A 57,671-nucleotide genomic window follows, 5' to 3' on the forward strand; every position below is an offset into this window, starting at 1 on the left:
AGAGCAAGATATTAATTTATATCTTGCTCTTAGTAGATTTTTTTAAAACCAATTTCTTAACTTAATGACATTGGCTGTTACACAGCTCCTTTTAATGTAGAATGTAAAATGAAGAATTATTGAAGTAATTTGAAACAAATTACTAAAAATATAATTATTTTAGAAACTCCATAAGGAGTTTCTTCATTAATTTTACATTTTTAATTTCTAATTCTTCATTGTGCGAAGCAAACTTCTACCATCTACCAGAAGATCCACCACCCGAGGAGGAACCTCCACCAAAACCACCGAAGCCTCCACCACCAGAAGAACCGCCTCCAAATCCACCGAAACCACCTGGACCATTTCTGCCTCCTCTTCTTCCACCAGTAAAGAATAATATTTTAAATAATAAAAGTGTTATACTTCCGCCATTAAAAAATAAATCAAGTAAAAACAATACCCCAATTATTCCAATTATACTTAATGTAGATATATTTTCTTTAGTTGGAAGAGTTATATCTAATGATTTATCTAATGTAACTCCATATTCCTCTGCAATTAAATCACTAAAGGCGCTATAACTATTGACTATTCCTAATCCATAATCTTCATTTTTAAAATTATTTTTTGCTAATGTGTCCATTACTCTATTGCTTAAAACATCGGGAATAGCACCTTCTAAGCCACGCCCAACTTCAACTCGCCAAGTTCTATCTTCTATTGCAATTAAAATTAATAATCCATTATCTTTATTTTTTTGCCCAATTCCCCAAGTACGAAAAAGATTTAAAGCATAGTCTTCAATTGCTATATTGTCTGTGCTATCAATTATAACCACTATAGATTGAGCAGTTGTTTTGTCTTCAAGCTCTTTTCCAATTGAGATTATTTTTTCTTTTTCATCTTCACTTAATATATTTACATAATCATTTATATACTTATAATTTGTTGGAGAAGGATAGTTTACATCAGCTGAAGCTATTATTGAAAAACTTAACAAAAATAAAAGAGAAGATAATAAAACAAATTTTATTTTAGATACTATTTTCATAATTACCTAGTAAAATCTACTGAAGGCACTTCACTAGCACTATCACTTGCTTTATAAAGTGGCTTTTCTTCGAACCCAAAAATTGAAGCAATAATGTTTGTAGGGAATCTTCTCCTTTTAGTATTATAATTAGTTGTAGCAGTATTATAATCTTGTCTTGCAACAGCTATTCTATTTTCAGTTCCTTCTAATTGAACACTTAAATCTTTAAAATTTTCATTAGATTTTAAATCAGGATATCTCTCAACTATAACTAATAATCTAGATAATGCACTGGATAGTTCATTATCTGCATTAGCTTGATCAGTTATATTAGTAGCACCAGATAATTTACTTCTTGCATTAGCTATTTCAGTAAAAATATCTTTTTCTTGAGTAGCATAGCCTTTAACTGTATTTACTAAATTAGGTATTAAATCAGATCTTCTTTGAAGTTGGGTATCTATATCAGAAGCTGACTTATTAACTTGTTGCTCTAAGTCTACTAAATTGTTATAGCCAGATATTATAGGAAATGCAATTATAACAATTACTATAATCACACCTATTAATACTTTCACACCATTTTTCATAAAAAATACACTCCTTTCATTATATATTATTATATGTAGAATTATATTGTGTTATTAAACTTTAGTAATATAAATTAAATCCCTTTTTAGTTAAGAAATTTGATATATTTGTGAAGTTTTTTATATGGAAGTTAATAACAAACATCTTTATAATAGTAAATGTAAACGAAAACAATATTAATAATAATGATTTATGGTAGATGGAGGGTTAATATGAAAAAGGTTAAAAAATTACTTACAATGGCAATGGCTACTATTATGGTAACAGCTTCATTAGTTGGATGTGGCTCAAAAGCTACAACTGGGGATGCTTCAACAGGAGATAAGATAAAGGTTGGAGTATGTTTATACAAATTTGATGATACCTATATTTCAACAGTTCGTCAAAGCTTAGAAAAGATTCAAAGTGAAAATCCAGATAAAGTTGAATTTACTTTCTATGATGGAAAAGGTGACCAAGCTACACAAAATGATAGTATAGATACATTATTACAAAAGGATGTAGATTTATTATTAGTAAATCTAGTTGATACAGGAGCTGCACCAACTGTAATAAGTAAGATTAAATCTGCTGATAAACCAGTAGTTCTATTTAATAGAGAACCATCAACAGATTCAATAAAGGAATATGAAAAAGCTATATTCGTTGGAACTAATGCTAAAGAAGCTGGAGTTATGCAAGGTAAGATAATTTCAGATTACTGGAACAAAGATCAAAAGGCTGTAGATAAAAATGGAGATGGCATATTACAATATGTTATGTTAAAGGGTGAACCTGATAATCCAGAGGCAGTTGCAAGAACTGAGTATTCAGTTTCAACTTTAAATGATAAAGGAATCAAAACTGAAGAATTAGCTCTTCAAGTTTGTAACTGGGACCAAGCTTTAGCTCAAAATGCAACTGAAGCATGGTTATCAAGATTCGGAGATAAGATTGAAGCTGTTATAGCTAATAATGACGGTATGGCTCAAGGTGCTATAGCTGCATTACAAGCTCAAGGATATAACAATGGTGATACTGCAAAGACTATACCAGTAGTAGGTGTTGATGCTACAGCAGCAGCTCAAGATTTAATAGGTAAAGGCTTTATGTTAGGATCAGTTCTTCAAGATGCTGAAGGAATGGCTAATGCTTTATATGAAACTGGAATGAATTTAGCAGCTGGTAAGGATGCTATAGATGGAACTTCATATAAATTTGATGATACTGGAGTTGCAGTACGTATTCCATATCAAGAATACACTAAATAAGAAATAAAATAATATTACTATAAACTGCATAGTGAACATCCACTATGCAGTTTAATAAATAATAGAAAAGTGGTGGATGAGTTATGGCAGATACAAAATATATTCTTGAAATGATAGATATTTGCAAAGAATTTCCAGGGGTTAAAGCATTAGATAAGGTTCAATTAAAAGTAAGGCCAGGAACTGTACATGCTTTGATGGGAGAAAATGGAGCAGGAAAATCTACTTTAATGAAATGCTTATTTGGTGTTTATATTGAAGATAGTGGAGAAATTTTTATAGATGGTGAAAAAAGTAAATTCTCAAATCCAAAGCAAGCTATGGATAATGGAGTTGCTATGGTTCATCAAGAATTAAACCAAGTTTTACAAAGAAATGTTATGGATAATATTTGGCTTGGTAGATATCCAGGAAGTGCTGGAGTAGTTAATGAAAAAGTTATGTATGAAGAAACTAAGAAAATATTAGATGAATTAGAGATAGAAGTTGATCCAAGATTAAAAATGGCTAAACTATCTGTTTCGCAAAGGCAAATGGTTGAAATTGCAAAAGCAGTTTCATATAATGCAAAAATATTAGTTTTGGATGAGCCTACCTCATCTTTAACAAATGAGGAAGTTAATCATTTATTTAAAATTATAAATAAATTAAGAGATAAGGGTTGCGGTATTATATATATTTCTCATAAAATGGAAGAAATTCTTCAGATTTCTGATGATGTAACAATAATGCGTGATGGAAAGTGGATAGACACTATTCCAGCTAAGGATCTTACAACAGATAAGATAATAAAATTAATGGTTGGGCGTGATTTAACCAATAGATTCCCACCAAAGACAAATAAACCAGAAGATGTAATATTAGAAGTTAAAAACTTAACGGGTACTTATCAACCTTCAATTAGAGATGTATCCTTTGAACTAAAAAAAGGTGAAATACTTGGGGTTGCAGGATTAGTTGGTTCAAAAAGAACTGAATTATTGGAAACAATATTTGGAATAGCTAAACACAGTGAGGGAGAAATACTTCTTCATGGAAAGAAGGTAGAAAATACTGATTCACGTAAGGCGATAAAAAATGGCTTTGCTTTATTAACTGAAGAGCGTAGAGCCAATGGTATATTTGGACAACTTGATATTAAGTTTAATACTATGATTGCTAACATAGATGGATATAGTAAGTTCGGAGTATTAGATAATAAAAAAATGACTGAAGATACTAAATGGACAATAGAGAGTATGAAGGTTAAGACACCAAGTCAAAAAACATTAATTAGAACATTATCAGGAGGAAATCAACAAAAAGTAATTATTGGTAGATGGCTTTTAACTAATCCTGAAATATTGTTATTAGATGAACCAACAAGAGGTATAGATGTTGGAGCTAAATATGAAATTTATCAACTTATTATAGATTTAGCAAATAAGGGCAAAGGGGTTATAGTTGTATCCTCAGAAATGCCAGAGTTGTTAGGAATTTGCGATAGAATACTTGTAATGTCAAACGGAAAAGTGGCTGGAATAGGTGATGCAGATAAGTTATCACAAGAACATATTATGACTATGGCTGCTAAATATATTTAGAGTAGAGGTGGAACCTATGAATAAAGTTAAATTTAATAAAGAGTCTTTACAAAATTTCTTACTTAATTATGCACTATATATAGTTCTATTCATAATGATAGTGTTCTTTGTAGTAAAGGAGCCAGGATTCCTTTCCTTAAAGAATTTTACTAATATTTTGAGTCAAGCATCAACACGTGGTATTCTTGCACTTGGAGTTGCAGGATTAATAGTACTTCAAGGTACTGACCTTTCTGCTGGACGTATATTAGGATTTACTGCTATAGTATCAGCATCATTATTACAATCAACAACATATGCTGCTAGGATGTATCCTGATTTAGCTGAATTACCATTAATATTACCAATGTTTATTGCTATAGTAATAGGAGGAATATTTGGAGCTATTAATGGATTTGGAGTTGCAAAACTGAAAGTGCATGCGTTTATTATTACCCTTGGTACTCAACTTATTGCTTATGGTGCTTCATGTCTATATATTGATAGACCACCACTAGGAGCTCAACCAGTTGCTAACTTAGATGAAAGATATACTTCTTTTGTTAATGGTTATTTAAAATTAGGTAGCGTAGAAATACCTTACTTAGTATTTTATCTTGCTATTGTTGCAGCGATAATGTGGTTTGTATGGAATAAAACAAAGCTTGGTAAAAATATGTTTGCTATTGGTGGTAATCCAGAAGCTGCTGCAGTTTCAGGTGTTAACTTAGTAAAGAATATAATGTTTATATTTATAATTTCAGGTGTGCTTTATGGACTTGCAGGTTTCTTAGAAGCTGCAAGAGCAGGATCAACTACAACTAGTACTGGATTTAACTATGAACTAGATGCAATCTCAGCATGCGTAGTTGGTGGTGTATCCTTTACTGGTGGTATTGGAACAATTCCAGGAGTATTAATTGGTACAGTATTACTTCAAGTTATAAACTATGGTTTAAACTTTATAGGAGTAAATGCATATTGGCAATATATAATTAGAGGTTTAATTATTATAGTTGCAGTTTCATTAGACGTAAGAAAATATATAGCTAAAAAATAATAAAGGAAATGATGAGAATGGAAAATGAGACTATTAAAGAAAAAGTAGAAGAAGCTCCAAAGAAATCTATGAGAGATACACTTTATGGAAACTTAAATGTATCAGTCAAAACAATGGATAGAGTATTAATAGTATTATTTATTCTACTAGCTTTATCATTAATAATGGGAATATTAGTATAAGTATAAAAGAAATATTTTGCTCATATAATAGGGTGGGGTTAATTATAACCCACCCTATTTTTGATGCATTTAAATAATTATGAAAATGTTTAAAAAAATATGATATAATTAATTTTGAAGATTTAGAAAATTACATATGATAGTATTTATAAAGTTGATTTTGAAATTATTATAGGAGGGTATTATGGGGTTATACAAAATAATGATTGTAGATGATGAAGAAGAAATAAGACTTGGAGTAATAAAGAAAATAAATTGGGAAGAGCATGGTTTTGTAGTAGTTGGGGATGCTGAAAATGGAAAAGAAGCTTTAGAAATGGCAGAAAAGCTTCATCCAGATGTTATAATGACTGATATTAAAATGCCTTTTATGGATGGATTAGAACTTGGAAAAAAAATTGTTGATTTAATGCCATCAACTAAAATTATTATTTTTTCAGGTTCAGATGATTTAGAATATGCACATCAAGCTATTAAAATAAATGTTATTGAGTATGTATTAAAACCAATTAACTCTATTGAACTTGTAGAGGTATTAAAAAGACTTAGGGAAAAGTTGGACAAGGAGTATGATGATAAGAGAAATATGGAAATACTCAAAAAACACTTTTTAGAAAGTATACCAGTAATACGAGAGCAGTTCTTAATAGGAGCATTAGAAGGAAGAATAACTAAGGAGCAATGGGAAGAGGATGAGAAGAAGTTGGGCTTAGATTTTATCAGTAACTACATATGCGTAGCTGTGATAAATATTGACGGACTTCCAATAGAGCAAGATAGTGGTTTAGTTTCAATATCTATTAAAAATATGGTTGATGAAACTATGGGAAACTATTGTGATTTTATAAGCTTTCCCTATATAGATAAAATAGTAGTACTTTCATCTTTTTTTGAAAAGGATAACATTATTAAGGTTATAAAGGGATTAGATGAAATATGTAAAGTATTCGAATGTGTTTTTGGAAGCACAATTTCTATAGGTCTTGGAAGAGTTTCCAACGATATTTCTGCTATAAGGTTATCTTATAATACAGCACAAAGTGCTTTAAGTTATAGGCCTATTTTAGGAAATGGAAAAACTATATATATAGATGATGTAGAACCAGATAATTCTATTCAACTTCAATTTGATGAACAAGATGAAATTAAATTTTTAAATTCTATTAAGCTTTCTAATGAAGAAGATATAAAAGAAGCAGTAGAAGATATATTTATAAAGATCGAAGACTCTTTTGTGGCATTAGAAAGATATAGAATTTACTTAATGGAAGTTCTAACAGCTATGCTTAAACTAACGCAAAGTCATAATATAGATATAAAAAGTATATTTGGAGAAAACTTTAACTTCTATACTTACTTAGAACAATTTAATTCCATAGGAGAAATTAAAGGCTGGTTTATAGAAAAATCTTTATCCTTAAATGAAATTATTAAGAAGGAAAGAGTAAACTCATCTAAGATATTAGTAGAAAAAGCTAAGGAGTATATTAAGAACAATTATAAAGATTTTGAAATATCAGTTGAAAAGTTATGTTCAAATTTGCATGTTAGTCCAACTTATTTTTCAACTATATTTAAAAAAGAAACAGATATGAGTTTTGTAAATTATTTGACTAATGTAAGGTTAGAAGAAGCTTTAAAGTTATTAAATACTACCGATGACAAAACATATATTATAGCAACTAAAGTGGGATATCAAGAAGCTAATTATTTTAGTTATGTATTTAAAAAGAAGTTTGGAATATCACCATCTAGATACAGAAAGAATTGAGAGAAATAGTATGCTAAATTTTATTAAAAATAGAATAACAAACTATTATAAGAAGGCTAGTATTCAATATATAATATCAATTTCTTTTACTATAGTAGCAGTTGTTGGAATGATAGTTGTTGGGGGAACGCTTTACTTAAGATTTTTTAATTCAACAGAGGAAATGGTTTCTAAAAATAATGAAACTATAATTGAGCAAGTTAATATAAATTTAGATAGCTATTTAAGAAATATGATGAAAATTTCAGATACTATTTATTATAGGGCTATTAAAAAAGCAGATATGGCTATTGAAAATATTGATATGGAAATGGATTTAATCTATGAAGCAAATAAAGATAATTTAATAAGTATTACTTTATTTTCAGAATACGGAGAAATAATAGCTTCATATCCCTTAGAACAATTAAAGAGTAATATAGATCCAAGAGAAAATGAATGGTTCCAAAATGCGAAAAATAGAAAAGAAAACTTACATTTTTCTACACCTCATGTGCAAAACTTATTTTATGATCCAAATTATAAATATACTTGGGTAGTATCACTTAGTAGGGCTGTAGAAATAAATAAAAATGGCAAAATGAGTAGTGGAGTACTATTAGTAGACATGAATTTTAGTGGTATAGAGCAAATATGTAAAAATGTTGAGATGAGTAAAAATGGATACGTTTATCTTATAGATAGAGATGGAGAAATAATATATCATCCAAGACAACAACTTATTTACTCTAATTTAGTTAAGGAAAATAATTATGAAGCAGCTAAATATGAAGATGGAAATCATATGGAAGATTTTCAGGGCAACAAAAGATTAGTAACAGTAAAAACTGTAGGATATACAGGATGGAAGTTAGTAGCCATATCGCCAATCTCTGATATTACTGCTGATTATCATGAGTTTAGAGTTTTTGCAATATTTATTATGTTCTTTGCAATATTTGTTTTAATATCAATTAATATGTTTGTCTCATCAAAAATTGCAAATCCAATAAAGGCTTTAGAAAATGCAGTTAATGATTTTGAAGATGGTGTAGTTAATTTAAATATACCTGAAAATGGTTCCTATGAAGTACAACATTTAGCAAAGGCAATCAAATCTATGGTAAATCAGATGAATTTACTTATGGAAAATGTTATGAAAGAGCAGGAGGCAAAGAGAAAAAGTGAATTAAATGCACTTCAAGCTCAAATTAATCCTCATTTTTTATACAATACATTAGACTCTATAATATGGATGATAGAAAATGAAAATTATGATGGCGCTATTATAATGGTAACATCGCTAGCAAGATTTTTTAGAATTAGTTTAAGCAAAGGTAAAAATGTTATTACTGTAAGAGATGAATTAGAACATGCTAGGAATTATTTAACTATACAAAGTATAAGGTATAAAAATAAATTTACTTATAATATAGATGCAGAAGAAGATACATTAAGTTTAACTAGTATAAAATTAATTATTCAACCTCTTATAGAAAATGCTATTTATCATGGAATGGAATATATGAGTGGCGATGGAGACATATTAGTAAAATCTTATAGAAATGAAGATGATTTATATATAGATATAATTGACAATGGTTTAGGTATGCCAGAAGAAGTTTTAGATAAGCTTTTAACATCAAAAATAACTAATCAAAATAGAAGGGGATCGGGTATAGGTCTAAGAAATGTGCATGAAAGAATTAAGTTATATTTTGGTGAAAAATATGGATTAGAAATTTATAGTGAGCCTGATGAAGGAACAACTATTAGAATTCATATGCCGTGTATAGAATTTAATAGTATTAGGGAGGAAAAATAATGAAGATAAGAAGAAAATATATATTTTTAATTTTATTTATTATGGTTTTAGCATCCTCCCTATTATTAATAAAAGAAGGGAGTAAAAAAAATGTAACTATATATGATGTAGCTGTAATAATAAGAGGAAAAAATAGTGAAGAATGGAGCATAATGAAAGCTGGAATGGATCAAGCTTCATCTGAAATGAATGTAAATCTTAGATTTATTACATTACTTGAAGAAAATAGTGTTGAAGAACAAATAGAAATTCTAGAAAGAGAAATGAGCACTGGGACTGATGCTATATTAATTTCACCAGCAGACTATAAAGAAATGTCCAAGCTTATAGAAAATATTAATAAAAAGATACCAATAGTTTTATTTGAATCCAATATAGATACTAAGCAAGATATATCATATATTTCTTGTGATAATTATAAGTTAGGTCAACAATTAGCAGAAGAAGTAGTTCAGAATGGGAATACAAGGAACAATATTGTTATAGTAGAAAGTAGCTTAACTTATAGCAGTATTCAGGAAAGATATGCAGGATTTATAGATGAAATAAGTAAAAGTAAAAATACTTATGAAATAGTTGAATTTCCTAGTGATGAATCAAATTTATATAATAATATTAGAAGTTTAATGGAAGATAATAAGGTAGATGTAATAGTAGCTTTTGAAGCTAATACTTTAGAATCTATAGGAAAGGCAAAGAAATATATAATAAATAACTTGAATGTACCATCAAATATTGAGGTCTATGGTACTGGAAGAACTAGTACTATAATTTCTTTAATTGAAGAAAAAATGATAAATGCTATAGCTATACAAAATGAATTTAATGTTGGATATTTAAGTGTAAAAACTGCTATCAATAAATTAGAAAATAAAAAAAATGATAGTAAAATTAATATCACATCAACATTAATAAATAGTAGAAACATGTATTCTGAAGAGAATCAAAAGATATTATTTCCGATAGTTAGATAAATAATATTTGCTTTATGGGAGGGTATTGTGAAAATAAATAAGAAGTTTTTCAATATACTTAGTTTAATGCTAGTATCTACTTTTATGGTGGGGTGTAATAATCAGGGGGATTTTAAATCTAAGGATGAAATAAAAATTGGTATAACCTTATATAGGCAAGATGATGTTTTTATATCAAACATTTCAAATAATTTAGAGGATATAGTTAAAGAAAATGAAAGTAAATATGATTCTAAAATATTACTTCAGTTCGTAGATGCCAAGGGAAGTACATTAAATCAAGGGAATCAAGTAGATAAATTTATTAATCAAGATTATGATATTATATGTGTTAATTTAGTTGATAGAACAGCAGCAGCTACAATAATTGATAAAGCTAAATCAGCTGATATTCCTGTAATATTCTTTAATAGAGAACCTGTAGAAGAAGATATGAATAGGTGGGACAAGATATATTATGTAGGTTCTCAAGCAGAACAATCAGCAAGGCTTCAAGCAGACATAGTAGCAGAAAAGTGGTTATCTAATGTAGAGCTTTATGATAAAAATAAAGATGGAAAAATTCAATATGTTATGTTAGAGGGGGAACAAGGACATCAAGACTCTTTAATTAGAACAGAATATTGTATTAAGGCATTAAATGATAAAGGTATTGAGCTAGAGAAGCTAGCAGATGATAGTGCTAATTGGCAAAGTGATCAAGCTATTACTAAAATGTCTCAATGGATAAAAGAATTTGGTGATAATATAGAGGTGGTATTTAGTAATAATGATTCTATGGCTTTGGGAACAATTCATGCTATTAATTCTAATAGTGATTTAATAAGAAAGCCTATAATAGTAGGAGTAGATGGAATTAAAGAAGCATTAGAAGCTATAAAAAGTGGACAGATGGATGGTACTGTTATAAACGATGCATATGGTCAAGCAAAAGCTTTGTTTGAAATTTCAATGGCAGTATCTAATGGGGATCCGGTAGAAAATATTAATGGAATAGAAAAAGGAAAATATAAAAAATTACCTCATACTAAGATAACAATAGATAATGTAGATGAATATTTAAAGGAGTAAAATACTTATACAAAATATAAGATTAATATATTGACAAGGTGTTAAATAATGATATAATTAAATCATAGTATTCCGATATGATTAAAAACAAAGAAGAGGTAGAGTAATTAGTAATAATTATTTCAGAGAGGGCTAGGTTGCTGTAATAGCCTATAATTATATTAATGAAGTGCACCTTAGAGTTTAATTCTTGAACTAAGTAGGGAATTATGGGTTCTCCCATTATAGAGACTAAGTATTATAAGTACTTAAGAAAGATGGATATTTTATATCTAATCAGAGTGGAACCGTGGAAGTTAACCTTCTGCCTCTGTAATTACAGAGGCAGAAGGTTTTTTTAATCTTTAGGAATTTATATCATATGATAAGTTATTAATAACTAAAAGAACAAAATATATAAAGTAATTATCTTAAGAAATTATTTATAAGAAATCAATATAAAAATAGGAGGAAAGAATATGAATATCAGTATTAGTTTTAATTTAATTTTAGCAGTAATATTATCATTAGTAGCATTTTATGTAATTTATTTAGTAAAGTCAAAGACTAATAAATTTTCTTATGCAACTTTAACAGCTTTAGTAATAGGTCTAGCTTTAGGAGCAATATTTAAAGAAAATCTTGCATATCTAGAAGTTGTAGGTAAGGGGTATATATCATTAATTAAGATGATAGTAGTACCATTAGTTATGGTTTCAATTATAACAAGTATAATAAGACTTAAAAATTTAGATACATTAAAATCAATAGGACTTAAGACTTTAGGAATACTACTTGGAACAACAGGGGTTGCAGCAATAATAGGTATTATAATGGGAAAATTATTTAATTTAGGAAATGGCCTAAATTATGTTGGAGTAGAAGGCTTTACAGCAAGAGAAATACCAGCATTTTCGGAAGTAATCTTAAGTTTTTTACCATCTAATCCAGTAGCTTCAATAGTAAATAATCAAATTATACCAATAGTTATATTTTCACTATTTGTTGCAATAGCTTTAGTTATTGAAGATAATAAAAATCCAGAAAAAGTTAAGCCTTTCAAGGACGTAATATTATCAACTTATGAGTTAGTATTAAGTATAACTAGAATAATATTAAAGTTTATACCTTATGGAGTGTTTGCATTAATTGCAACTGCAGCAGCAAAAAATGGATTAGATACTATAAAATCATTAATAGCTGTTATTTTAGCAGTATATATAGCATGTATATTACAAATAGTATTAGTTCATACACCATTAGTAGGATTTGTAGCAAGAAAGAATCCATTAAAATTCTTTAAAGATATTTTCCCAGCACAAGTTGTTGCATTTACTAGCCAAAGTAGTTATGGAACATTACCTGTAACTATTAAAAGTTTAGTTGAAAATGCTAAGGTATCTGAAGATGTAGCAAGCTTTGTTGCTCCACTTGGGTCAACTATAGGAATGAATGCTTGTGGTGGTTTATATCCTGCAATAGTAGCTATATTTGTAGCTAATGTATTTAATGTAGATTTGACTATGTATCATTACTTCTTAATAGTAATTACAACTATTATTTCATCAATAGGTATAGCTGGTGTTCCTGGAGCAGCTACTATGTCAACAACTGTAGTATTATCAACTGTTGGATTACCAGTAGAGGGAATGGCTATGGTAATAGCAGTAGATTCTATAATAGATATGATGAGAACAATGACTAATGTAACTGGGTCAGCTGTAGCAGCAGTAGTTGTTGATGAAACAGAAAAGAGAAAAAAAGAAAAATTAGTATCTAGAGCAGTAAAAGCATAGATTAAAATTAAACCTATATGATAGACAAGCATAAAAGCAAGTCTATTCATATAGGTTTTTTACTTCTTTTTTTATTTTAATAGATTAACTATTTCTTCAAGCTTCTTACCACCGAAGTAAACTTTTTTGTCGTTTACTATTATTGCTGGTACGCTCATTATTTTATGCTTATCTTTTAAGTCAGGGAAGTTTGATAAATCTAACATCTCTGTTTCTATATTAGGGTTTTCTATAGCAATTCTTTGTGCAGCTACAACTACATCAGGACATACATGACAAGATAGAGATACTCCAACCTTAATATTTAATTTTTTATCAATGGATTTAATGTCTTTTAAAACATCTTTGTTTATTTCTTGACCTGGACCAGCTATATTATACATTGCTAATATAAATGAATTTAATTCGTGGCCACCAGGAACTCCATGGAACTTAACACCACTATACTCACCATCTTTATTTAAAATAGCAACTATTGGGAATCTATTTGCATGAATTTTGTCTTCTATTTCAGGATTTTCACCCTTTTTATAGATAAGTGCATTAACTTTATCGCTTAAGTCAGCTATATCTAAAACTAAATCTCTTAGTTCTATTGATTTTTTATTAGTTTCATCTACTATTGAAACTAATGATATATTATTTTCAAATCTAGCTAAAACTCCTTGTAATTGAGATCTTAAAGCATCATTTAATAAAGCACTTTTGCCGGGCTTACCACTAGTAGTAACAGGAGCTTCTTTCTTTGTTTCTACTTTTTCCTCTTCAACATGTTCATCAACAATTCCAAGTCTTTCTTTTTCAGATGCTACATATCTTTCTGCATCTGTTGCAGCTATAGCACCATCAGCAACTGCTGTTACCACTTGTCTTAACATCTTAGGTCTTAAGTCACCAGCTGCATAAACACCTTTTATATTAGTTTGCATATTTTCATTAGTTAATATATATCCCCATCTGTCCATATCTACTTTATTTTTAAATACCTCAGTTTGTGGTTGATATCCAACAAATACAAAGATACCAAATGTTCCATCTTCTTTTGGAGGATAGTATTCAGAAGTTTCATTAGTTACATTGTTGATTAGTTTTACTGATCTTAATAGATCATCACCGACAGCTTCAACAACTTCAGTATTAAATCTAATTTCGATATTCTTATTAGCCTTAACTTTATCACCTATTGATTTAGCACAAGTAAATTCAGGTTCTCTTGCAATTATAATTACTTTCTTAGCAAATCTAGTTAAGTAAATAGCTTCTTCAGCAGCAGCAAAACCAGCACCAATTACTAGAACTTCTAAGCCTTTAAAGAATTCACCGTCACAAGTAGAGCAGTATGCGACACCTCTGCCACCATATTCAATTTCTCCTGGGAATCCTAATTTTCTTGGGGAAGCACCTGTAGCTATAATAACTGATCTTCCTTGAATATCACCAACGTTTGTCTTAATAGTCTTGACTTCTCCGTTGAAATCAACATCTATAACATCAGCAGTTTGAAATTTAATACCAAAATTTTCAGATTGAATTCTCATTTGTGAAGTTAATTCTGAACCGCTTGTCTTTACTATACCAGGATAGTTTACTACTTCAGCAGTAGTAGTAATTTGACCACCTGTATGTTCTTTTTCAATAATTAAAGTTTTAAGTTTTGCTCTTCCAGCATATAAACCAGCAGATAAACCAGCAGGACCACCACCGATTATAATTAAATCATAAATATTTTTGTTCATATAAGCCTCCTCTATAAAATAGAATATATATTTATCATCCTATTATTAGTTAATAATTATTATTGATTACTTTATTAAAAAAATAGCGAGTTTCCTCGCTAATTTTTTATAGTGGAGGAGAGTATCTCCTCTATGTTATAGATTATAGTTTTCCAACTAAGTCTAAACTTGGTGTTAAAGTGTCAGCTCCTGGAGTCCAGTTAGCAGGACAAACTTCATCACCATGTTCAGCTACGAATTGAGCAGCTTGAACTTTTCTTAATAATTCTTCAGCATTTCTACCAATTCCGTTTTGGTGAACTTCGTAAGCTTGAATTGTTCCTTCTGGATCAACTATAAATGTTCCTCTTAATGCAAGACCTTCTTCTTCAATAAGAACTTCAAACATTCTTGCTAATTTACCAGTAGGGTCTCCTAACATTGGATATTGAATCTTTCCAATTGTTTCAGTAGCATCAGCCCATGCTTTATGAACAAAGTGTGTATCTTCAGATACTGAATAAATTTCAGCTCCTATTTCTTTGAAACTAGCATAGTGATCAGCTAAATCTCCTAATTCTGTTGGGCAAACAAATGTGAAGTCTGCTGGATAGAAGAAGAATATTCCCCACTTTCCTAAAACATCTTCTTTAGATACTTCTACAAACTTTCCGTTATGATAAGCTTGAACCTTAAAATCTTCTATTTTCTTTCCTATTAATGACATAAATTTTTCCTCCTCAAATCTTTCTAATATTCTTTATGTATTAATAATAATTCTTATTTAATAATTTGTCAATTGTTTTTCGAAAGAAAATGAAAATTTTTATCAATTAGCTTAATACTCAATATATTTGAAAGAAATAATGTGAAAAATATATACATATAATGTTTAAATAAAAATTAAGAAATTTAATACAGGTTGTATATAAGATATATTTGGTATAAAATATATTTAAAAGTAGATTTTTAGGGAGGATTATATTCTTGAATAAGGGTGGAATTAGATTATATTATAAGAATCAAGAGGAACTTAGCTACGCTTTAAGAAACTACATAGATGATTATTTTGAAGGGAACATAGAAGATGAGGCATTAGAAGAGAAAATCTATATGGTAATACAAGCTAATAAAAACAAGTTTTATAAAGACAATGAAATTGCTAAGAAACCTAAACAAATACTAGGTAAGACAAGACTTAATGTTTTAGAACAAATATTAGAAAAGAAACAGGGTGAGTAAATCTACGGTATTTAATTTAATAAAAATGATAATTGATAGACAATACTTGCATAGATCTACTAGATTGAAGGCATAATTTTAATATAAAAACTTTTAAAGAGCTGTCGCACAATGAAAAATTAAGAATGAATAATGAACAATTAATGAAAAAACTCCTGAAAGAGTTTTGAAAGGAAATTAATTTTAGTAATTCTGTAAGAATTACATCAATAATTATTCATTTTTAATTTTAAATTCTTAATTAGGGATTTTTGTGAGACAGCTCTTTATTTACTCTTTAGGAAATTATAAAGATATCACCCTGTAAATGACTTTTTTGCAATTTACTTCCTTTAGTTTGAAGTGCTTCTATTAATTTTATGATAGCTTGGATCTTGGGACGGAGCGATTAATATAAGATATTTACTGCTTTTTTTATCCATTAAGGCCTAATGTTATTATTGAAAATCCAAAAAATTCTGGAAGTAGCTTTTTTTGTATTTCATAAGTTAATCTAAAGTAATAAGAATATTCATTTGGTTTGAGACTTAAATAAGTTTTAAAATACTCTTTAGATTTATCAGTATCTCCAATTTTGCCATAACATTCACTTAACGATAAATATAATTCTCTAATAATGTTATATCGAATAGAGAACTCTTTACCTAGCAAAATGGCTTCATTATATTTTTTCATATCATAATAGGATTTAATCAATAAAAAAGTAATGTAACTATTAATGTATATATTATTATTATTTGACTTAAGAGCTTTAAGATAGTTATCAGTAGCCGAAGTATACTTACCTAATAGATAATATTCATTACCTACATAATAATAATATAGGTAGTTTTTTTTATCTTCATTATAAGATAAGTAAATATCTATATTTCTATTACATCTTTCTACTAAGCTTTTCTTAGTAAAATCAAATCCAAAATTATAAATTAAAAGCTCTAAATTCATTATTTCATTAAAATAAGAATCTTTATAAGTTGAATTAAGAAGTTTTTCGTTAATTTTTCCTGAATAATAAAAACCCGAATTGTTTTTGATTATTCTAAGTAAATGGTTTCCTTCATAAGCTTTATTGCCGATAATATTTATAAGTTTTAATCTAAAGCCTAGAATAGATGAATTATTTAGGATACTTTTCATTTCATATATTTGAGAACTATCTAAAACTTCATCACAATCTATACACAATATCCAATCTTTAGATGCCATTTCTAATGCTTTATTCCTTGCAAAGCTAAAATTATTTTGCCAAGGAAATTTTATAACTTTAGCATCATACTTTTCAGCAATACTTATAGTATTATCAACAGATCCTGTATCTACTAATATTACTTCATCAGCTATACCTCTTATGCTTTCAAGGCATCTTTGTAAGTTTCTCTCTTCATTTTTAGCTATAATGCAAACACTTAAGGTATTCAAATTAAAATTTCCTCCAATAAAACTTTTTACATTATAGGGTATGAATATATATATATTTATGCTAATAATAGGAAGATATATATTCTTCGGAAATTCTACTTAAAATTGCTTATGACTTTGTAAATTTATAAGACATAAGCAATTTTTATATAAATTAAAATTTCCTATGGAAAATTGCTGTCTTCTTTTCGTCTTCAAAATCTTTTAAAGATGTTATTCCGATTTTTTTTAGTACATCATCCATAGTAGAGCTATGTGTAGCAACTTTTATTGGAGAATTAAAGGCAAGATTATCTACATAAACCTTTCCTTGCTCTTTTGGAATAAGTGATTTAGGACCACCAACACATCCTCCAATACAACCCATTCCTTCAATAAAATTTGCTTTTATTTCTCCATTTAAGGCTTTATTTAAAATATCTTTACATTCTTTTACCCCTTCAGCTTTAACTGCTTTAAATAATTTTGCTTTTTTAGGATATAATTCTTCAACAGCTTCACCAACAGCAATAGAAACTCCACCAGTACGAGCATATAATCTGCCACCTCTTGAAGCATAATCTCTTGTAGGTATACCTTTTAATTCACTTGGATTAATCTCTAAAGCTTTAAAAATTGAATCTAGCTCTTGAAAAGTTAATACAAAGTCAATATCTCCAGCGATGTCTGGGTCTTTTGCCTCAGCTTTTTTAGCAATACAAGGTCCTATAAATACAACCTTTGCATCAGGGTTTAATTTCTTTATAACCCTTCCAGCACCAATCATTGGGGAAATAGAAGGGGATAAATCAGGAACTAATTCTTTATAAACTCTCTTTAACATACCAACCCACATAGGACAACAACAAGATGTAATCATTAAATCATCAGGTCCATTTACATGATTATTAAATTCTACAGCTTCTTTAATTGTTATCATATCAGCAGTAAAAGCAACTTCAATCATATCACTAAAGCCAACTTTTATTAAGGCTGCTCTTAGTTGATCAAGAGATACATTTTCACCAAACTGTCCCATAATTGCTGGGGCAACAGCAGCAATTACAACCTCGTTATTTTTTATTAAATCAGCAATTGGTATAAAATCAACTTTATCTAAGATTTTTCCTTCTTTACAGGAATCTACACATAAGCCACAGCCTATGCATTGATCATAATTAATAAAAGTAGCTTTATTATCCTTATCATACATAATAGCATCGAATGGACAGCTTAATTGGCATTTGTACTTTTCTTCTCCATCTTTTCTACAGTTAAGGCTACAGCTATCAAGTTTTTCTATTAGTTTTTTGTTTACTGTATAATTAGTAATTGCTTTTTTTAAGTTATAAATATAGTTATTGTCAAATTCTAATGAAACTCCACAAAGAGAAGTAATGATTTTAAAGGTTTCCTGAGGAGAAATCTCATGACAAACCATAATATTTGAAAGAGTTTCTTCAAAGTCTCCTTTGTAATAAGATTTTACTAAAGTATCAAAAAGGTCATTATATTTGCTATGCATTTTTTACACCACCCATAAATTATTTGTTTTTAGCAATACCATATCCCATTAATTAATATTATACTCTTTTGATATTTTTAAACAAGAAAATAAATAATAAACAAAATTTATAATTGTTTATAAAATAATAGACAAAAATTTAATTTTGTTTTAGAATATATTTACAAAGATATTGGAGGTATAAAAATGGAAAATGATTTTTTTTGGAATGCATCCATAGAAGAAATAGAAAAAGGCTTTATAGAAACTAAAGAAGAAATAAAGTGCCTAGTTTGTGAAGAAAAATTTGAAAAAGGAAGAATATATGAAATAGATGGAAAGTTTTATGATGCTATAAAAACAGCAGAATTTCATATTAAGGAAAGACATAAATCTATGTTGACTTATTTACTAAATATGAATTCTAGTTATACTGGTATCTCATCTTCTCAAAAATCTGTAATTGAGCTTATAGCATTAGGGTATACAGATAAAGAAATTGCTAAAAAACTGGGAATTGCTAATTCTACTATAAGAAATTATAGATACAAACTAAGAGAAAAAGAAAAACAGTCAAAGTTATTTTTAGCTACTATGAATTTATTAACTAAAAATATAAATAAGGAAATTAATATGTTAGAAGAAGACATTATATGTGATGCTCATAAAGGAGCAACTACCTTAGATGATAGGTTTAATATTAGTAAGGATGAAAAAATAAAGGTTATAGAAACTTATATAGATGAAAATGGGGCATTGAAAAGTTATCCTTCAAAAGAAAAAAAGAAGATTATATTGCTAGAAGAAATAATTAAAAACTTTAATGTAGGTAAAAAGTATCAAGAAAAAGAAGTTAATAGGATATTAAAACGAATATTTGAAGATTACGTTACAATTAGAAGGGCACTTATACAATATGGATTTTTAGATAGATCAAGGGATTGTAGTGAATACTGGGTGAAAGAATAATGATAAAAAATATAATTTCCTTCATTTAGTTATGAAGTGCTTCTATTAATTTTGCGATTAATTGGAACCTAGAAAAAGAACAAAAATGAGGGGTGAGAAATTATTACATTTAGTTTGTAGAAGTAAATATGTTATGTTAGGGCGACTTTGAAATTGTGACAGAGCAACTAATATAACATATTTACTTATTTTTTAGGCTAAACCTGAAAGATGTTCAATTAGTATTTTAATTCCAATAAATATTAATATAATACCTCCAAGTAATTCAGCATAACTTTGCATGTATTCTCCAAGTTTTTTTCCAAGAAAAACTGCAAAAAAACTTAGGATAAAAGTAGTTATTCCTATAGTTATTATAGAAGGAATAATGCTTACACTTAAAAATGCGAAGCTAACCCCAACTGCTAAGGCATCTATACTGGTAGCAATTGCTAAAACAACTAATTTCTTATAGCTGAATTCATCTCTTTCACATTCATTAGGAATATTAGTCTCTCCACCAGATCTAATATCCTTAATAGATTCTACTAGCATTTTTCCACCTATAAGTCCAAGTAGTATAAAAGCTATCCAATGATCAAAAGATTTTATATAGCCTTCAAAGTATGTACCAACCCACCAGCCTAAAAGAGGCATTAAGGCTTGAAATCCGCCAAATAGTATTGCCACTCTAAAAGAATATTTAAATTCATCGTCTTTTAAGCAAAAGCCTTTAGCGAGAGAAACAGCAAAAGCATCCATAGATAAGCCTAAACCTGTCATAAAAATAGATAAGAATCCCATAATAAGTACTCCTTTATTAAGAATTTATTTAAAGAAACTATCTTCTTCGATAGTATCTTTATTACTTAAGTTTTTTTAGTTCATCTATTAATTTCGCCATAACAATGAGTATAGGTAGTATAAGTAAAATTATATAGATGTACTTATATTAAACAAATAAAACGAGACTTATACGTAGCAAAGCTACGCATAAGTCTCGTTATTCAATACTAAGCCAGAACTCCGTTCAATATGTTGACTTAATAACTCTTACTAGATTAGAGCTAACTACTCCCTTATACAATGAATATTTATACTTTAATATAATATCAAACAATTAAAATTATATCAATAAAATTATGGAGAATTATTATTAGATGTATTTACATAATTGTGAATCTTGGATAAAATAGTGAAGTATTTATTTGAAAAAAGTATTAGCCAATATTAAAAAGGAGGTAATCTATGAAAAAAAGTAGTAAATTTGCAGTAGCTGTTGGAACTATAATGGCTTTAGCATTATCATCAAGTGTTTATTTCTTTACTATATCTAAAAAAAGTAGTGACATAAAAGATAAAGAAAATTCAATCGTTCAAAATGATATTGAAAATACTAAACCAAGTGCTGGGGAAGAAAGCAATAGTAATGATACTATTAATAAAGATGGAATATCACAAAAAGATGAAACAAATGCTAATAATTCAGTAAACTTAAATACAAATAATAATACAAACACAAATAACAATTCAAGTAATGGTGGACAAGAAAGTATAACAGGTCAAGATGATAATAAAAAACCAGTAATACCAGGAAATTCAGAAGAGCCAGGAAACACAGAAAATCCAGGAGATTCAGATAAACCAAGTGTTCCAGAGAAACCGGGGAATAATGAAAATCCTGATGATCAAGAGAATCCAGGAGATAATGAAAATCCAGATAAACCTGAGGATTCAGAAAAGCCAAATAATCCGGGAGATAGTGAAAAACCAGAAATAGTAATTAATGATATTACTATAACTAATAATGATTTAGTAAACGGTGTAGCAACAATATCAAATAAGGAATATAAAAATATTTATATTGATTCATCAGTATCTAATGGAAAAATTGTATTAGATAATGTAAAAATTGAAGAAAAGTTAATATTGAAAGATGGAGTACAATACCAAGTAGAAGTAAAAAATTCAACAGTACCATATGTAGAAGTAGAAAAAAAAGAAAATAAAATGTATCGTAATTCGCTATCAATTATTAACAATGATATAAGTGGACCAACTTTATATTTAGAAAATGTAAAAGATATAGCTAATGTGGATATTAATGGTAATGTATCTATTTTAGGTAATGGGAAAATTTTAAATTTAAATGTAAAAAGTGGAACTTTAGTTATTAATACACCTACTGAATTTGTGAATATTGATAAAAATTCAAATAATGTTGATATAACAATAAATGGAACAGTAAGCGAAATTAACGATAATGGAAATAGTACAAGCATTGGAGTTAATGCTAAGGCAGATAAAATCAACTTAAATGGTAAAAAAAGTAATGTATATATTAAAGAAGGCGCAATAATAGAACAAGCTACTATTAATGGTGATTCTACTAAGATAATGGGAAATGGTACATTAAATTCAATAGAGATTAATGGAAATAATACAGGGGTTTATACTAAAACACCTGAAGATAATATTCAAATAAATGAAAGTGCTAGTAATACATTTGTTGGAAGAGAAGAAAAATATGAAATAAGTAATATAACTCTAAAACAACAAGGAGTAATTAAGTTTACTTTAAATGAAGCTACAAGTAGACCAATAACATTAGAAGAAATCTCCGTTATTTGTCATGGTGGAAGCACTATGAGCGTATTCAATGTAGAAACTACAGATAACAAAACATATACGTTAAGCACAGCATATTTTAAAGATAATACATATGAATTATATATAACATTACCAAATAAAAATATAATAAGTAAGGAATTTGACTATAGTTATAATCATCCTACAGCATCAAAGGTAAGTGTGGATAGAACAAGTGCAACAGAAGCGACTATGGATATTTATGGAGTTGATGAAGGTGGATATTTATACTATAAGCTTGTAGAGAAAAGCATATTACGTTCTAAAAATAATGTAAGTGTAGATGAAATAAAAGAAAATGGAACTAAAGTAGATATAAAGACAGAATATAATGATATATTAATATCAAATTTAGAAGAAAATAAAGAATATGATTTATACTATGTTATGGAAGCATATGATGGAAGAACATCTCCAGTTTATGGGCCTGTTGAAATAGGCATTTATGAAGATAAACAAGAAGATATTGAATATAAATTGGATTATGCAGCAGAAGAAGAAGCAAATAAATTTGTATTTACATTTAACAAACCAGTAAATGGTGAATTAAAATTAGAAGACTTTAGCATTATATGTCCTACTGAATCTGCTCTTACAACTAAAGGTGCAAAATTCAGTGTAAGCTCAGATAAAAAAACTTATACAATTGTTGTACCAGACAATTATGGACATAAGGATAATAAATATACTGTTTCAGTAAATATGCCTGATGGAAGTGTTGTTAATGGATCATTTAGATCACATTTTAATCCACCTTCAATAACAGGTGATTCTATAGATCATTATTCACAAAATAAAATAAAATTTGAATTTAATTCAGATGAACATGGTACATTATATTATGGTGTATACGAATCGAATAATTCAGTAGTTGTTGGAGATTCAACTACACCAATGGCTGAAGATGTGCTTAGTGGTAAGGTAAATAGTACAAAGGCAGTTCTAAATTCAGGATATAATGAATTAGATATAGATTTATCAGGATATAATTTAACAAATAAATCTAGATTATGGGTGTTATTTGTTGATTATGATGGAAATTACCGTAAGGGATTTGTAGACCACTTTAAGATACCAGAATTTATAGCTGAACCTGATGGGGGAGACGAAGATAAGCCCTCATTAGATATTACTAATATAGAAATATCTAATGGTTGGATGGGTACTGCTTTGAAGCTAACATTCAACGAAGATTTAAAATATACTTTTGGACAAAATGATATAAAATTACAATCTTTAAGTGGTGTAAATTTACCAAGTAAAATTGGTATGTCTGTATCATTCCCTTCTGACAAGCTTAATTATGCAAGTATAGAATTTATGGGATTGAAGTTATCAGCAGGAGAGTATCGCATAACTATTAAAACATATGACTCAAAGGATAGACCTGTTGAAATAATTAAAGAATTTACAGTAAAATAATAATTTTATAGATGTACTTATGTTAAATAAAACGAGACTTATAGGTAGCAAAGCTAAGTATAAGTCTCGTTTTTTAAGATTAAGACAGAAGTATATCAAATATGTTGATTTAATATCTGTTACTAGATTAAAGATAACAATTACTTATACAATGAAGATTTACACTTTAATATAATATTAAACAATAGAATTACATACTCAGAGTAAATGAATAGTATATAATGATATAAATAGTTTGTTTGGGAGAGGAAAATGTTAGTATTTAATAAAATTATCTCTTTATTTTTAATAATATTGATTGGGGTATATGGAACAAGAAAGAATATAATTAATGAAGAAGTAAATAGGGCACTAAGGAGGATACTTTTAGAAATAACATTACCTTTGCTAGTAATCAATTCATTTACATTTGATTTTAGTGAAGGAATGGCAAGAAATGTTTTATCATCATTTATATATAGTATAGTTTTTATGGCTATTGGTGGAATTATTTCTTATATTTTATTAATACCTATGAAAAGTGAAAAGAGAAAGATTTTACATTTTGCTAATGTATTTTCTAACTGTGGCTTTATAGGATTCCCTATAATTAACAGTTTATATGGAGCAGAGGGGGTAGTTTACACATCAATATTCAATATGGTATTTACAGTTGTACTATGGACTTATGGAGTAATGATTTTTTCAGATAAAATATCAAGAGAAAATATAAAAAAGGTTCTAATAAATCCATCAATAATTGCAGTGTATGTTGGAATTCCTATGATGATATTTAATATAAAATTACCATCAGCTATATTAGATACAACAAAAATAGTAGGAGATATGACAGCACCAATTTCTATGATAATAGTAGGAAGCATATTATCAAAAGTAAATATAAAAGATGTTTTTAAAGAGATATCTATTTACTATGGAGCATTAATTAAATTAGTTTTAATACCACTTATATTAATAGTAATTAAAGTCGGTTTAAAGGATAATTCTAATATAATAAATACAATTATAATTATACAAGCTATGCCTGCAGCTGCTATGACATCAATATTAGCAGCAGACTTTAATAAAGAAGAAGAGTATTCAGCTATAGTAGTATTTATAACTACTTTGCTATCTATAGTCACAATACCAATAATAGCAAGAATTATTAGTTAGAATTATTAATTTTTAATTAAAAACTTTTATTTGTGTAAAAAATATACTATAATTAAAATAAGCTATAATAAAATATTTATTTTATAAATAGCAAAATAGAGACAACTTAGAGTTTGAGGTGAAGAATATGGATTTAGTTTGTTTATGTAAAGGCGTAGAAAAAGATGTAATAGTTAAAGCTATAAAAGAAGGCGCAGATACATTTGAAAAGATTCAAGAAGCTACTGGAGCAGGTACAGGTTTCTGCAAAGCTGGTAGATGTAGAGGAAAAATTGAAGCTTTAATTGAAGAAAATAAATAATTATTATATAAGAGCATTAGATAGTTCTAAGGCTCTTAATAAACAAACTTAATCTAAACGTTATCATAAATTATTAAGATTTGATTAAATATGTTAAAGTGGAATAAAATGTAACAAATTTGTCAATTATTCATTTTATAATAGAATAAAGAATTAATTATAAAGGGGGAGAGAAAATGATGTTAAAAGTAGATGCTAGTAAGCACTGTAGTTTTAATAAAGCAGTTAGAAAACTATTTTATATGAAGCAAAGTATTAATAATTCAAGAACATATAGTGAAGAAGAAAAAAAGCAGCTAACAAGAAAGATTGAAAAGGACATCTATAATATTTGGAATAAGACTAAGTATGACTTAAATAATAAGAAAGGATAATCCATCATTATTTTATACTTAACTTCAAAATAATTAAAGAGGAGTATATCTTAATGATAAATAAATTTAGTAAAAAAGATATAGTTAAATTAGTTAATATGAAAGTATATAATAGAAGCAAATGTCAAATAAAAGTTTATAGTAAGTTATAAATAAGAAGTTAGGAATAAATATAGTCTAACTTCTTATTTATTTTATTCTTACAAAATTATTTAGACTTTTAAGTTATATGATTTTGACAAATCTTTTTTAATGATAAAATAAGGATAGAATAATATTTAACAAAGGAGAATTATATGTTTTTTATAGGGATTTTTGGTATAGAAAGCAAGGAAAAAGAAATAAAAGTTATTGATAAATTGTCTTGTAAGTTTTGTAATAGAAGTAGCAGAGGAAATTTGATAAAATCTTATAGCTTTTTTCATTTTTTCTTTTTACCAATATTCAAATGGAATGAAGAATATTTTGTAATATGTGAAGAATGCAATACTTTATTTTCAATTTCTAAGGATAAGGGGAAGGCTTTAGAAAGAGGAGAAAATATAGAAATTACATATTGGGACTTGAAGGAAGTAAACCAATATCATGAATATAATATTGGTTGTAGTAACTGTGGAAAAATAGTTAGTAGTAATTATAAATATTGTCCATATTGTGGAAATAAAATGAAATAGTATTATGTGCATAAATATTTAAAAAAAAGGATAAATTAACAGATAAGAATGTTAATTTGAAGGGAGAAATATTTATGTATAACAAGATTGAATTACCATATGAATTTAATGCATTGGAACCATATATTGATGAGGAAACAGTAAGAACACATTATGGAAAGCATCTTCAAACTTATGAAACTAATTTAAATAAGGCTTTAGAAGGATATGAAGAATATACAAATGGAAAAACGTTGGATAAATTAATAAAGGATTTAGAAGATTTGCCAGAAGAAATAAGACCAGCAGTTGTTAATAATGGAGGGGGAGTATCTAACCATAACTTATACTTCTCAATACTTTCGCCAATGCCAAAGAAAAATCCAGAAGGTAGGCTGTTAGAAGAAATAAATAAAACTTTTGGAAGTGTAGAAAACTTAAAAGAAGAATTAACTAATGCAGCGATAAGTCAGTTTGGATCTGGTTATGGTTTTTTAGTTAAAGATAAGGACGGCAAATTATCAATAGTTAAAAGAGTAAATCAAAACTCTCCGGTTATGGATAATCTAATTCCTATTTTAACTATTGATGTTTGGGAACATGCATACTATTTAAAATATAAGAATTTAAGAGCAGATTATGTTAAAAACATATGGAATGTAATAGATTGGGGAAAGGTTGAGGGGTTGTACGAGGACTGTCATAACATTTAATAAATTTGAATGTCATCTATTAATTTTGTCAAGACTTAAAGCTAATTCTATGTAATAAAAATTCATAATTTAAGAAGTCGGGAATTATTACCTTTAGTTCGTAGAAGTAAATATTCTGTGTTAGGTAAACTTAGAGCTTGCAACGGAGCAACTAATATAACATATTTACTATTTTTTATAAACTTATAAATATATATTTTTTAATACTAATTTAACTTAATTATTATAGTATAATTATAGTATTAAATTTTATATAAGGAGACGAGAATTATGATAAATTTTGCCCATAGAGGAGCAAGCTCTGATTATCCAGAAAATACAATACTTTCTTTAAAAGAAGGGATAAAATCGGGAGCAAAGGGATTAGAAATTGATGTTCATAAAAGTAAAGACAATAAACTAGTAGTAATACATGACGAAGATATAGAGCGTACTTTTATGGGGAGAGGCTTAGTTAAGGATTTTACTTTATCAGAATTAAAATCTTTTAAAAATAGAAAAAAACTATTTAGAGATAATGAAGAGTGTCGTATCCCAACATTAGAAGAGGTTTTAGACTTAGTTAAAGATAAAGATATATTATTAAATATTGAATTAAAAACAGATATTATTCCATATCCCAATATTGAAGAAGATGTGATTAATTTAATAAATGAATATAAATTAGAAGATAAAATTATATTATCTAGTTTTAATCATGAGTCTATTAAAAAAGTAAAAGCTATAAGTAAAATAAAGACAGGTATTTTATATGAAAAGCCAATAAAGGATGTAATTCAATATGCAAAGTCACTAGGCGTGGATGCAATTCATCCTGACTTAAGACTTGCATCTGATGATTTAGTTAAAGAAGCTCATGAAAATAATTTAATGGTAAATATATATACTGTGAATATTCCATTTTTTATGAGACTACTTATTTCAAATAATGTAGATGGAGCTTTTACAGATTATCCAGAATTATTAAATGAAATATTACAAGAAAATAAGAGATAAAAATTGAAAAGTAATTTTAGGCAGTATATAAATTTTTATTATGAATTTTATATACTGCCTTTTTAATTCAAGTTTTAAAGACAAATTACAGATAATTTATTTTTAAGATATTATTCGGAAATATAAAATTTGGTAAGTTGTGGTAAATTTTAGATAATGATAGTAAAATTAATATAATAGTGATTAAACCATGTGTATTTATTTCATTTCATGAAAATAAGGAAATTTTAAGAATTTGTTAAGGTAAAATTTTGTTATTTAGTCTAGAATTAAAACATGTAAAATTGTAATTTAAGGGGGAAAATAATGAAAGCATTTTTAAAAAAGAGCTTATTAGTAATGTGTTTGGCTTTATTAGCTACTACTTTATTTTTTAGTAATATAACAGTAAAGGCTGATACTAATGAAAATGAAGCTTATGAAGTTAAAATTAGCTCGGGATTAGAAGGGAAGTACAGAGCTTTAAAGTACATTCCTGTTACGGTTGAATTTACAAGTAATGAAAAGGATTTTAATGGAGAAGTAGAAATTAGAACAAGTGGATCATATACTTCTACTTATGATGCCTATAGTAAGGAAATTTCAGTTGCCCAAGGGGAAACTGGAAAAGTAACTATTCCAATAAAACTATTAGAAGGTTCTAGCAAGATAACAGTTAATCTTGTTGAAAAGGGTAAGGTTTTATTTGAAAAGAAAAGTTTAATATCAAATGGAAGAGTAAGTGAATCTAATTTATTCATGGGGGTTCTAACAGATGATCAAACATCCTTAAGCTATACAGGAAGTATAACATTTGATAATCCAAATAGTACTGAATATAAAGGAACAATTGAAAAAGTTCAATTAGATGAAAAGATAATTGGTGAAAATAGTTTAAACATAGATGGGTTAGATATTATTCTTATTAACAATTATAATATGTCTAATTTAAAGGATGAACAATATACAGCTTTAAACTCTTGGGTTAATAAAGGTGGTACTTTAATAATCAGTTCTGGAGCTAATGAAGGAAAAACTATTAGAAATATAGATAGTGATTTTTTAAGCATAAAATCAAATGGAACTAATGAAAAAAATACAAAATTAGTAGATGATAACTTAAATCTAATAATATCTGATTTAGAAATTAAGGATTCTAAAATAAAGTATGGAACTGATGAGGAGCCATTAGCTTATTCTATAAAAAGGGGTAAGGGAGAGATAATAGTTTCAACCTTTGATTTAGGTTTAGAGCCTTTAATATCCTCAGAAGATGCAGGTAAATTCTTTAATAATATTATATTAGATACTATAAGTAAATTTTTTGAAAATAGTATGTATGGAGGATATACACCTGGTTATTATAAAATAAGTGAATTAACTAAAACTATTCCTATAAATGAAATAGTAGGTGTTAAATCTTTAATAGTTGTTTTGGGATTATATGCAGCAATAATAGGAATTATTTCTTATATAGTTTTAAAGAAAATTAATAAAAGAGATTTAACTTGGATTGTAATTCCTATTTTTTCTATAGTTTTTACATTAATAATTTATTTTATGGGTTCATCTTCAAGAGTTAATGATATTGTACTGAATCAAAATAATATAATATCTGTAGATAAAGATGGAAAAGGAACTACAAAGGGATATTTGGGTGTAGGTGCAAAATATAAGTCTGATGTAATTATTGAAAAGCCAGAAGATTTAACTATGAATTACTCTACTAATGATAATTATTATTATGGAAATCAAGAAGAAGAAGTAAGTGATATATTAAGAGTTAAGACTACCTATAGTGGTAACAATTCTTATTTTACATTCAATAATAGTGATGCTTTAGATATGAAGTCTTTTGAAGTTGTTGGCAAGGAGCAAGTTATTCCTATAATTGAGACATCTTTTAATTTATCAGAGGGTAACTTAAATGGAAAAGTAAAAAATACTTTAGGATATGACATAAAAAGATTATTACTTGTGGCAGGAAAAAGTGTTTGGGATATGGGAGCCATTAGCAAAGATGAAGAAAAGGAAATAACAAATTTAAAAGTTGCAGGTTCAGGCGGATTACAAGCATATTCAGACACATTAAGTCAAAAGTATTATGATGCTAGATGGAATAATAAAGAGAAATTAAAATCAGAGGAATTTAAAAATATACTAAGAATTTCAAATTTAATTGCGGCAGCTTCAGATGAAATTCTTATTAATAAAGATATTAAGTTAGTTGCAATAACTGATTTACCTATAGAATATGGAGTTGAATTTGGAAATAAATCAATATCTAAGTTTGATACTACAGCAATAATTCAAGATGCAGAATTAGACTTTAAGGATAAGAACGGCGATTATAATTTCCCAGATGGATATTTTGAGGGCGTTATAGAATCATCTTCAACTAATGTTCATATAGATGAATATAATGGCTATATATATGGTCAGGGTGAAGTGATATTTAGCTATAAAATAGATAATAATATAGAAGTTTTAGATTTAATTATTAAAAGAGGAACAGACAGATATGGATACTCTGGAGATGATAATGCTGAAAAATATATCTATAACTATAATACAGATAGTTATGACAAAATTTTAATGTCGCAAGGTTATGAGAAAATTAAAGATTTATCTAACTATATAAATAACAATACTACAAAAGTTAAATATGTGGTAGATGATACTAAGGGGCAATCTATGATACCAATAATTACTGTTAAGGGGAGGGAAAGATAATGCTAGTTATAAAGAATCTTGAAAAATCTTATGGTAATTTTAAAGCATTAAATGGTTTAAACTTAGAAATAGAAAAAGGCGAAATATTCGGATTTATAGGACCAAATGGAGCTGGAAAAAGTACTACTATGAAAATAGTATCAGGGCTTCTTTCCCCAGATAGTGGAGAAGTTTATGTAGATGGAATAGATGCAATAAAGAATAATAAAGAATTAAAAGATAAAATAGGTTATATGCCTGACTTTTTCGGAGTTTATGATAATTTACGAGCTATTGAATACTTAGAATTTTATGCCTCTATATATGGGATAGTCGGAGAAGAGGCAAGACAGTTAGCTATGGATTTATTAGAGCTTGTTAATCTTCAAGATAAATGGGATGCAAATGTAGATGGATTATCTAGAGGAATGAAGCAAAGATTATGTTTAGCTAGATGTTTGGTTCATAACCCAGAGATATTAATTTTAGATGAACCAGCATCAGGTATGGATCCAAGAGCTAGATTTGAAATGAAGGGAATACTAAAAAATCTAAAAGATATGGGAAAAACTATAATAGTATCTTCTCATATACTATCTGAACTTGGAGAAATATGCACTAAAATTGGAATTATCAAAAATGGAACTATAGTATGTGAAGGAACTGTAGAAGAAGTTATGCTTATGGCATCTGGTACAGCACCTATAAATATAACAGTTATGGATAGAGTTGAGGATGCAATAGCATTATTAAAAGAAAAAACAGAAGTTAAAGAAATATCAGTTGATAGTAATAAAATTACTATAAATGTTGTTGGTGGAGATAAAGAAGCGATGAATATTCTTAAGGATTTAGTAATTAGAGATATTCCAGTTATAAGTTATAGTAAGTCAGCAGGTAATTTAGAAGAAGTATTTATTCAAATAACAGAGGACGATAAATAGAGGGGGGATAAGTAAGATGAAATTTAATCCAGTTTTAAGAAATGAAAGTAAGCTATCGGTAAGAACACCAAGGTTTTCATTAATGATATTAATATATATTGTTGTTTTATCAGCAGGAACTTTAATATTTTATAATAGCTATAGTTCAGATGTGTATGTTTCAGGAATAAATCCACAAGTAGCTGTTACTCTTTATATTACAATGGCAATAATTCAAGCGATATTATTAATGTTTATAGTGCCATCACTAACAGCAACTTCAATTTGTTCAGAAAGAGAAAAACAAACATTAGATATTTTATTATCAACACGATTGAGCCCACTTCAAATAATTCTAGGGAAGCTTTCAGCCTCATCGCTAAAGGTAATAATGTTAATATTTTGTACAATTCCTTTATACTCAATTTGTGGGTTAATTGGTGGTGTAAAATTAAGTAATATTTTAATTTTAGTTGGCTCATTTATTATAAGCACAATATTTGTTGGATCTATTGGTGTATTTATTTCTACTTATTCTAAAACATCTAAGGCAGCAACATCATTAACATATGCATTGGTATTATTTGTATTTGTGGGAACAATAGTTATAGCTTATATTTGGGTAATGATTAGTATGTATAAAGTGGGGTATAACGGAAAAACTCCAACAGTATCGCCTATTGTATATTTAAGTCCTGCTACTGGATTTTTTGTAATGTTATCTAATCAAGTAGGATTTGGTGGAAATTCTTTTTATTTTATAGATCAGATGGGTATTTCTAAATATGCAGATTATATTAGTATTGGAATACAATTAGTATTGAGTTTTATATTTATATTTTTAGCTGCAAGAAAACTTAATCCATTAAATAATAGAAGATTATTTAATGGAATTAAAAAAGAAAGGGCTAATAAGAAGGTAAAGGAGTAGCGCTATGAATTCTTTAAATAATGAAATCATAACCTTCATAAAAAAGGCATCAAAAAGAATTAAAGCTAACTTTATAATTAACTTAAGCATAATAGGTTTTAAATACCTACTATGCTTAATATTATGCTTATTAATATTATCTTTATTTATAACTATTCCATATGTAGAAGAAGTTTCTTTAATAATTCTATTAATTGGTCTAATATTTATTATAATTTTTGGATTTATTAAAGCACCAGATAATAAAAAGGTAGCCTTAATAGTTGATTCAAAAGGTTTAAAAGAAAGAGTAACAACTTCTTTAGAATTTATAAATGAAGAAGATAGTATATCTATTGCTCAAAAAAATGATACTTTAAAGTTTATAAAGAATTTCAATATAAAAGAAAATTTAAAGATAACTGTTGATAAAAAGCAAATACTTTTAGTTATTTCATTAATTGCTTTGTGTATATTAACTTCTTTTATAGATACTTCAGCAAAAAAAGAAGCAAATAATATTAGAGAATTTAATAAATATCAACAGGAGTATATTAAAAAAGTTGAAGAGGAAAAGAAAAATATAGATAAATTAGAGGATTTATCAGAAGAAGAAAAAGAAGCGATAAAAAAGATATTAGAAGATGCAAAGAAAGAGTTAAAAGAGAGTGAAAAGAAACTTGATGTTAATAAAACTCTAGAAAGAATGGAAAAGAAATTAGAAGATGAAAAGGATAAAGCAAAAAGTGATAAAAGTAAAGAAGCCATAGAAAATATGCAAAAAAACTTATTAGATAAATTTAATAAGGAAAAAGAAGAAGGTGCTAAAAAAGATTTAAATAAGTTAGTAAATGAGCTTATGAAGAAGAAAGAAAGTAAGGACTTAGCAGAATCTATATTATCTAAGGATAGTGAGGCTTTAGAAAAGGCTTTGGGAAATTTAAAGAAATCATTAGGGAATATGAGTTCAAGCGAACTTAATAATCTGTCAAAATCTCTCGCTAGTGCCGCTGAAGGTGTAGATGATGAAAATTTAAAAGAAGCCTTAGAGGCAGCCTCTGATTCAGTTTTGGATGGAAAACTAGATGCGGAAAGTTTAAAAGAAGCTATTGAAAATTCTCAGAATAATAGTGATGGTAAAAAAGAAGGCGAAGGATCAGGTGAAGGTGAAGGAGTTGGAGAAGGTGATGGAAATGGTAGTGGCCAAGGATCTGAAAACGGAAATGGCAATGGTCAAGGTAATGGTCAAGGACAAGGAAATGGTCAAGGACAAGGAAGTGGAACAGGTCAAGGCTGGAACATGGGAAGTGATGAAGGTAGCGAAAATGATATAGATAATGAAAGTGGAGAGCAGGTTTATATTCCAGGAAGGGATGTTGGAAATGATGGAAACTTAACTGGAAATAAAAATGAAAATGGAGACTCTCAAAGTATAGAATCAGAAAATGGTTTTAATTTAGATGGAAATAAGATAGATTATGACAAGGTAATTGGAGACTATACGAATAGCGCTTTAGAAGGTGCTAATAATAGTAATTTACCAGAAAGTTTAAAGGATCTAATAAAGCAATATTTCGAAGGATTAAACTAAGGGGTGAAAATAATGGAAATAAATGAAAAAGAGATGATGGAAGTTTCAGAAAAAATAAGAAGATGTGAAGAAGAGATATCTAAAGGAATAATTGGACAAAAAGATATAATTAGAAATGTTTTAATAGCAATATTTGCAGATGGGAATGTACTTTTAGAAGGTATGCCTGGAATGGGAAAAACACAATTAGTTAAAACAATTGGAAAAGTGTTAAATCTTAAGTTTTCAAGAATTCAATTTACACCAGATTTAATGCCAGCAGACGTTGTTGGAACTAATATAGTTGTAAAGGAAAATGATAATACTGTATTCAAATTTGAAAAAGGACCTGTATTTACTAATCTTTTATTAGCAGATGAAATAAACAGAGCGACACCAAAAACGCAATCGGCTTTACTTGAGGCAATGGGAGAAAAAACAGTTACAGTAGGTAAGAAAACTTATGAAATGTCAAAACCTTTTATGGTACTTGCAACTCAAAACCCTATTGAGCAAGAAGGAACTTATCCATTACCAGAAGCTCAATTAGATAGATTTTTATTTAAACTAAATGTAGATTTTCCAAGTTTACAAGAATTAAAGGAGATAATGGATTTAACATTAACTAATGAGAAAAGTGAAATTAATGCTGTTCTTGAAGGAGATGAAATATTAAAGATAAGAGAAGCAATAAGGGAAATAAAAATTGCTGATTCTGTTAAGGAATATGCTTTAAAGTTAATCCTAGCTACTCATCCCGAAATAGAAGAAGGGGCTGAAATAGTTAAAAAATATGTAGAGGCAGGAGCAAGTCCAAGAGCAGCACAAGGAATAATTAGTGGAGCAAAGGTAAGAGCAGTTATGGAGGGAAGGCTAAATGTTTCTTTTGAAGATATTAAATCCTTAGCATACCCAGTTCTAAGACATAGATTAATATTAAACTTTGATGCTATAACAGAAGGATTAACTGAAGAAAGCATTATAGATAAGCTATTAGAAGATTTAAAGGTTGTGTAGGGAATGAGTGAAAGATTATTTAATGAAGACTTTTTTAAAAAGTTAAATAAAATTAATATGCATATTAATTTTAAACTTTCATCTGGCACTCAAGGAGGAAGAAAATCTAAGGCAAAAGGTGTATCAGTTGAGTTCTCAGATTATAGAGAGTATGCACCTGGTGATGATTTTAGAAGAATAGATTGGAATGCTTATGGAAGATTTGATAAATTTTTTGTTAAGGTTTTTATGGAAGAAAGAGAAGGAGTATTTAATTTTTTTATAGATAAATCTAAGTCTATGGACTATGGAATAGTAAATAAGAAAGATGCTGCATTAAAAGTAGTAGCAGCCTTAAGTTATATTGCTTTAAATAATTTAGATAGAGTAAATATATCTACTATGGATAGTGGAAGCATAGATAATATTAAATCTGCTTCAGGAAATAAGGCTTTTCAAAGAATACTTAGAGAATTGGAAAGTTTAGAGTTTAAAGGGAGTACAGATTTAACTAAAAGTATAAAAAAGAGGCCTTTAACTCCAAGAGGTGTTTCTGTTATAGTTTCTGATTTTTTTAATAATGAAGGAATGAGAGATTTAGAAGAAGCCTTAAAATATCTAGCCTTTAAAAAGCAAGATATAATTTTAGTTCAAATATTATCAGATGAAGAAATAAATCCTGATTTTAATAATGAAATTACTTTTATAGATTCAGAAACTAATGAAAATGTAAAGATGAGCTTAACTCCAAATATAATTAAAGAATATAAAGCTACTTTAAAGCTATATAAGAAGTCTATTGAAGATTTAGCTAGAAAATATGGTGGGAAATTTATAAGTGTAAGTTCATCAATGGAAATAGAAGAAATTATATTAGGTGAATTTAGCAAGAAAAGAGTACTGTATTAAGGCACGATCAAATAAATAATAGACTAGTATGCTAGCCTATTTTGCGTAATACTGCGTCAGTGAATCTTTAGATAACTACCAGTATCTGCGGATTCACTTCCTTGTCTTACACAAAATATTCGTCGCATCTTTGATCTATTATTTATTATCATGTGCCTGAAAGGATGATGTTATGGGATTTACTAATTTATGGCCCTTATTTTTATTGATAACTATTCCTCTTTTAATACTACTTTATATATTAAAGAGAAAGTATAGAGAAGAGGTAATCTCTTCAACACTTTTATGGAATGAAGTTTATAAAAATACAAGAGCCAATACTCCTTGGGAAAAACTTAGAAAAAATATAATGTTACTTTTACAAATAATTATATTACTTTTAGTTATTTTTAGTTTAATGAGACCATTTTTAAATTTTGGAGGAAAAACTTATAAAAATATTATTTTAGTAATAGATAATACTGCAAGTATGAGTGCTGAATATGGAGATGAAACCAGATTAGATGAAGCTAAAAAAATAGCAAAAGAATTCTTAGCTTCTACTAAGGATGACACAAATACTTATATTATATCCTTTGATGGAAATAGTAACTTGCTTCAAAATGGAGATTTTGATAAGGAAGTTTCTAATGAAATTATTTCTGAGATAAATCAAAGCTATAATTCAGGAGATATAAATGAAACATTATCTTTCTTAAAAGCAATTGGAGAAGGCATTGAAGAAGATTATGAGGTAATTGCAATTACTGATAAAGAATTTTCTTTAGGTGATGTTAATGGAACAGTAATTTCTTTAGCAAACTCTGGTATAAATGCCTCTATAGATAATATTTCTCATAAATTTTTAGAAGATAGTGTAAGAGTAATTGCAACTATAACAAATAGAGGAGTCGGGGATTATCAAGGAGATTTTTCACTTTACGATGGAGAGGAGCTTATATCTGTAGAAGCTTTAGATCTTAAAGAGGGAGAAAATAAAACTTTAACCTTTGATTTACAATCGATTAAATCAGAAACTTTAAGGGGAGAGCTATCCAGAAAAGATATGATTTCAGGGGACAATACCTATAATCACGTAGTTGGAAAGAAAAAAGTAAATAAAGTTCTTATAGTAACAGAACAAAATTTATTTTTAGAAAAAGCTTTTAGTACTATTCAAAATACAGAAGTATATAAAACAAATAATACATCTAATTTAACTAGTGCAGATAATTATGATTTATACGTATTTGATGGGGTTACACCAGATATTATGCCATCTAAAGGAAGTATGTTATTTATTAATCCTTCATCAAATGAATTCTTTAACGTTGCTAGTGGAGGGGAAGGAGGAGAGGCTAAGGCTGTTATTGGAGAAGTATCAAAATACCTAGAAGATACTACTTTTACAGCTTCTAAGTATAACTTTATTGAAATTCCTTACTATGGAAAAGGATTTTTAAATATTGATGGAGATTTCATAGGCTTTAAAGGAGAAGTTGATGGAAGAAAAGTTGCAGCCCTATCCTTTGATCTTCATAATAGTGATTTTCCACTTAAAAAGGAATTCCCAATTTTAATGTATGAACTTGGAGAAAATTTAATTTCTAGTGGAATGGTATATAGTAGTAACTATAAGGCTGGTGAAAAGATTATTGCAAAGGGATTATCTTTAGATTCTAGTATTACACTAACTTATCCTAATGGAGATATTGAAGAAATTACATCAGGAGATGAAATAAATGAAGATAGTCAAATAGGAGTATATAGCCTTGAATCTCAAGATGAAAAAGAACTATTTTCAGTGAACTTCCCTTCAGAAAAAGAAGGAAATACCAATGTAAGTAATATTAGCGAAAGTGAAAACTTAGCTAGTGCTAAGACAGAATTAAAGAGAGGTTTAAATTTATCTCCTTTAGTCATCATTTTAGCCATTGCAGTAGTAGCTTTTGAGTGGATAATGTATAAAAGAGGAAATTAGGAGGCAAAGAATATGAAGATAGAAATAGGAAATTTATACTTTTTGATATTAGTTCCAATACTTTTTGCCTTTATGTATTATACTTTTAAGAAATATAAACCATGGAATAAAAATGAGTTGGTAATATTTATAAGTAGAACTATAATATTCACTTTACTTATATTAGCTTTAGGAAATATAACAGTTAATTTAAAAGGAAGAAATATTTCAACAGTATTTTTACTAGATGTATCTGAAAGCGTAGGAGATTTTGAAGAGTCTGGTAAGGATTTTATATCCACAGCCCTAGAAAAAATGCCTAGAGGTAATAAAGCGGGTGTAGTTTTATTTGGAGATAGTTCAAAGGTTGATAAGGTATTAAATAGAAAAAAAGAATATAAATCTATAAATGAAAATCCTATAGTTACAGCTACTAATATTCAAGAAGCAGTTGAAAGTGCTTTAAGCCTATTTGAAAGAGGTGGCTCAAAGAGAATAGTTTTAATTACAGATGGTGAAGAAAATCAAGGTGACATATTAAAATCTATTCCACTTATAAATGAACAAAATATAGATTTTAAATTATATAAAATAACTGGAGAAAAGGGAAATGAGGTTTATGTAGATAGTGTAAAAGTTCCTGATAATATATCTGTAGGAGAAGAGTTTTCAGTTTCTATAGATATAAAATCTAACTATGCAACTAAGGCTAAACTTTCATTGTTTTCTGGTAGAACTAAAGTAGGAGAGCAAGAGGTTCAAATTCAAAAAGGAAAAAATTCTTTTGTGTTTAAAGATAAGCAAGATTCAGGGGGCTTTAAAGGGTACAGGGTTTTAATTGAAGCAGATGAAGACACTAATAAAGTTAATAACGAATATAGCACTTTTACAAATGTAATGGATAGACCAACTATTCTTATTATAAATGGGGTTAAAGGGGATTCAACAGCATTAGAAAATATACTAGTTAATTCAGGAGCAAATATAAAGAAAATATCTCCTGGAGCATCACCAAGCACATTAAATGAGTTATTAGAATATAAGACAGTAGTACTTAATGACGTTCATAAAGATGACTTAACAAATGGATTTATGGAAAATATTGAAGCCTATGTTAGAGATTATGGTGGTGGTTTAGTAACCTTTGGTGGTGAGGATTCTTATGCACTTGGAGGATATAAAGATACAGCCTTAGAAAAAGTTTTACCAGTTTATATGGATAAAAGGGGAAAAAATGAAGTTCCAGCTATAAGCATAAATTTAATTATAGATAAGTCTGGAAGTATGAGTGCAGAAGGTGGAGGAGTAAGTAAATTAACATTAGCAAAAGAAGCTGCAATGAAGGCTTTAGAAAATTTAAGAGAAGTAGATGAAATATCTGTTATAGCTTTTGATGATACTTATGATGTAGTTGTGCCACTTCAAAAAGTTGGCGATAAGGAAGCTATAAAGGAACTTATTTCAGGAATACAAATAAGAGGTGGAACATCTATTTATCCTGCTCTTGAACAAGGGTATAATATTCAGCTTGAAAGTAATGCAAAAATAAAACATACTATATTATTAACAGACGGACAAGATGGATATGGATATGATAATTATGTAAACTTACTTCAAGGATTTAATGATAATAATATTACTCTTTCTACAGTAGCAGTTGGTGAAGGTGCCAATTCAGATTTATTAAGTCAATTAGCATCTATAGGTAGAGGAAGAAGTTATTATACTGATATATATACTGACATTCCTAGAATATTTGCTAAAGAAGTATTGCTATCTGCAGGAACTTATATAATTAATGAAGAATTTACGCCTAAGATATTAAGCAATCATGAAATATTAGCAGGAGTTAAAACTTCAGATGGGATACCTAGTTTACTTGGATATATAGGTACTTCTATAAAAGAAAATGCAGTTGAAATTTTAAGCTCTAGTCATGATGAACCAATACTAGCAGCTATGCAATATGGAATAGGAAGAACAGTTAGTTTTACTTCAGATGTTAGTGGACAATGGAGTAAGAATTATTTATCTTGGGAATATGGACCACAACTTATAAAAAATATGGTTTATTTCACTATTCCAAAGTATGGAGAAGAAGGATATTTAAATATTACACAAGAAGGTAATGAAGCAAAAATTGAATTTTATAATGATAATATTTCTGCTGATACAAAGGTTAAGGGAATATATAATGGAGAAAATGGAGAAGAAGGAGAGTTTGATTTAACTCAAGTTGAACCAGGTAAATTCTCTGCAAATGTACCTCTTAACTCATTAGGATTTTATAACTTTAACATAAGAGAAGAGGAAAATGGTGAAATTACTAATAGTTACAAAGGAGCTTTTGCACTTCAGTATTCAGATGAATATAAATTTAATACTAATGCTGAAAAATTAGATGTAGTAGTAAAAGAAACAAAAGGAACCTTTATTAATAAACCAGAAGAGGTTTTTGAAGGAAAGCTTCAAAGAGAGTATAAGAAAATTAATTTAACTAACACTCTTCTAGTAATAAGTATTTTATTATTTATGATAGATATAGCTTATAGAAGATTAAATCTAGACTTCATTAAGTTATTTAAAAAGAAAAAAGATAGATCTAAGAAAGAAAAGAAAATAAGAGATAAGGATATATTAATAAATAAAGAAAAAGTAAAAACTTCTAAGGTGGTAGTTGAAGAAAAGAAAATTATAAAAGAAAAGCTAGAAGAAGATATGAAAATTGAAGAAAAGAAAAATAAAGAAAGTAAAAAGTCTAAGAATAAAGTTAAAAATGAAGAAAATGAAAAGAAATCTTTAGATACTAGTTCTTTACTTAAAAAGAAAAATGATAGAAATAAAATTTAAATAAGAAGCTGCTAAAACAGCTTCTTATTTTTTTGTGAAGAAATATGAAAAATAATTAATGGATTTAAAAAAGAAAATGATTTAAATTAAATAAATGCTAATAATATTAATAAAAAATTCAAAAAATAAGCGTTATTGAAATTAGGTATTCATTGTGATAGTATTTTTTCTTGTATCAAAAGGGGGTACTATGATGAAAAAGAAAATAATAACAAATACAATAATATTCATATTTATAATAGGTTTTGTTAATGTATTTCAATCCTTATTTGGATCTGGAAATTCATTAGTAGGGGTAACAATAATAACTACAGCATTAACTCTTGTGGAAAGAGATTTAACAATAGCCCCATTTAAAAATTTCTTTAAAATATTAGGTGTTAATTTATTTAGCTTAGTATTTTCAGTTTTAGCAATTCATAATGTATGGCTTGGAATTATATTAAATTTTATTGCTCTTTTTATAATAGGTTATTTATTTAGTGGTAATTTAAAAAAATCTATAGTAGTGCCATTTGGGCTTCAATATTTTTTTATGCTATTTTACCCAGCAGAAGGTGAAGTTTTATTTAAGAGATTTATAGGGTTAATTTTTGGAAGTGTTTTTATAATGCTAATTCAATTTATTATTAATAAGGATAAGTTGTTTAAGACAGGAATTAAATTAATAGATAAAATCAGTAATACTTTATTAGAAAAGATAAGATTATTACAAGAAAATAAGAGCTTTGAAAAGGAAAATCTAGAAATAATAGAGTTAATAAATTATTTAAAAAGAGTTATCTATGATAAAAGAGTAGCTGATTATTACTTAACTAGTGATGGATTAATAATAACTGATATTATATGGGCATTAGAAAGAATAAATATGCTACTAGATAGAATTAGCATGGAAAATAATAAAAGCAGCTATAAAGATCTATTAGATGACGTATATAATGAAGTTACAAATATTAGAGATAGAAATTTTGAATTAAAAGATATGGACAATATAAAAACTTATTTAAAAATAAAAGAGCTAAATAAAGAATATATAAATGAGATTGTAGATTTAATGAATATTCTTTATAGAGAAGTAGAAAATATAGATGCTTTAAGTGACAAAGAAAGAAAAAGTGTAAAGAGGGAATATGATATTCCATATCATTTTCATAAGATATCTGTTCATAAAAGAAACTTCAAGATTGACTCAGCTAAAGTTAGATATGCAATAAGACTTGGAATAATAGGTGCTTTTACAGCTTTTATAGCTAAATATTTTAATTTATCAGAGGGGAGATGGATGTGTTTTACTATCTTTTCACTTATCCAACCTTATGTAGAGGTTTCTAATGAAAGAGTAAAGGATAGAGTTATAGCTACCTTTATAGGTGGAGTTATTGTTCTTATAGCTTTTGGAGCTATCCAAAATAAAACTGCAAGAGCAGCAATTATTCTTTTAGCTGGATATTTAGATCCATTTAGTAAAAATTATAGACAAAAGATGGTTTGCATAACTGTATCAGCAGTAGCTTCAGCAGCAATAATAGGTGGAACTACTGAATTAGTAATTGAAAGAATTATATTCGTTGTAATAGGTGGAGTATTAACTTTATTTGCAAATAAATATATTTTCCCTTATAAAATTAAGGATATGAAACAGTATTTAGTAAATATATATAATTCATTAATAAATCAAATGAAAGAAGATGTAAATGAAAATCATAAGGATTATAGCATAAGAAATCTTTATCTTATAACTGGATTTATAGAAGAAAAAATGAAGTTACCAATTGGTATTGATAATAATAAAGAAAATAATGAATTCTTAAAGAAAAATAGATTTAAGGTAAATAATATATATAAGTCATTTGTGAGTATAAAAAATTAAATTATTATTTATGTAGCAAATTCATAGGTAGAGAAATATTTATATAGTAATAGTAATAAAATAGGAGATAGCCATATGCAAATGATGGATATGCTTTTTAGAGGATTAATGGGAGGCGGAATGCCAGGAATGGGTGGTGGAATGCCGGGTATGGGCGGTGGAATGCCAGGAATGGGCGGCGGAAACCCACTTATGAATATGCTACTAGGATCAATGATGGGTGGACAAAGACAAGGACAAGCTCCTCAAGGGCAAGGAAATAATCCATTATCCATGCTGATGAATGGAATGTCAGGAATGGGAGGCGGAATGCCAGGAATGGGTGGTGGAATGCCAGGAATGAATGGTGGAATGCCGGGAATGGGAGGCGGAATGTCACAAGGAAATGGCATAGGACAATTACTAAGCATGCTAATGGGCGGCAATGGAATGAATATGCCAACCCAAAATAACGGGATGAATGGAAATATGAATAACCCTATGAACAACAATATGAATAATCCTATGTCAATGTTTATGAATAATATGAATCAGCAACCACCACAAATGCAACAAAATCAACAAAGAAATCAAGGACAAAATAGAAATAATAGTGTAGATATGAATCAGTTAATGAGTATGTTGATGAATGGAAATCAAGGTGCTCAAAACAATATGAATAGCAGAAATAATAGCAATCCTCAAGGGGATCCTTTATCTATGTTATTTAGTGCAATGAATGGTGGAGAAATGAATGGAAATATGAATAGCAACATGAACTCTACTTCAAACCAAAGCGAAAATAGAAGTTCATCTAGAAACCATAGAAGGAGAAGATAGCCAGTGTGCTGGCGAACAATTAAAAATGAATAATGAAGAATTAAGGATAAAACTCCTTAGGGAGTTTTTAAGATTAAATTGTTTTTGTAATCTTAGAACAAATTACTTCAATAATTACTAATTGTCAATTATTATGGCTGCCTTTTGGCAGCCATATTTTGCTTAACATAATGTAATAAATTTCATATAAAATATTTGATAAAAAGACTTTATTATTCTTATTAAAAATGATATTCTATATAATCGGGAATTTACATATAGGAGAATACAAATTTATGATAAAAGATGTGAAGAAAGAATTAACAAAAGATATGACAACTGGTAATCCAGTTAAATTAATATTATTATTTTCAATTCCATTACTTATAGGAAATATTTTTCAACAATTTTATAGTATGGTAGATACTATTATAGTTGGCAGATTCATAGGGGTAGAGGCATTAGCTGCAGTTGGTTCTACAGGTTCAATGTCTTTTTTGATAAATGGTTTTGTAGTAGGGATAACTAGCGGGTTTTCTGTTTTAGTATCTCAAAAATTTGGAGCTAAAGATGATGAAGGATTAAAGAAAGCTACGGCAAGTGCTTTGGTTTTATCTTTAGTGGCAGCAATTATAATTACATTAGTTAGCGTCTTCTTAGCTAAGCCATTACTTCATTTAATGAATACACCAGAAAATATTATAGATGATGCATATATTTATATTGTAATAATTTATGCAGGAACTATAGCAACAGTAGTCTATAATATAATATCAGGAATATTAAGGGCTTTAGGAGATAGTAAAACTCCATTATATTTTTTAATAATAGCATCCATATTAAATATAATTTTAGATATAGTATTTATAGTGAACTTTTCTATGGGAGTTTCTGGTGCAGCTTGGGCAACAATAATATCCCAAGGAGTTTCAGGAATACTATGTATAATTTATGCATATAAAAAATATAAAATTTTAAGATTAAAAAGAGAAGACTTTAAAGTTAAAAAGAATGTATATGTTAAGCATTTAAAAATAGGAATTCCTATGGCATTACAGTTTTCTATAACAGCTCTTGGTATAATGATAGTACAAGGAGCATTAAATGTTTTGGGATCTACAGTAATTGCTTCATATACAGCAGCATCTAAGGTATTACAAATAGTAATGCAACCAGCAATTACTTTTGGAGTAACTATGGCTACATATTGTGGACAAAATCTAGGAGCTAAAAATTATAATCGTATAAAAGAAGGGGTAAAAAATTGCATTCAAATATCTATAATAACAAGTATAATTGCAGGACTTGTATTAGTTTTTGGGGGAAAATTCTTTGTTGGATTATTTATAAGTAATCCAGATGCAGAAATATTAGCATATGCACAAGAATGCTTAAATTATGCAGCAGCATTTTTCATTCCTTTAGGAGTAATATTTATATATAGAAATGCACTTCAAGGAATGGGAGAATCCTTTGTTCCTATGATGGCAGGAGCTTTCGAACTTATAGCAAGAGCAATAGTTGCTTTCACATTACCTAGATTTATAGGATATACAGGAATATGCTTATCAGATCCTATAGCATGGCTAGCAGCAGCAATTCCATTAGGACTGTATTATTATAAAAAAATAAAATCGATTGAAATCTAGTCTTATAAAAGATAATTTTAGAGTGTTGAAGGTTGTAGTGTAAACTACAGCCTTTTTTGATGTCCCTTTTTATTGAATATTATAAGATTAAATATATAGAAGCTTTAAATAGACCAATTAAAACAAGGTCAGGATAGGTATTATAAAATATGATATAATAAGTAATAATAATTAACTAAAACAGAAATTATTAAATAGAAAGAAGGTGTTAGACTTGAAAGGAATAGCATTAGGAAATAGTGATTTTAAAACAATTATTGAAGATGATAGATATTTTGTAGATAAAACTCTTTTAATAAAGGAATTTTTAGAGGATCCATCCCAAATAGTTTTAATTCCAAGACCAAGAAGGTTTGGGAAAACACTTAATTTATCTATGATAAGATATTTCGTTGAAAAATCTGATGAAGATAGAAGATATCTTTTTAATAATCTTCTTATAGAAAAAGAAGAAGAGATAATGAAAAGACAAGGAATATATCCTACAATATATTTAACTTTTAAAGATGAAAAACATGATAATTTTAATATTTTGGTAAAGAGAATAAGTGATCATTTATCGGATATATTTATTAAATTTAAATATTTATATAAGAATATAAATGATGAAAAAGATAAAGAGTTTTTTAAGAGAGTAGAATTAGGAAAAGCAACTAAAGATGATATAGAAGTATCTTTAAGAAAATTAAGTAAATATCTTTATAAGTATCATGGAGAAAAAGTTATTATTTTAATAGATGAATATGATACACCAATTCAACATAGTTATTTTTCAGGAATTTACGATGAAACTATAGGCTTTATGAGAAACTTTTTATCTAACACCTTAAAGGATAATATATATTTAGAAAAAGCAATGCTTACAGGAATATTAAGGGTGGCTAGGGAGTCTATATTTTCAGGACTTAATAATATACAAGTATATTCTGTACTTAAAGAAGGATATTCAAAACAATTTGGGTTTACAGATATAGAAATAGAAAAAATATTAAATGACTTTAATGTAGTGGAGCAAAGAGAAGAATTTAAAAAATGGTATAACGGATATATTTTTGGAAGTACAGTAATTTATAATCCATGGTCTGTTTTATCTTATTTAAAAGATAAAAATAGTGATTTTATGCCTTATTGGGTAAATACTTCAGAAAATAAAATAATAAAAACTATTTTATCAAAAGGTAGTGAAGCCTTAAAAAAATCCTTTGAAGAACTTCTTAGGGGAAATACTATAGAAGCTGTTATAGATGAAAATATAATAATGGCTGATATAGAAGCTAATGAAGATAATATATGGAGTTTTTTACTTATGGCTGGATATTTAAAAGTTGTAGGAAAAAGAAGAGAAGATATAGAAATCTATTATAGTTTAAAGATCCCTAATTTAGAAGTTAAATATATGTATGAAAAAATAATTCGTGATTGGCAAAGTGAGGGTTATATAGCTTCAGAATATAATGAAATGCTAAAAGCTTTAGTAAACTTTGATTATGAAGTATTTGAAGAAATATTTGTAGATTATGTAGAGAAGTCTCTAAGTTACTTTGATGTATCAGGAGAAGAACCAGAAAAAGTATATCATAGCTTTGTACTTGGAATGTTAGTATCATTAAATAAAAGCCATTATGTATTATCAAATAGAGAATCAGGCTACGGAAGATATGATGTAATGGTAATACCAAAAGATATAGCTAAACCAGGAATAATAATTGAATTTAAAAGAGCAAGGAAAACAAATAAAAAATCAATAGAAGAACTAATAGAAGAAGCAAGAAAACAAATAGAAGACAAAAAATACGAAACAGAACTTTTAAATAGAGGAATAACTAATATTAAAAAAATAGTTATAGTATTTAAAGGAAAAGAAGTTTACGTTAATGATGTAAGTTAAGTATAGATAGATAAATAAAAAAATTAAGTTAGAAAGAAGGTGGAAGTTATGAAGAAAATTGCACTTGGAAATAGTGATTTTAAAACAATTATTGAAGATGATAGATATTTTGTAGATAAAACTCTTTTAATAAAGGAATTTTTAGAGGATTCATCACAAATAATTTTAATTCCAAGACCAAGAAGATTTGGAAAAACACTTAATTTATCTATGATAAGATACTTTGTTGAAAAATGTGATAAAGATAGAAGATATCTTTTTAATAACCTTCTTATAGAAAAAGAAGAAGATATAATGAAGAGACAAGGAATATATCCAACTATATATTTAACTTTTAAAGATGAAAAGCATAATAAATTTAATTCCCTTATTGAAAGAATTAAATGGTTTATAACAGAGATATATAATGAACATAAAGAAGTTTATAATATTTTAAAGGATAAACAAGATAAAGATTTCTTTAATAAAATAATTAATAGTGATTACAGCATAGCTGAATTAGAATTAGCATTGAAAAATTTATGTAAATATCTTTATGAATATCACGGAGAAAAAGTTATTATTTTAATAGATGAATATGATACACCAATTCAACATAGTTATTTTTCAGGAATTTATGATGAAACAATTGGATTTATGAGAAACTTTTTATCTAACACATTAAAAGATAATATATATCTAGAAAAAGCAATGCTTACAGGGATATTAAGAGTAGCTAGAGAATCTATATTTTCAGGGCTTAATAACTTAAAATTAAATACTATTTTAAAAAATGCTTACTGTGATAAATTTGGATTTACAGATGTAGAAATAGAGAAAATATTAAATGATTTTAATGTAGTAGAACAAAGGGAAGAATTTAAAAGATGGTATAACGGATATATTTTCGGAAATACAGTAATTTATAATCCCTGGTCAGTATTATGTTATTTAGATGATAGAGATAGTGGCTTTATGCCACATTGGGTAAATACTTCAGAAAATAAAATAATAAAAACTATTTTAGCAAAAGGTAGTGAAGGATTAAAAAAATCCTTTGAAGAACTGCTTAGGGGAAATACTATAGAAGTTAGTATAGATGAAAATATAGTAATGGCAGATATAGAAAGAGATGAAAATAATATATGGAGCTTCTTACTTATGTCGGGATATCTAAAAGTTGTAGGAAGAAGAACAGAAGGAAAAGATTTTTACTATAGTTTAAAGATTCCTAATTTAGAAGTTGAATCTATGTATGAAAAAATAATTCGTGACTGGCAAAGTGAAAGCTATGTTGCTTCAGAATATAATGAAATGCTAAAGGCTTTAGTAAACTTTGATTTTAAAGTATTTAAGCTTATATTTTCAAGATATGTAAGGGAGTCTTTTAGTTATTTTGACGTAAGTGGAAAAATGCCTGAAAAAGTATATCATGCCTTTACCTTAGGACTTTTAGTTTCTTTAAGCAGAACACATCAAGTGTTATCAAATAGAGAATCAGGCTATGGAAGATATGATATAATGGTTATTCCTAAAGATATAAGTAAGATAGGAATAATAATAGAATTTAAAAAATACTACGAAGAGTATGATGAAACTATAGAAGAACTAATAGAAGAAGCAAGAAAACAAATAGAAGATAAAAAATACGAAACAGAACTTATAAATAGAGGAATAACTAATATTAAAAAACTAGTTATAGTATTTAAAGGAAAAGAAGTTTACATTAATGATGTAAGTTAATTAGAGGCTAGGAAACTAGCTTCTTTTTTCTTTGTAGAAAATTATTTATGCTATCAGATAATATGTTATCTTAGTATGAATTATTAAAAACAAGTGATTTACGACAAAATTATACAAAAGTTTTGTGATAATAATGCTAGAATATAACTTAGTAATAAAATATAATAATAAACATTAAAATTCAATGATATTAATGTTCGATAAATAGTTTGGATAGATTATTATGATTTTAAAGAAAAGGTGATATTTAGATATGATAGTGTATAGAGCATCAAAATTAGAATTTATGGAGCATGTTGAAAATGATATAATTAGCTTAGAAATAGATAAAAAATATAAAGAAAAGATAGGAAAATCTAATTATAGAGAATTTAAGTCATGGGATAATTCAATGCAATATATGTACAAGGTATTAAATTCTAATAGTATTCCTGATAATTGTGGAATAGCAATTGAATATAGAATACCAGCTACTTCAAGAAGAATCGATTTTATTATTACTGGATTAGATGAAGAAGATAAGGAACATGTAGTAATTGTTGAATTAAAGCAATGGGAGAGCATAGAAAAAGTTGATGATGAAGATGCTGTTGTTAGGACAATGATTAATAAACATATTGTTAAGACTACACATCCATCTTATCAGGCATGGTCATATGCATCTTTAATAGAAGATTATAATGATTCAGTTGAAAAGAAAAAGATAATTTTGCATCCATGTGCATATTTACACAACTATATTTCTTTAGAGAGTGAAGATCCATTAATAAATCAAGTTTATAAAGAGTATGTAAACAGAGCACCTGTATTTACTAAGGGAGATGCAGTTAAACTAAGAAACTTTATATCAAACTTTGTTAAAAATGGTGATGAAGGATTAGGATTATTTGAAATTGAAAATGGAAAGATAAGACCTTCAAAATCATTGCAAGATGCTTTAGTATTAATGCTTGAAGGAAATGAAGAATTTTTAATGCTTGATGATCAAAAGGTTATATTTGAAAAAATAAGAAAGTCAACTAAAAAGACAATGCTATCTGGAGAAAAAAGAGTTTTTATTGTTGAAGGAGGACCTGGTACAGGAAAATCTGTATTAGCAATAAATTTATTAGTAAAACTTTTATCCGAAAATTTATTAACATATTATGTATCAAAAAATTCGGCACCTAGAGAAGTGTATAATAAAAAATTAAGAGCTAAGTATAGCAAGAAATATATAGATAATTTATTTAAAGGATCAGGATGTTTTATAAATACAAATAGTAATGAAATAGATGTTATTTTAGTTGATGAAGCTCATAGGCTTATGAAAAAGTCTGGGATATTTAAAAATTTGGGAGAAAATCAAGTAAAGGAAATCATTAATTCAGCTAAAGTATCTGTATTTTTTATTGATGAAAATCAAAGAGTTACTATAGATGATAATGGAAGTATTTCAGAGATAGAAAAGTTTGCTTCAGAATTTAATACAAAGGTAACAAAGTTAAAATTAACATCACAATTTAGGTGTAACGGTAGTGACGGTTATTTATCGTGGATAGATGATGTACTAGAAATAAGCAATACAGGGAATTTTGATGGATTTGAATTTGATTATGATATAAAAATAATTGATGATCCAAATGAAGTCTATAATATGATAATGGAGTTAAACAGCGAAAATAACAAAGCAAGAATGTTAGCTGGGTATTGTTGGGATTGGATAAGTAAAAAGGATATTAATAATTATGATATTAAAATTGATGATTATGATTTTAAAATGAAGTGGAATTTAAGCAATACTAAAACGTGGGCTATAGATAATAATAGCATTAATGAAGTAGGGTGTATCCATACAGCACAAGGATTAGAATTTGATTATGTTGGAGTAATTATTGGAGAAGATATTAGATTTGAAGATGGAAAGATTATAACTGATTTTAATAAAAGGGCAAAAACAGATAAGAGTTTAAATGGTATAAAAAAATTATATAAAGAAAATCCAGAAAAAGCATTAAAGCTTGCAGATGAAATAATAAAAAATACTTATAGAACTCTTATGACAAGAGGACAAAAAGGTTGTTATATTTATTGTGTTGATAAAGCTTTAGCAAGCTATTTGAAAAAGAGAATTGAGTTAATAAATTATACTATTCAATTTAAAGATATTGAGAGTTACAAGTATAAAATATTACTTTAAAGTTATTGTAGTTAATTAAACTAATAATTGCTAAAAAGAGTACATTAAGCTTAAGAAGGGAGAGAATTTAATGGAAGAAATAAAAAATAGAATAAGAAAATTTAGAGATGATAGAGAGTGGTCTCAATTTCACACACCAGCTAATTTAGCAAAGGCAATAAGCATTGAATCTGGAGAATTATTAGAACATTTTCTTTGGGATGATAATTATGATAAAAAAGAAGTGTGTGAAGAATTAGCAGATGTGATGATTTATTGTTTACATATGGCTGATTCTCTAGATGTTAATATAGAAGATATAATTAATATAAAAATGGACAAAAATGAGGCGAAATATCCAGTAGAAAAATCTAAAGGTACAAGTAAAAAATATACAGAACTTTAATATAAATATAGTAAAAGAAATTCTATAAATATATTTATTTAGTAAGAATTTATGTATGTTTTTTAGGGAAAAATATTAATTTAAAAAATGCTATTTGATATAATTTAGAAATTTTAAGGTAATATAAAATTTAAATTGTTTGAGAAGTGAAAAATTTGAAAATTATAAGGTAATTAATTTAAAAGAAGTATTGATAGAAAAGTTGAGAGAAAAGCAAAATGAAAATGGAATAATGTAAAAGTATTAGAATTACTTATAATTACAGAAGATATAAATGAAGAGAGAACTGTAGATATAAAAGTGAAATCTGATTTATCAAATGAATATAAAGAAGAATTAGTTCATTTAATAGCTCATGAAAATAGAGATAAATTAATTTTTATAACCTTCCATGAGTATCATACATTTGATTCTTTAGGGAAGTTAGTAAGTAGTATATAAATAGTTATAGATATTTAATGGTAGAGGGGATTAGATAAGTGAAAGTTATAAAGTTGGATGAAAGGCAGCCCACAAGTACCCCAGAGCATGATTACTGTGTAATTCAATAAATAATACGAGAAGTATTTTTTATGTAATTGAAAGTGTAAAATCTGAAATTAGATTTACTAAAAATTTTGGTTAATATATAAAGCTATGGATAAGGTTTAGATCTTTATCCATAGCTTATATTTTTTATATCTACTTTACCATTTGATACTAAATTTATTCTTAGAATTCATGCAGGGTAATTTAAATTCAAAAAAGTTTAAATGTTTTCCGTTAGTTGAAAATCTATCTCCAACAATATGCAGAGTATAACCCATAATAAATCCTAATGTAAGATATATATTACCAATATTATATATGGTATAGAAAAAAAGCATTGTCCCAAACCATTTATGAGTGAACATTCTATGTGGTGACAATTTTCCTAAGGTAATTAAAATAATAAAATATAGACTATATTTATTTTGCACAATAATTGTAGATAATATTTCCATAACTCTATTTGTTATATTCAGCTTATAGACTAGTGCAAACAATAATAAAGTTATTACTAAGATTTTATTAAAAGTTTGACTTGCTTTAGATTTTTCAGTGTCTATATCTGGTAAATATGACCCTATGATGCCCCCACTAATAAGGGGAATAAAATAATTTAAATTTTGATCCTTATCTAAATTAAAGACAGCTAGTCCCATAATGCTTGTAGCTGTTATTCCAATAGCTAAGTGTTCTCTACCTTTCATTAGTTTTTCTCCATTTATCTTTTGTAATTTATTATAGTGTACTATATTTCCTTAGAAAACAAAAGTACGTTCGCAAATAACATTCTAAGATAGACGAGTTAGTAATCTTTGATTTTTTTAGGCTTTATAATAGTTTATTAGTTATATACTTATATTAATAGAGTATATAACTAATAATAAAACTATAAGAGAGTAGATTATTATAAATATTGAATAAGATAATTTTAATGATAGATGATTATAAAAGTAGAATAGTTAATACCTTGTAATTATTGATGACATATGAATAGTTTAATATAATAAAGGTAATAAATTAAACAAAAGATAAACAAGGAAGAAAAATAATGAGTAAAAATATAAAAAAGGATATTCATCATATACATGATAAGAGCTATAAGGATTTATATTCAAAGAAGGAAATAGCAGTAGATTTATTTAAGTCATTAGTTGATAAAGAATGGACTAAGCATTTGATTCCAGAAAACTTAACACTAGTTAATAAATCTTATATAACAGCAGATTATGAAGAGTTAGAGTCTGATATTGTTTATAAAGCTAATCTTAATAATACGGAAGTATATTTTTATATATTATTAGAATTTCAATCAACAGTGGATTATAGAATGCCACTTAGGCTATTATTTTATATGTGTGAAATATTAAGAGAGCATGCTGTTAATGCAAAGCATAAAAAGTATGATAAAAATATAAAAATTCCAGCTGTAATTCCTATTGTTTTATATAATGGAGAGGAGAAGTGGGATGTTCCTAGAGAATTCAGAAAAATGATTTATAATGAAGAGCTTTTTGGAAGTAATATTTTAAATTTTACTTATGATGTTTTTGATATAAGTAATGATGAAAAGTTTAATAAAGAAAATCTTGTAATAAGTAAAAATGTTACATCTGCAATATTTTTATTAGATCAAAAGGTAGATGCTTTAGAATTTTTGGAAAGAATAAAAGTTATAGCGTTATATTTTAACTCTCTTTCGGAAAGTGAAATTAAAGCAATTAAGAATTGGATTAAGAATACTGTAGTTAAAGAATTGGCAGATTCAGCTATAAAGATATTGGAAGCGGATAAAATGGAGGTTGAGCTTATGGTTGCAAGAAATGCGTTTATACTAGAAGAAATGAGAGATAAAGCAAAAGAAGAAGGTAAATCAGAAGGAATAAAGGAAGGGATAAAAGAAGGAATAAAAGAAGGAATAAAAGAAGGAATAAAAGAAGTAGCCATAAAATTACTTGATATATTGGATGATGTGACTATTTCGGAAAAGACTGGATTAGATATTGAAAAAGTTAAAGAGTTAAGGAAGTTAAATTCCTAAATTGGGAAGTGTGATAATAAATTATGAAAACTCATCATTAAGGTGAGTTTTTTTACTATTATTTATTATGCAACATTTGAGGGGCCTATTTTGTATTAAAGGTGAAAGGGGATGAGTGTAGCATGAATGAGTTTTCTTTACCTAGGGAAGAACTCCTTTTGATGATTTTAGAAAAATATAATACCATGGTTTATAGATTAGCTTTTTCAAGAACAAAAAGTAGTCATGATGCTGAAGATATAATGCAAAATGTTTTTATGAAATTTATAAAGTCTGATGTTAATTTTAAAAGTGAAGAGCATATAAAAGCTTGGTTAATAAAAGTAACTATTAATTTAAGTAAGAATTTATTAACTTCAGCTTGGTTTAGAAAGACTACAGCATTAGAGGATGACTTAGTTGTGACAATGAATGAAGAAAGTGAAGTGTATAAATTTGTATTAGATTTACCAAGTAAGTATAGAACTGTTATACATTTATTTTATTACGAAGATATGACTACTGCTAATATTGCAGAGGTATTAAATATAAAGGAATCAACAGTTCGTTCTCAACTTCATAGGGCAAGAAATATGCTAAGGGAAAAAATGAGAGGAGATGAGTGCTTTGAATTTTAAAGATAGCTATAAAAAAGATAATGAAAATATTAAGCCAAGGAAGGAAGTAGTACTTAGTTTATCCAATAAGATGAAAAGTTATAATGAGTCTAGGGTAAGGAAAAAAAGTAAATTTAATTATAAAGTAGCATTTTCAATAGTAGCAGCATTATTAATAGTTTCAGTTCTTGTTTTTGCTAAAGAAAAATTAGAATTTAATAATATGTTAGCCAATAAAGACTCAAATAATATTGTAGAAAATCAAAGTCAAGAAAATGAATCTAGTAATTCTGAATATAATAAAACTAATGATAATATAAAAGAAGAACCTATTAAAAAAGGTATATATGTACCAAAGCAGCAACTTGGAGTAATAGATCCAAATGTTCAAGCTTGTAGGGTAGCAACTTTAGTATATAAGGGACGGATTTATACTATGGGAGGTACAGAACTTTCTTTAGAAGAAGGGAAAGCTTTAATGGATAAAAAAATAGGGGTTACATGGGATTTAATAAATGAAATTAAAGATAACGGAACTTCGGCAGGTTATGTAGACTTAGAAACTTTAAAGGACTTTGCAAGTTTCGGAGAAGGTGATGAAGTTTATACTGTAAACGGATATGATGAAAACTTTAGATTAATAACCTATACTAAAAATGAATATGGGGAATTTATTAGTCTTTGGGAATGTTTAAATGACTTTATACTAGCAGATGGTAGCGATGTTTTTGGTACGATGAATATAAAGAATAATATAGAAAATGCTACTTGGGAAACCTTTAATAATTGGAATTATGGAACTTTAGATGAAAAGGAAGTTAGTATAGATGATACATTAAATAACTTTATAGATTCAATGTATAAAGGTACACCATATTCACTAGAAGATGAAGAGTTAAGAAATGAATTATTTAATAAAGAAAGTAATTATTCTAGTGGAGAAGAATATTTTGAAGCTAATGAAGAAAGACAAAAATTTATATTTCTTAAAATGAAGGATGGGACCAAAGTAGAAATAAGATTATTTAAAGAGGGGTACATTTATTATTCAGGATTAAATTTTGCTTTTAAGATAGACGAAGAATCCTTCAATAATATGTGGAATAAATTAACGATATAGACAGTGTGGATTTCCTTCCTTCAACTTTAAAGTATAACTATTAATTTTGTGATGACTTGGAGCTTGCGACGAAACAAGGAGTATAATATTTATCTCCTTTTTTATTTTATAAGGCTTGAAAATAGGATATAATAAAGTTATAAATCTAAATAAAGGAGAGGGAAAATGGATTTAGCAGTAAATAACCATATATCTTTAGATGAATATTTAAGAATGAGAGAACAAAGCAATGAAGTTTTAGAGTATATAGATGGATTAGTTTACATGTCTCCATCACCTTCAACAAAGCATCAAAGAATATCAAGTAAATTGCAAATAAAAATAGGTATTTATTAGGAAAATCTTGTGAAATATTTTCTGCTCCTTATGATATAGAATTAAAAAAGAGGGAATAGAAGGTACAAAGATAGTTATACCTGATTTAAGTGTAATATATGATAAAAGTGGATTTACAGAAACTAAATATATAGGGGTACCATCATTAATAATAGAAATACTTACTCCATCTAATCAATCTCATGATTTAATAACAAAACTTAATTTATATATGAAGTATGGAGTGAAAGAGTATTGGATTATAAATCCTATGTTAGAATCAGTAACTATATATACATTAAATAATGAAAATATGTATGAGCAACTAGATATGAAAACATAAATAGGAGTACTTAAGTCTAAGGTTTTAGATGCTTTTACAGTAAATCTAAAAGATATTTTTTAAGTGATTAGAGAGGAATTATGAAGTTAAAAGATAAGTTTAATAAAAAAAAGATTACAATAGAAGAAATAGAGAAAACATATAAAGTAAACACATATAATGATTTATATAATTTAGTATCAAAACTTATAGAAAATAATGAAATAGAAGCAATTAAAAGTAGTGGTGGTAATGGTAAGAAACCAGCCTTATATAAGAGATACAAAATTGTTGAAAAAGAAGAAGATAATTCATTATATATAGAGGAACTTGATTATAAAATATTAAGTAAATTCAATATTAGTTATTATAAGAAAAATATAAATAAATATAAAGAGCATAGAGAGTATATTTTGGAATTAAATACATTTATTAAAGAAAATGAAGAATTGTTAAAAATACCTTTATCTATGAATGAAAGATCATTTCAAATATGGGGGAGGGAGAAATTCTTACAAAGAGAAGACGGGAAGTTAATATTAAAAAATCTTGGTTTGAATTTAGATTACTTAAATTATTATGACACATCTGAGCCACTTGCCTATTATTCAAAATCTAAAAAAGTTCCACAAAATATTTTAATATTAGAAAATAAAGATACATACTACACAATGAGAAAATATTTGATAAATTCAAATAATATTATTTTAGGTAAAGAAATAGATACAGTAATTTATGGAGCAGGAAAAGGAATATTAAAAGCTTTTAAGGATTATGAAGTATCTGTTGAAGATTACTTATCCAGTAAAGAAAATAAGATATATTATTTTGGAGATCTTGATTATGAAGGAATTATAATATATGAAAATTTTTACAATAAATTTAAAAATAAATATAATATAAAACCTTTTATAGAAGGTTATAAAAAGATGATTGACAAAGTTAATAATATTAATAGTTTGCCTAGAACAAAAGATGGTCAAAATAGGAATATTAATGATTACTTTTTGAAAGAGTTTTCAATGAATTATAGGGAAAAGATTGAAGAAATATTGGAAAGAGATTTATATATCCCACAAGAGATAATAAATATTATTGATTTACAAATGGAGGAAAAATGAAATTAGATTTTTTAAATCAACATCATATTAGGATGAAAAAAATAGGAGCATATTCGTTATTATTTAGAAATAGTATTTCTAAAAGAACCTGGGATAAATATGGCTTTATAGAAGGTTATGAGCAGGATAATTTAGTCTTTTCGGTACTATTATATATTATGGAACAATCATTAAAGGAAGAAATTTGTACTATTGATGATATTGGAGAATTTATAGATGAAATAAAC

49 protein-coding genes and 1 other annotated feature (1 of these 50 running past the window's edge) are annotated in these 57,671 nt (G+C 27.4%); of the genes, 41 read left to right on the plus strand and 8 right to left on the minus strand.

Features of this window, described 5'->3' with window-relative positions; translation table 11 throughout:
• Positions 1–235: 235 nt before the first annotated feature.
• On the minus strand, positions 236–1,033 hold the full coding sequence (locus tag ACQPVP_RS11560; protein WP_430850089.1) for a TPM domain-containing protein: 798 nt from the start codon (positions 1,031–1,033) through the stop codon (positions 236–238).
• 2 nt (positions 1,034–1,035) lie between these two features.
• The gene (locus ACQPVP_RS11565) at positions 1,036–1,605 is read right to left on the minus strand and encodes a LemA family protein (RefSeq protein ID WP_430850091.1); all 570 of its coding nucleotides are present in this window, start codon (positions 1,603–1,605) and stop codon (positions 1,036–1,038) included.
• A gap of 213 nt (positions 1,606–1,818) precedes the next feature.
• On the opposite strand from ACQPVP_RS11565, the gene ACQPVP_RS11570 reads away from it, so the two are divergent.
• The 9 genes from ACQPVP_RS11570 to ACQPVP_RS11610 all read left to right on the plus strand — a co-directional run bounded on the left by ACQPVP_RS11570 (position 1,819) and on the right by ACQPVP_RS11610 (position 13,055).
• Positions 1,819–2,856 (plus strand): galactose ABC transporter substrate-binding protein, encoded by a 1,038-nt coding sequence (locus tag ACQPVP_RS11570; RefSeq protein WP_430850093.1) that lies wholly within the window; start codon positions 1,819–1,821, stop codon positions 2,854–2,856.
• An 83-nt stretch (positions 2,857–2,939) separates the two neighbouring features.
• A complete protein-coding gene (gene mglA / locus ACQPVP_RS11575; protein ID WP_430850095.1) occupies positions 2,940–4,439 on the plus strand; it encodes a galactose/methyl galactoside ABC transporter ATP-binding protein MglA in 1,500 nt (499 codons plus the stop codon).
• Positions 4,440–4,455: 16 nt separating this feature from the next.
• Positions 4,456–5,478 (plus strand): galactose/methyl galactoside ABC transporter permease MglC, encoded by a 1,023-nt coding sequence (mglC, locus tag ACQPVP_RS11580; protein WP_430850097.1) that lies wholly within the window; start codon positions 4,456–4,458, stop codon positions 5,476–5,478.
• A gap of 17 nt (positions 5,479–5,495) precedes the next feature.
• On the plus strand, positions 5,496–5,660 hold the full coding sequence (locus ACQPVP_RS11585; protein WP_430850099.1) for a hypothetical protein: 165 nt from the start codon (positions 5,496–5,498) through the stop codon (positions 5,658–5,660).
• Positions 5,661–5,844: 184 nt separating this feature from the next.
• Positions 5,845–7,431, plus strand: coding sequence for a response regulator (locus ACQPVP_RS11590; protein WP_430850101.1), 1,587 nt, complete (start codon positions 5,845–5,847; stop codon positions 7,429–7,431).
• 10 nt (positions 7,432–7,441) lie between these two features.
• Positions 7,442–9,235, plus strand: coding sequence for a sensor histidine kinase (locus ACQPVP_RS11595; protein ID WP_430850103.1), 1,794 nt, complete (start codon positions 7,442–7,444; stop codon positions 9,233–9,235).
• Entirely contained in the window at positions 9,235–10,209 is a 975-nt protein-coding gene (locus ACQPVP_RS11600) for a geranylgeranylglyceryl/heptaprenylglyceryl phosphate synthase (protein WP_430850105.1), read from the plus strand. The genes ACQPVP_RS11595 and ACQPVP_RS11600 overlap by 1 nt, the downstream gene beginning before the upstream one ends.
• Positions 10,210–10,236: 27 nt before the next feature.
• Positions 10,237–11,280, plus strand: coding sequence for a galactose ABC transporter substrate-binding protein (locus tag ACQPVP_RS11605; RefSeq protein ID WP_430850107.1), 1,044 nt, complete (start codon positions 10,237–10,239; stop codon positions 11,278–11,280).
• Positions 11,281–11,361: 81 nt separating this feature from the next.
• Positions 11,362–11,595 (plus strand) — a binding site (T-box leader).
• A gap of 143 nt (positions 11,596–11,738) precedes the next feature.
• Entirely contained in the window at positions 11,739–13,055 is a 1,317-nt protein-coding gene (locus ACQPVP_RS11610; protein ID WP_430850109.1) for a dicarboxylate/amino acid:cation symporter, read from the plus strand.
• Positions 13,056–13,126: 71 nt separating this feature from the next.
• Here ACQPVP_RS11610 and ACQPVP_RS11615 read toward each other — a convergent pair whose 3' ends face one another.
• Together ACQPVP_RS11615 and ahpC are read right to left on the minus strand one after the other, a co-directional pair.
• A complete protein-coding gene (locus ACQPVP_RS11615; RefSeq protein WP_430850111.1) occupies positions 13,127–14,791 on the minus strand; it encodes an FAD-dependent oxidoreductase in 1,665 nt (554 codons plus the stop codon).
• Between the two features lie 142 nt (positions 14,792–14,933).
• Positions 14,934–15,497: an alkyl hydroperoxide reductase subunit C gene (gene ahpC, locus ACQPVP_RS11620; protein ID WP_430850113.1), complete on the minus strand. Its 564-nt coding sequence runs from the start codon at positions 15,495–15,497 to the stop codon at positions 14,934–14,936.
• A 260-nt stretch (positions 15,498–15,757) separates the two neighbouring features.
• Here ahpC and ACQPVP_RS11625 point away from each other — a divergent pair, with 260 nt between their 5' ends.
• Positions 15,758–16,012 (plus strand): TIGR04540 family protein, encoded by a 255-nt coding sequence (locus tag ACQPVP_RS11625; RefSeq protein WP_430839708.1) that lies wholly within the window; start codon positions 15,758–15,760, stop codon positions 16,010–16,012.
• 414 nt (positions 16,013–16,426) lie between these two features.
• Here the strand turns inward: ACQPVP_RS11625 and ACQPVP_RS11630 are convergent, their stop codons facing one another.
• Together ACQPVP_RS11630 and ACQPVP_RS11635 are read right to left on the minus strand one after the other, a co-directional pair.
• Positions 16,427–17,431 carry a glycosyltransferase gene (locus ACQPVP_RS11630; protein WP_430850115.1) on the minus strand — a complete coding sequence of 335 codons (1,005 nt, stop codon included), beginning with the start codon at positions 17,429–17,431 and terminating at the stop codon, positions 16,427–16,429.
• Between the two features lie 154 nt (positions 17,432–17,585).
• Positions 17,586–18,935, minus strand: a complete 1,350-nt coding sequence (locus ACQPVP_RS11635) for a [Fe-Fe] hydrogenase large subunit C-terminal domain-containing protein (protein WP_430850117.1) — start codon at positions 18,933–18,935, stop codon at positions 17,586–17,588.
• A 186-nt stretch (positions 18,936–19,121) separates the two neighbouring features.
• Between ACQPVP_RS11635 and ACQPVP_RS11640 the strand changes: the two genes are divergently transcribed.
• Positions 19,122–19,883 (plus strand): DUF2087 domain-containing protein, encoded by a 762-nt coding sequence (locus tag ACQPVP_RS11640; protein WP_430850119.1) that lies wholly within the window; start codon positions 19,122–19,124, stop codon positions 19,881–19,883.
• 192 nt (positions 19,884–20,075) lie between these two features.
• Here ACQPVP_RS11640 and ACQPVP_RS11645 read toward each other — a convergent pair whose 3' ends face one another.
• Positions 20,076–20,666, minus strand: a complete 591-nt coding sequence (locus ACQPVP_RS11645) for a manganese efflux pump MntP family protein (protein WP_430850121.1) — start codon at positions 20,664–20,666, stop codon at positions 20,076–20,078.
• Between the two features lie 444 nt (positions 20,667–21,110).
• Here ACQPVP_RS11645 and ACQPVP_RS11650 point away from each other — a divergent pair, with 444 nt between their 5' ends.
• The 23 genes from ACQPVP_RS11650 to ACQPVP_RS11760 all read left to right on the plus strand — a co-directional run bounded on the left by ACQPVP_RS11650 (position 21,111) and on the right by ACQPVP_RS11760 (position 51,845).
• Positions 21,111–23,933 carry a hypothetical protein gene (locus ACQPVP_RS11650; protein WP_430850123.1) on the plus strand — a complete coding sequence of 941 codons (2,823 nt, stop codon included), beginning with the start codon at positions 21,111–21,113 and terminating at the stop codon, positions 23,931–23,933.
• A gap of 252 nt (positions 23,934–24,185) precedes the next feature.
• On the plus strand, positions 24,186–25,088 hold the full coding sequence (locus ACQPVP_RS11655; protein WP_430850125.1) for an AEC family transporter: 903 nt from the start codon (positions 24,186–24,188) through the stop codon (positions 25,086–25,088).
• Positions 25,089–25,215: 127 nt separating this feature from the next.
• Positions 25,216–25,389, plus strand: a complete 174-nt coding sequence (locus tag ACQPVP_RS11660; RefSeq protein ID WP_430850127.1) for a (2Fe-2S)-binding protein — start codon at positions 25,216–25,218, stop codon at positions 25,387–25,389.
• Positions 25,390–25,565: 176 nt separating this feature from the next.
• Positions 25,566–25,763, plus strand: coding sequence for a hypothetical protein (locus ACQPVP_RS11665; RefSeq protein ID WP_430850129.1), 198 nt, complete (start codon positions 25,566–25,568; stop codon positions 25,761–25,763).
• A gap of 296 nt (positions 25,764–26,059) precedes the next feature.
• Positions 26,060–26,437: a zinc ribbon domain-containing protein gene (locus ACQPVP_RS11670; protein WP_430850131.1), complete on the plus strand. Its 378-nt coding sequence runs from the start codon at positions 26,060–26,062 to the stop codon at positions 26,435–26,437.
• Between the two features lie 74 nt (positions 26,438–26,511).
• The gene (locus ACQPVP_RS11675) at positions 26,512–27,129 is read left to right on the plus strand and encodes a superoxide dismutase (RefSeq protein WP_430850132.1); all 618 of its coding nucleotides are present in this window, start codon (positions 26,512–26,514) and stop codon (positions 27,127–27,129) included.
• A gap of 270 nt (positions 27,130–27,399) precedes the next feature.
• Positions 27,400–28,125 (plus strand): glycerophosphodiester phosphodiesterase, encoded by a 726-nt coding sequence (locus ACQPVP_RS11680; protein WP_430850134.1) that lies wholly within the window; start codon positions 27,400–27,402, stop codon positions 28,123–28,125.
• A gap of 306 nt (positions 28,126–28,431) precedes the next feature.
• Positions 28,432–30,837, plus strand: coding sequence for a hypothetical protein (locus ACQPVP_RS11685; protein WP_430850136.1), 2,406 nt, complete (start codon positions 28,432–28,434; stop codon positions 30,835–30,837).
• Positions 30,837–31,760 (plus strand): ABC transporter ATP-binding protein, encoded by a 924-nt coding sequence (locus tag ACQPVP_RS11690; RefSeq protein WP_430839725.1) that lies wholly within the window; start codon positions 30,837–30,839, stop codon positions 31,758–31,760. The genes ACQPVP_RS11685 and ACQPVP_RS11690 overlap by 1 nt, the downstream gene beginning before the upstream one ends.
• A 16-nt stretch (positions 31,761–31,776) precedes the next feature.
• Complete coding sequence (locus tag ACQPVP_RS11695; protein ID WP_430850138.1) at positions 31,777–32,670, plus strand: ABC transporter permease; 894 nt, start codon at positions 31,777–31,779, stop codon at positions 32,668–32,670.
• 4 nt (positions 32,671–32,674) lie between these two features.
• Entirely contained in the window at positions 32,675–34,240 is a 1,566-nt protein-coding gene (locus tag ACQPVP_RS11700) for a pectinesterase (protein WP_430850140.1), read from the plus strand.
• Positions 34,241–34,252: 12 nt separating this feature from the next.
• Positions 34,253–35,236: an AAA family ATPase gene (locus tag ACQPVP_RS11705; protein WP_430850142.1), complete on the plus strand. Its 984-nt coding sequence runs from the start codon at positions 34,253–34,255 to the stop codon at positions 35,234–35,236.
• A 3-nt stretch (positions 35,237–35,239) separates the two neighbouring features.
• The gene (locus ACQPVP_RS11710; RefSeq protein ID WP_430850144.1) at positions 35,240–36,124 is read left to right on the plus strand and encodes a DUF58 domain-containing protein; all 885 of its coding nucleotides are present in this window, start codon (positions 35,240–35,242) and stop codon (positions 36,122–36,124) included.
• A 172-nt stretch (positions 36,125–36,296) separates the two neighbouring features.
• Positions 36,297–38,084: a vWA domain-containing protein gene (locus tag ACQPVP_RS11715; protein ID WP_430850146.1), complete on the plus strand. Its 1,788-nt coding sequence runs from the start codon at positions 36,297–36,299 to the stop codon at positions 38,082–38,084.
• Between the two features lie 12 nt (positions 38,085–38,096).
• Complete coding sequence (locus ACQPVP_RS11720; protein WP_430850148.1) at positions 38,097–40,913, plus strand: VWA domain-containing protein; 2,817 nt, start codon at positions 38,097–38,099, stop codon at positions 40,911–40,913.
• A 193-nt stretch (positions 40,914–41,106) separates the two neighbouring features.
• Complete coding sequence (locus ACQPVP_RS11725; RefSeq protein ID WP_430850150.1) at positions 41,107–42,783, plus strand: FUSC family protein; 1,677 nt, start codon at positions 41,107–41,109, stop codon at positions 42,781–42,783.
• Positions 42,784–42,858: 75 nt separating this feature from the next.
• The gene (locus tag ACQPVP_RS11730; protein ID WP_430850152.1) at positions 42,859–43,602 is read left to right on the plus strand and encodes a hypothetical protein; all 744 of its coding nucleotides are present in this window, start codon (positions 42,859–42,861) and stop codon (positions 43,600–43,602) included.
• A 275-nt stretch (positions 43,603–43,877) separates the two neighbouring features.
• Entirely contained in the window at positions 43,878–45,230 is a 1,353-nt protein-coding gene (locus tag ACQPVP_RS11735) for an MATE family efflux transporter (RefSeq protein WP_430850154.1), read from the plus strand.
• Positions 45,231–45,444: 214 nt separating this feature from the next.
• Entirely contained in the window at positions 45,445–47,118 is a 1,674-nt protein-coding gene (locus ACQPVP_RS11740) for an AAA family ATPase (RefSeq protein WP_430850156.1), read from the plus strand.
• Positions 47,119–47,166: 48 nt separating this feature from the next.
• On the plus strand, positions 47,167–48,840 hold the full coding sequence (locus ACQPVP_RS11745; protein WP_430850158.1) for an AAA family ATPase: 1,674 nt from the start codon (positions 47,167–47,169) through the stop codon (positions 48,838–48,840).
• A 253-nt stretch (positions 48,841–49,093) separates the two neighbouring features.
• Complete coding sequence (locus ACQPVP_RS11750; protein ID WP_430850160.1) at positions 49,094–51,019, plus strand: DNA/RNA helicase domain-containing protein; 1,926 nt, start codon at positions 49,094–49,096, stop codon at positions 51,017–51,019.
• A 70-nt stretch (positions 51,020–51,089) separates the two neighbouring features.
• Entirely contained in the window at positions 51,090–51,404 is a 315-nt protein-coding gene (locus ACQPVP_RS11755; RefSeq protein ID WP_430850162.1) for a nucleotide pyrophosphohydrolase, read from the plus strand.
• A gap of 300 nt (positions 51,405–51,704) precedes the next feature.
• A complete protein-coding gene (locus tag ACQPVP_RS11760) occupies positions 51,705–51,845 on the plus strand; it encodes a hypothetical protein (protein ID WP_430850164.1) in 141 nt (46 codons plus the stop codon).
• Positions 51,846–52,090: 245 nt separating this feature from the next.
• Here the strand turns inward: ACQPVP_RS11760 and ACQPVP_RS11765 are convergent, their stop codons facing one another.
• Complete coding sequence (locus tag ACQPVP_RS11765) at positions 52,091–52,636, minus strand: metal-dependent hydrolase (protein ID WP_430850166.1); 546 nt, start codon at positions 52,634–52,636, stop codon at positions 52,091–52,093.
• A gap of 344 nt (positions 52,637–52,980) precedes the next feature.
• On the opposite strand from ACQPVP_RS11765, the gene ACQPVP_RS11770 reads away from it, so the two are divergent.
• From ACQPVP_RS11770 to ACQPVP_RS11800, 7 genes are all read left to right on the plus strand, one after another.
• Positions 52,981–53,970, plus strand: coding sequence for an Rpn family recombination-promoting nuclease/putative transposase (locus ACQPVP_RS11770; RefSeq protein ID WP_430850168.1), 990 nt, complete (start codon positions 52,981–52,983; stop codon positions 53,968–53,970).
• Between the two features lie 122 nt (positions 53,971–54,092).
• Positions 54,093–54,587 (plus strand): RNA polymerase sigma factor, encoded by a 495-nt coding sequence (locus tag ACQPVP_RS11775; protein ID WP_430850170.1) that lies wholly within the window; start codon positions 54,093–54,095, stop codon positions 54,585–54,587.
• Positions 54,577–55,686, plus strand: coding sequence for a hypothetical protein (locus ACQPVP_RS11780; RefSeq protein WP_430850172.1), 1,110 nt, complete (start codon positions 54,577–54,579; stop codon positions 55,684–55,686). The genes ACQPVP_RS11775 and ACQPVP_RS11780 overlap by 11 nt, the downstream gene beginning before the upstream one ends.
• 165 nt (positions 55,687–55,851) lie before the next feature.
• The gene (locus ACQPVP_RS11785) at positions 55,852–56,022 is read left to right on the plus strand and encodes a hypothetical protein (RefSeq protein WP_430850174.1); all 171 of its coding nucleotides are present in this window, start codon (positions 55,852–55,854) and stop codon (positions 56,020–56,022) included.
• 94 nt (positions 56,023–56,116) lie between these two features.
• Positions 56,117–56,344, plus strand: coding sequence for a Uma2 family endonuclease (locus ACQPVP_RS11790; RefSeq protein ID WP_430850254.1), 228 nt, complete (start codon positions 56,117–56,119; stop codon positions 56,342–56,344).
• Positions 56,345–56,424: 80 nt separating this feature from the next.
• Positions 56,425–57,444 carry a Wadjet anti-phage system protein JetD domain-containing protein gene (locus tag ACQPVP_RS11795; protein ID WP_430850175.1) on the plus strand — a complete coding sequence of 340 codons (1,020 nt, stop codon included), beginning with the start codon at positions 56,425–56,427 and terminating at the stop codon, positions 57,442–57,444.
• Positions 57,441–57,671, plus strand: partial view of a hypothetical protein gene (locus tag ACQPVP_RS11800; protein ID WP_430850177.1) — the 5' end (the start) only. 1,395 nt of this gene lie beyond the right edge of the window; the window shows 231 of its 1,626 coding nt (coding positions 1–231); its start codon is at positions 57,441–57,443; its stop codon lies beyond the right edge, outside the window. The genes ACQPVP_RS11795 and ACQPVP_RS11800 overlap by 4 nt, the downstream gene beginning before the upstream one ends.

Origin of the sequence: Clostridium nigeriense, from assembly GCF_050585265.1 — a bacterium.
Classification (GTDB): Bacteria; Bacillota; Clostridia; order Clostridiales; family Clostridiaceae; genus Clostridium; species Clostridium nigeriense_B.

Bases quoted from the DNA above. Each gene is read 5' to 3' on its own strand.
- ACQPVP_RS11560 (WP_430850089.1), bottom strand. From the start codon at position 1,033: ATGAAAATAGTATCTAAAATAAAATTTGTTTTATTATCTTCTCTTTTA.
- ACQPVP_RS11565 (WP_430850091.1), bottom strand. From the start codon at position 1,605: ATGAAAAATGGTGTGAAAGTATTAATAGGTGTGATTATAGTAATTGTT.
- ACQPVP_RS11570 (WP_430850093.1), top strand. From the start codon at position 1,819: ATGAAAAAGGTTAAAAAATTACTTACAATGGCAATGGCTACTATTATG.
- mglA (WP_430850095.1), top strand. From the start codon at position 2,940: ATGGCAGATACAAAATATATTCTTGAAATGATAGATATTTGCAAAGAA.
- mglC (WP_430850097.1), top strand. From the start codon at position 4,456: ATGAATAAAGTTAAATTTAATAAAGAGTCTTTACAAAATTTCTTACTT.
- ACQPVP_RS11585 (WP_430850099.1), top strand. From the start codon at position 5,496: ATGGAAAATGAGACTATTAAAGAAAAAGTAGAAGAAGCTCCAAAGAAA.
- ACQPVP_RS11590 (WP_430850101.1), top strand. From the start codon at position 5,845: ATGGGGTTATACAAAATAATGATTGTAGATGATGAAGAAGAAATAAGA.
- ACQPVP_RS11595 (WP_430850103.1), top strand. From the start codon at position 7,442: ATGCTAAATTTTATTAAAAATAGAATAACAAACTATTATAAGAAGGCT.
- ACQPVP_RS11600 (WP_430850105.1), top strand. From the start codon at position 9,235: ATGAAGATAAGAAGAAAATATATATTTTTAATTTTATTTATTATGGTT.
- ACQPVP_RS11610 (WP_430850109.1), top strand. From the start codon at position 11,739: ATGAATATCAGTATTAGTTTTAATTTAATTTTAGCAGTAATATTATCA.
- ACQPVP_RS11615 (WP_430850111.1), bottom strand. From the start codon at position 14,791: ATGAACAAAAATATTTATGATTTAATTATAATCGGTGGTGGTCCTGCT.
- ahpC (WP_430850113.1), bottom strand. From the start codon at position 15,497: ATGTCATTAATAGGAAAGAAAATAGAAGATTTTAAGGTTCAAGCTTAT.
- ACQPVP_RS11635 (WP_430850117.1), bottom strand. From the start codon at position 18,935: ATGCATAGCAAATATAATGACCTTTTTGATACTTTAGTAAAATCTTAT.
- ACQPVP_RS11640 (WP_430850119.1), top strand. From the start codon at position 19,122: ATGGAAAATGATTTTTTTTGGAATGCATCCATAGAAGAAATAGAAAAA.
- ACQPVP_RS11645 (WP_430850121.1), bottom strand. From the start codon at position 20,666: ATGGGATTCTTATCTATTTTTATGACAGGTTTAGGCTTATCTATGGAT.
- ACQPVP_RS11650 (WP_430850123.1), top strand. From the start codon at position 21,111: ATGAAAAAAAGTAGTAAATTTGCAGTAGCTGTTGGAACTATAATGGCT.
- ACQPVP_RS11655 (WP_430850125.1), top strand. From the start codon at position 24,186: ATGTTAGTATTTAATAAAATTATCTCTTTATTTTTAATAATATTGATT.
- ACQPVP_RS11660 (WP_430850127.1), top strand. From the start codon at position 25,216: ATGGATTTAGTTTGTTTATGTAAAGGCGTAGAAAAAGATGTAATAGTT.
- ACQPVP_RS11665 (WP_430850129.1), top strand. From the start codon at position 25,566: ATGATGTTAAAAGTAGATGCTAGTAAGCACTGTAGTTTTAATAAAGCA.
- ACQPVP_RS11670 (WP_430850131.1), top strand. From the start codon at position 26,060: ATGTTTTTTATAGGGATTTTTGGTATAGAAAGCAAGGAAAAAGAAATA.
- ACQPVP_RS11675 (WP_430850132.1), top strand. From the start codon at position 26,512: ATGTATAACAAGATTGAATTACCATATGAATTTAATGCATTGGAACCA.
- ACQPVP_RS11680 (WP_430850134.1), top strand. From the start codon at position 27,400: ATGATAAATTTTGCCCATAGAGGAGCAAGCTCTGATTATCCAGAAAAT.
- ACQPVP_RS11685 (WP_430850136.1), top strand. From the start codon at position 28,432: ATGAAAGCATTTTTAAAAAAGAGCTTATTAGTAATGTGTTTGGCTTTA.
- ACQPVP_RS11690 (WP_430839725.1), top strand. From the start codon at position 30,837: ATGCTAGTTATAAAGAATCTTGAAAAATCTTATGGTAATTTTAAAGCA.
- ACQPVP_RS11695 (WP_430850138.1), top strand. From the start codon at position 31,777: ATGAAATTTAATCCAGTTTTAAGAAATGAAAGTAAGCTATCGGTAAGA.
- ACQPVP_RS11700 (WP_430850140.1), top strand. From the start codon at position 32,675: ATGAATTCTTTAAATAATGAAATCATAACCTTCATAAAAAAGGCATCA.
- ACQPVP_RS11705 (WP_430850142.1), top strand. From the start codon at position 34,253: ATGGAAATAAATGAAAAAGAGATGATGGAAGTTTCAGAAAAAATAAGA.
- ACQPVP_RS11710 (WP_430850144.1), top strand. From the start codon at position 35,240: ATGAGTGAAAGATTATTTAATGAAGACTTTTTTAAAAAGTTAAATAAA.
- ACQPVP_RS11715 (WP_430850146.1), top strand. From the start codon at position 36,297: ATGGGATTTACTAATTTATGGCCCTTATTTTTATTGATAACTATTCCT.
- ACQPVP_RS11720 (WP_430850148.1), top strand. From the start codon at position 38,097: ATGAAGATAGAAATAGGAAATTTATACTTTTTGATATTAGTTCCAATA.
- ACQPVP_RS11725 (WP_430850150.1), top strand. From the start codon at position 41,107: ATGAAAAAGAAAATAATAACAAATACAATAATATTCATATTTATAATA.
- ACQPVP_RS11730 (WP_430850152.1), top strand. From the start codon at position 42,859: ATGCAAATGATGGATATGCTTTTTAGAGGATTAATGGGAGGCGGAATG.
- ACQPVP_RS11735 (WP_430850154.1), top strand. From the start codon at position 43,878: ATGATAAAAGATGTGAAGAAAGAATTAACAAAAGATATGACAACTGGT.
- ACQPVP_RS11745 (WP_430850158.1), top strand. From the start codon at position 47,167: ATGAAGAAAATTGCACTTGGAAATAGTGATTTTAAAACAATTATTGAA.
- ACQPVP_RS11750 (WP_430850160.1), top strand. From the start codon at position 49,094: ATGATAGTGTATAGAGCATCAAAATTAGAATTTATGGAGCATGTTGAA.
- ACQPVP_RS11755 (WP_430850162.1), top strand. From the start codon at position 51,090: ATGGAAGAAATAAAAAATAGAATAAGAAAATTTAGAGATGATAGAGAG.
- ACQPVP_RS11765 (WP_430850166.1), bottom strand. From the start codon at position 52,636: ATGAAAGGTAGAGAACACTTAGCTATTGGAATAACAGCTACAAGCATT.
- ACQPVP_RS11770 (WP_430850168.1), top strand. From the start codon at position 52,981: ATGAGTAAAAATATAAAAAAGGATATTCATCATATACATGATAAGAGC.
- ACQPVP_RS11775 (WP_430850170.1), top strand. From the start codon at position 54,093: ATGAATGAGTTTTCTTTACCTAGGGAAGAACTCCTTTTGATGATTTTA.
- ACQPVP_RS11785 (WP_430850174.1), top strand. From the start codon at position 55,852: ATGGATTTAGCAGTAAATAACCATATATCTTTAGATGAATATTTAAGA.
- ACQPVP_RS11795 (WP_430850175.1), top strand. From the start codon at position 56,425: ATGAAGTTAAAAGATAAGTTTAATAAAAAAAAGATTACAATAGAAGAA.